This window comes from Kitasatospora sp. NPDC048540 (assembly GCF_040651175.1).
Classification (GTDB): Bacteria; Actinomycetota; Actinomycetes; order Streptomycetales; family Streptomycetaceae; genus Kitasatospora.
This window is the reverse complement of sequence record NZ_JBEZIR010000040.1, coordinates 1-57,671: the sequence shown is the minus strand read 5'-3', so window position 1 is coordinate 57,671 and position 57,671 is coordinate 1. Positions and strand designations below refer to the sequence as shown.

The 57,671-nt window shown below is 73.4% G+C and carries 39 protein-coding genes, 3 pseudogenes and 1 riboswitch (1 of these 43 running past the window's edge); of the genes and pseudogenes, 29 read left to right on the top strand and 13 right to left on the bottom strand.

Translation table 11 applies throughout. The features are described 5' to 3' along the window. A protein-coding gene (locus tag AB0D08_RS18005) for a DM13 domain-containing protein (RefSeq protein WP_033822101.1) crosses the window boundary here: on the bottom strand, positions 1-449 show its 5' portion. Its footprint begins 118 nt before the window's first position; the window shows 449 of its 567 coding nt (coding positions 1-449); it begins with the start codon at positions 447-449; its stop codon lies off the left edge, out of view. A gap of 202 nt (positions 450-651) precedes the next feature. Here AB0D08_RS18005 and AB0D08_RS18000 point away from each other — a divergent pair, with 202 nt between their 5' ends. From AB0D08_RS18000 to AB0D08_RS17975, 6 genes and pseudogenes are all read left to right on the top strand, one after another. Then, positions 652-1,407 (top strand): YbhB/YbcL family Raf kinase inhibitor-like protein, encoded by a 756-nt coding sequence (locus tag AB0D08_RS18000; RefSeq protein ID WP_359889827.1) that lies wholly within the window; start codon positions 652-654, stop codon positions 1,405-1,407. Next, positions 1,392-2,639 (top strand): ergothioneine biosynthesis glutamate--cysteine ligase EgtA, encoded by a 1,248-nt coding sequence (gene egtA / locus AB0D08_RS17995; protein WP_359889824.1) that lies wholly within the window; start codon positions 1,392-1,394, stop codon positions 2,637-2,639. Before AB0D08_RS18000 ends, egtA begins: the two co-directional genes overlap by 16 nt. Next, on the top strand, positions 2,636-3,982 hold the full coding sequence (egtB, locus tag AB0D08_RS17990; RefSeq protein ID WP_359889821.1) for an ergothioneine biosynthesis protein EgtB: 1,347 nt from the start codon (positions 2,636-2,638) through the stop codon (positions 3,980-3,982). The genes egtA and egtB overlap by 4 nt, the downstream gene beginning before the upstream one ends. Next, positions 3,982-4,725: pseudogene (egtC, locus tag AB0D08_RS17985) on the top strand (ergothioneine biosynthesis protein EgtC); the annotation flags it as partial. The gene egtB and the pseudogene egtC, both read left to right, overlap by 1 nt. Before the next feature lie 93 nt (positions 4,726-4,818). Next, positions 4,819-5,780, top strand: a pseudogene (gene egtD, locus AB0D08_RS17980) (L-histidine N(alpha)-methyltransferase). 263 nt (positions 5,781-6,043) lie between these two features. Beyond that, entirely contained in the window at positions 6,044-7,036 is a 993-nt protein-coding gene (locus tag AB0D08_RS17975) for an alpha/beta hydrolase (protein WP_359889818.1), read from the top strand. A 90-nt stretch (positions 7,037-7,126) separates the two neighbouring features. Here the strand turns inward: AB0D08_RS17975 and AB0D08_RS17970 are convergent, their stop codons facing one another. Beyond that, the gene (locus AB0D08_RS17970; RefSeq protein ID WP_359889815.1) at positions 7,127-7,750 is read right to left on the bottom strand and encodes a TetR/AcrR family transcriptional regulator; all 624 of its coding nucleotides are present in this window, start codon (positions 7,748-7,750) and stop codon (positions 7,127-7,129) included. Positions 7,751-7,862: 112 nt separating this feature from the next. Here AB0D08_RS17970 and AB0D08_RS17965 point away from each other — a divergent pair, with 112 nt between their 5' ends. Then, positions 7,863-9,413, top strand: a complete 1,551-nt coding sequence (locus AB0D08_RS17965; protein WP_359889812.1) for an MFS transporter — start codon at positions 7,863-7,865, stop codon at positions 9,411-9,413. 124 nt (positions 9,414-9,537) lie between these two features. Here AB0D08_RS17965 and AB0D08_RS17960 read toward each other — a convergent pair whose 3' ends face one another. Continuing rightward, positions 9,538-10,140, bottom strand: coding sequence for a TetR/AcrR family transcriptional regulator (locus tag AB0D08_RS17960; RefSeq protein WP_033822094.1), 603 nt, complete (start codon positions 10,138-10,140; stop codon positions 9,538-9,540). An 83-nt stretch (positions 10,141-10,223) separates the two neighbouring features. Between AB0D08_RS17960 and AB0D08_RS17955 the strand changes: the two genes are divergently transcribed. Next, on the top strand, positions 10,224-11,105 hold the full coding sequence (locus tag AB0D08_RS17955; RefSeq protein WP_359889809.1) for an NAD-dependent epimerase/dehydratase family protein: 882 nt from the start codon (positions 10,224-10,226) through the stop codon (positions 11,103-11,105). Positions 11,106-11,255: 150 nt separating this feature from the next. Here AB0D08_RS17955 and AB0D08_RS17950 read toward each other — a convergent pair whose 3' ends face one another. Further along, complete coding sequence (locus AB0D08_RS17950) at positions 11,256-11,822, bottom strand: class I SAM-dependent methyltransferase (RefSeq protein ID WP_359889806.1); 567 nt, start codon at positions 11,820-11,822, stop codon at positions 11,256-11,258. 429 nt (positions 11,823-12,251) lie between these two features. On the opposite strand from AB0D08_RS17950, the gene AB0D08_RS17945 reads away from it, so the two are divergent. Next, the gene (locus AB0D08_RS17945; protein WP_359889803.1) at positions 12,252-14,858 is read left to right on the top strand and encodes a SpoIIE family protein phosphatase; all 2,607 of its coding nucleotides are present in this window, start codon (positions 12,252-12,254) and stop codon (positions 14,856-14,858) included. Between the two features lie 55 nt (positions 14,859-14,913). Here the strand turns inward: AB0D08_RS17945 and AB0D08_RS17940 are convergent, their stop codons facing one another. Beyond that, entirely contained in the window at positions 14,914-15,786 is an 873-nt protein-coding gene (locus AB0D08_RS17940) for a glutathione S-transferase C-terminal domain-containing protein (RefSeq protein WP_359889800.1), read from the bottom strand. Positions 15,787-16,304: 518 nt separating this feature from the next. Here AB0D08_RS17940 and AB0D08_RS17935 point away from each other — a divergent pair. The 3 genes from AB0D08_RS17935 (at position 16,305) to AB0D08_RS17925 (ending at position 18,884) form a co-directional block, all read left to right on the top strand. Beyond that, complete coding sequence (locus AB0D08_RS17935; protein WP_359889797.1) at positions 16,305-17,165, top strand: SMP-30/gluconolactonase/LRE family protein; 861 nt, start codon at positions 16,305-16,307, stop codon at positions 17,163-17,165. 300 nt (positions 17,166-17,465) lie between these two features. After that, on the top strand, positions 17,466-18,101 hold the full coding sequence (locus tag AB0D08_RS17930; protein ID WP_359889794.1) for a hypothetical protein: 636 nt from the start codon (positions 17,466-17,468) through the stop codon (positions 18,099-18,101). A 228-nt stretch (positions 18,102-18,329) separates the two neighbouring features. Further along, positions 18,330-18,884, top strand: a complete 555-nt coding sequence (locus AB0D08_RS17925; RefSeq protein ID WP_359889791.1) for a hypothetical protein — start codon at positions 18,330-18,332, stop codon at positions 18,882-18,884. 144 nt (positions 18,885-19,028) lie between these two features. On the opposite strand, the gene AB0D08_RS17920 is transcribed toward AB0D08_RS17925, so the two are convergent. The 3 genes from AB0D08_RS17920 to AB0D08_RS17910 all read right to left on the bottom strand — a co-directional run bounded on the left by AB0D08_RS17920 (position 19,029) and on the right by AB0D08_RS17910 (position 22,711). Further along, entirely contained in the window at positions 19,029-19,913 is an 885-nt protein-coding gene (locus AB0D08_RS17920; protein ID WP_051813107.1) for a protein phosphatase 2C domain-containing protein, read from the bottom strand. Between the two features lie 8 nt (positions 19,914-19,921). Then, positions 19,922-21,394 (bottom strand): HlyD family efflux transporter periplasmic adaptor subunit, encoded by a 1,473-nt coding sequence (locus AB0D08_RS17915; RefSeq protein WP_359889788.1) that lies wholly within the window; start codon positions 21,392-21,394, stop codon positions 19,922-19,924. A gap of 87 nt (positions 21,395-21,481) precedes the next feature. Continuing rightward, positions 21,482-22,711, bottom strand: a complete 1,230-nt coding sequence (locus AB0D08_RS17910; protein ID WP_033822084.1) for an NAD-dependent epimerase/dehydratase family protein — start codon at positions 22,709-22,711, stop codon at positions 21,482-21,484. A gap of 670 nt (positions 22,712-23,381) precedes the next feature. Here AB0D08_RS17910 and AB0D08_RS17905 point away from each other — a divergent pair. Continuing rightward, positions 23,382-25,331 carry a glycosyltransferase gene (locus tag AB0D08_RS17905; RefSeq protein WP_359889785.1) on the top strand — a complete coding sequence of 650 codons (1,950 nt, stop codon included), beginning with the start codon at positions 23,382-23,384 and terminating at the stop codon, positions 25,329-25,331. Further along, positions 25,328-26,284, top strand: a complete 957-nt coding sequence (locus tag AB0D08_RS17900; protein WP_359889782.1) for a hypothetical protein — start codon at positions 25,328-25,330, stop codon at positions 26,282-26,284. The genes AB0D08_RS17905 and AB0D08_RS17900 overlap by 4 nt, the downstream gene beginning before the upstream one ends. Positions 26,285-26,336: 52 nt before the next feature. On the opposite strand, the gene AB0D08_RS17895 is transcribed toward AB0D08_RS17900, so the two are convergent. Continuing rightward, on the bottom strand, positions 26,337-26,858 hold the full coding sequence (locus AB0D08_RS17895; protein ID WP_033822081.1) for a hypothetical protein: 522 nt from the start codon (positions 26,856-26,858) through the stop codon (positions 26,337-26,339). A 350-nt stretch (positions 26,859-27,208) separates the two neighbouring features. Between AB0D08_RS17895 and AB0D08_RS17890 the strand changes: the two genes are divergently transcribed. Continuing rightward, on the top strand, positions 27,209-28,630 hold the full coding sequence (locus AB0D08_RS17890) for an MFS transporter (RefSeq protein WP_359889779.1): 1,422 nt from the start codon (positions 27,209-27,211) through the stop codon (positions 28,628-28,630). 79 nt (positions 28,631-28,709) lie between these two features. Here the strand turns inward: AB0D08_RS17890 and AB0D08_RS17885 are convergent, their stop codons facing one another. Next, entirely contained in the window at positions 28,710-30,113 is a 1,404-nt protein-coding gene (locus AB0D08_RS17885; protein WP_359889776.1) for a short-chain fatty acyl-CoA regulator family protein, read from the bottom strand. A 340-nt stretch (positions 30,114-30,453) separates the two neighbouring features. On the opposite strand from AB0D08_RS17885, the gene aceA reads away from it, so the two are divergent. The 14 genes from aceA to AB0D08_RS17815 all read left to right on the top strand — a co-directional run bounded on the left by aceA (position 30,454) and on the right by AB0D08_RS17815 (position 55,561). Beyond that, positions 30,454-31,746 (top strand): isocitrate lyase, encoded by a 1,293-nt coding sequence (aceA, locus tag AB0D08_RS17880; protein WP_359889773.1) that lies wholly within the window; start codon positions 30,454-30,456, stop codon positions 31,744-31,746. Between the two features lie 149 nt (positions 31,747-31,895). Next, complete coding sequence (aceB, locus tag AB0D08_RS17875; RefSeq protein ID WP_359889770.1) at positions 31,896-33,509, top strand: malate synthase A; 1,614 nt, start codon at positions 31,896-31,898, stop codon at positions 33,507-33,509. A gap of 78 nt (positions 33,510-33,587) precedes the next feature. Beyond that, positions 33,588-34,454 carry a 3-hydroxybutyryl-CoA dehydrogenase gene (locus AB0D08_RS17870; protein WP_359889767.1) on the top strand — a complete coding sequence of 289 codons (867 nt, stop codon included), beginning with the start codon at positions 33,588-33,590 and terminating at the stop codon, positions 34,452-34,454. A 167-nt stretch (positions 34,455-34,621) separates the two neighbouring features. Then, positions 34,622-34,742: riboswitch (cobalamin riboswitch) on the top strand. 98 nt (positions 34,743-34,840) lie between these two features. Then, positions 34,841-35,938: a peptidase gene (locus AB0D08_RS17865; RefSeq protein WP_359889764.1), complete on the top strand. Its 1,098-nt coding sequence runs from the start codon at positions 34,841-34,843 to the stop codon at positions 35,936-35,938. Between the two features lie 28 nt (positions 35,939-35,966). Then, positions 35,967-36,458: a flagellar hook-length control protein FliK gene (locus AB0D08_RS17860; protein ID WP_359889761.1), complete on the top strand. Its 492-nt coding sequence runs from the start codon at positions 35,967-35,969 to the stop codon at positions 36,456-36,458. Positions 36,459-37,008: 550 nt separating this feature from the next. Then, positions 37,009-37,731 carry a phospholipid scramblase-related protein gene (locus tag AB0D08_RS17855; protein WP_359889758.1) on the top strand — a complete coding sequence of 241 codons (723 nt, stop codon included), beginning with the start codon at positions 37,009-37,011 and terminating at the stop codon, positions 37,729-37,731. Positions 37,732-38,082: 351 nt separating this feature from the next. Beyond that, positions 38,083-38,637 (top strand): YceI family protein, encoded by a 555-nt coding sequence (locus AB0D08_RS17850; RefSeq protein WP_033822075.1) that lies wholly within the window; start codon positions 38,083-38,085, stop codon positions 38,635-38,637. A gap of 128 nt (positions 38,638-38,765) precedes the next feature. Further along, a complete protein-coding gene (locus tag AB0D08_RS17845; protein ID WP_033822074.1) occupies positions 38,766-39,512 on the top strand; it encodes a hypothetical protein in 747 nt (248 codons plus the stop codon). Next, the gene (locus AB0D08_RS17840; protein WP_359889755.1) at positions 39,509-39,877 is read left to right on the top strand and encodes a transcriptional regulator; all 369 of its coding nucleotides are present in this window, start codon (positions 39,509-39,511) and stop codon (positions 39,875-39,877) included. The genes AB0D08_RS17845 and AB0D08_RS17840 overlap by 4 nt, the downstream gene beginning before the upstream one ends. A gap of 958 nt (positions 39,878-40,835) precedes the next feature. Further along, positions 40,836-42,146, top strand: coding sequence for a hypothetical protein (locus AB0D08_RS17835; RefSeq protein WP_359889753.1), 1,311 nt, complete (start codon positions 40,836-40,838; stop codon positions 42,144-42,146). A 3-nt stretch (positions 42,147-42,149) separates the two neighbouring features. After that, positions 42,150-46,160 carry a hypothetical protein gene (locus tag AB0D08_RS17830; protein ID WP_359889750.1) on the top strand — a complete coding sequence of 1,337 codons (4,011 nt, stop codon included), beginning with the start codon at positions 42,150-42,152 and terminating at the stop codon, positions 46,158-46,160. After that, the gene (locus AB0D08_RS17825; RefSeq protein ID WP_359889748.1) at positions 46,153-49,773 is read left to right on the top strand and encodes an AAA domain-containing protein; all 3,621 of its coding nucleotides are present in this window, start codon (positions 46,153-46,155) and stop codon (positions 49,771-49,773) included. Before AB0D08_RS17830 ends, AB0D08_RS17825 begins: the two co-directional genes overlap by 8 nt. Further along, complete coding sequence (locus AB0D08_RS17820; protein ID WP_359889747.1) at positions 49,770-52,997, top strand: hypothetical protein; 3,228 nt, start codon at positions 49,770-49,772, stop codon at positions 52,995-52,997. Before AB0D08_RS17825 ends, AB0D08_RS17820 begins: the two co-directional genes overlap by 4 nt. Continuing rightward, complete coding sequence (locus tag AB0D08_RS17815) at positions 52,994-55,561, top strand: ATP-binding protein (protein ID WP_359889744.1); 2,568 nt, start codon at positions 52,994-52,996, stop codon at positions 55,559-55,561. The genes AB0D08_RS17820 and AB0D08_RS17815 overlap by 4 nt, the downstream gene beginning before the upstream one ends. 49 nt (positions 55,562-55,610) lie before the next feature. Here AB0D08_RS17815 and AB0D08_RS17810 read toward each other — a convergent pair whose 3' ends face one another. From AB0D08_RS17810 to AB0D08_RS17800, 3 genes and pseudogenes are all read right to left on the bottom strand, one after another. Then, positions 55,611-56,630 (bottom strand): LLM class flavin-dependent oxidoreductase, encoded by a 1,020-nt coding sequence (locus AB0D08_RS17810; protein WP_359889742.1) that lies wholly within the window; start codon positions 56,628-56,630, stop codon positions 55,611-55,613. Between the two features lie 246 nt (positions 56,631-56,876). Continuing rightward, on the bottom strand, positions 56,877-57,260 hold the full coding sequence (locus AB0D08_RS17805; protein ID WP_359889739.1) for a CBS domain-containing protein: 384 nt from the start codon (positions 57,258-57,260) through the stop codon (positions 56,877-56,879). Positions 57,261-57,440: 180 nt separating this feature from the next. Then, a pseudogene (locus tag AB0D08_RS17800) lies at positions 57,441-57,671 on the bottom strand (ATP-dependent helicase); the annotation flags it as partial.

Here is a 57,671-nt window from a genome sequence, read left to right as displayed (position 1 = left end):
TGGTTGCCCTTGAGGCGGTCGAGCTCGATCGGCCCGTCGCCGAGGCTGCTCAGGTGGGACTGCTCGGCCGGCAGGGTAGAGAGGTAGACCCGGACGTCGGGGCCCTCCGAGGTGTCGAGGTCCTCCAGGCGCAGCACTGCGGTGCCGTCGGGGAGGCGGACGATACGCGCTGTGCCCGTGGTGGTGTGCTCACCGGACCGGAAGCTGCCACGGGCGAGGTCGACGGGCTGCGCGGGGGCCGCCGCGGCAGTGGCGGTGGGTGCGGGGGCCGAGGCGGCGGGAGCAGCGGCCGGTGCGGCGGGAAGCGCCTCGTTCACGGTGGTGTCGGTGAAGGCCTTCCACGGTGCGAAGAGGTACAGGCCGAAGCCGGCACCGAGCAGGACCATGGCGGTCACCGCTGCCAGCGCGGGGCGAAGGACCCGGCCGGGCGGGCGAGGGGCGTCGGACATCGTTGGCTCCTGCGGTCGGTCGGCGTTGCACGTACGGTGCCAGATCTACCGCAGCGCGACGGCGCCCACCAGGATGGCCGGGCACCGGTCACAGACCCGTAAGACGTCGGACGTCCTCGCCGTGCTGCGGGCGGGGTGGGGTTAGCAGTCCGTAAGACGTCCGGACCCGGTTGCGCGCCGTTCCCGTGCCTAGGGTGTGGCCATGAACGCTCGCCACCTCGGGGCCGTCGCCGTCGTCGCGGCCCTGCTGACGTCGGCCGCGTGTGCCGCACCGTCGAAGTCGGCGCCGCAGGCGCGGCGGCCACCCGGCTCGGGTACGGCGTCCGGCCCGTCGGCCCCTCCGGCCGGGCCGGGCGGAGCGCCGCCCGTGCTGGCTCTCACGCGGGGGCAGGGCTTCGACGCGTCGGGCGCATTCGTCGCGCAGATGACCTGCGACGACCCGGGCGACTACTCCCCCGGCCTCGGAATCGCGGATCCCCCGCCCGGGACCGCCGAACTCGCCCTGTCCATGGTCGACTTGAACGATCAGCGGATCCACTGGCTGCAGCTCGGGATTCCGGTCCGGACCACCGCACTGACTGCGCACCACCTCGTCCCCGGCGCACGGGAGGCGCTCAACGACCTGGGCGAGGCCACCTACGACGGGCCCTGTCCCCCGCACGGGGAGACCCACCGGTACCAACTGACCCTGTACGCGCTCCCCGTGGCCGTTCCCGCGTCGTTCGGGAAGGACACGCCCCCGCTCGCGACCTTGCAGGAGCTCCGGGGGAGGGCGCTCGGATCCGCCCGGTTCGTCGCCTCGTACACGCGGCACTTACCGCACTCCCCCGCGCTCCCCCGTTCACCGTCCCCGCCACGCGATGGCCCGCCACGCGGTGGCCCATCGGGCCGGCTGCCCGCCCGCGCCCGCACCCACACCGCCCCCCGAACGAGAGGCCCACCATGGACACGCTCCTGACGGAGACCCAGGCCGAGGAGTACCTCCGCGGTATCTGCTTCAAGACCGGCCCGCCCGGCCGCGTCGGCATCGAACTGGAGTGGCTGGTGCACGACCGCGCCGACCGCACCCGTCCGGTCCCGACCGCCCGGCTCGACGCCGCTCTCGCGGCCGTGGAGTCCGCCGGCGGACTGCCGTACCGGTCCGGGCTGACCCTGGAGCCGGGCGGTCAGATCGAGCTCAGCACCGGGACCGCCACCGCCCTCGCCGACTGCGTACGGTCCACCGCCGCGGACCTGGAGGCGCTGCGGGACGCGTTCTCCCGCACCGGGCTGGAACTCACCGGCCGCGGGCTCGACCCGCACCGGGACCCGGCGCGGCTGCTGGACCACCCGCGCTACCGGGCGATGGAGCAGCACTTCGGCGCACGGGGCCCGTGGGGCCGGATGATGATGCGGGCCACCGCCTCCGTCCAGATCAACCTCGACAGCGGCGACGACACGGACGGCATCACCGGCTACCGCCGGCGGTGGACACTGGCGCACCGGATCGGCCCGGTCCTGGTCGCCGCGTTCGCCAACTCCCCGCTGTGGCACGGCAGTCCCACCGGCTGGCGGTCCACCCGGCAGCAGGTCTGGGCGAACGCGGACCCCGCCCGTACCCGGCCGCCCGGGCCGGGACCGGATCCGCGCGGTTCCTGGGCCCGCTACGCCCTGGACGCCCCGCTGTTGTGCCTGCGCCGTACCGCGCCCGCCACCTGGGCGGCGCCGACCGGCCTCACCTTCCGCTCCTGGCTGCGCGGTGGGGCGGCCGAGCGGCCACCCACCCTGGACGACCTGGACTACCACCTGACCACGCTGTTCCCGCCGGTCCGCGCGCGCGGCTGGCTGGAGCTGCGGATGGTCGACGCCCAGGCCGGCGACGGCTGGATCGTCCCGGCCGTCCTGGCGGCCACGCTGCTCGACGATCCGGCGGCGGCCGAGGCCGCCTGGCAGGCCACCGCGCCGCTCTGCCCGGGCGGCGCCGACCGGCCCGACGACGGGACGTGGCTGCGGGCCGCCCGGCTCGGCCCCGCCGACCCCGAGATCGGCAAGGCCGCCCGGCTCTGCTTCACCGCCGCCGTCGCCGCGCTCGCCGATTCCGGCGCCGACCCCGACGGCCGGCTGCGCGGCGCCCTCACCGCGTACGCCGACCGCTACACCGAGCAGGGCCGATGTCCCGCCGACGACCTCCTGGAAGGACCGGACCAGTGAACGCCCACCCCACCCCCGGCGACGCCACCACCGCCCTGGCCTCCTCCCGGCAGCGGACACTCGCCCTGACGGACTGCCTGGACGAGGACGAACTGCTGCGCCAGCACTCCCCGTTGATGTCACCGCTGGTCTGGGACCTGGCCCACGTCGGGAACCAGGAGGAGATCTGGCTGGTCCGCGAGGCAGGCCGACTCCCCGCGCTGCGCCCCGACCTCGACCGGCTCTACGACGCCTTCCGGCATCCGCGGGCCGCGCGTCCCGCGCTCCCGCTGCTGCCGCCGGACGCTGCCCGCCGGTACCTCCGCCAGGTCCGCGAGCGGGCCCTGGAGGTCCTGGACGCCGCGGTGTTCGATACGGAGGACGGCCGTTCGGCCGACGGGCAGGACCCGCTGCTCGCAAGGGGATTCGTGTTCGGGATGGTCGCCCAGCACGAGCAGCAGCACGCCGAGACCATGCTGGCCACCCACCAGCTGCGCTCCGGGCCCGCCGTCCTGGACGCCCCGCCGCCACCGCCCGCCGGCCCCGACGCGACCGCCCTGCCGCGCGAGGTGCTGGTGCCCGGCGGCCCGTTCACCATGGGCACCGACACCGATCCGTGGGCACTGGACAACGAACGGCCCGCCCACACCGTGGACCTGGCACCGTTCTGGCTGGACACCGTCCCGGTGAGCAACGCCGACTACCAGGAGTTCATCGAGGACGGCGGCTACGCCGACCCACGCCGGTGGAGCCCGCAGGGCTGGGCGCACCGACAGCGGGCCGGCCTGGAAGCACCGCTCTTCTGGCAGCGGGACGGGCGGGCCTGGCTGCGCCGCCGCTTCGGCCTCACCGAACCGGTGCCACCGTCGGAGCCGGTCCTGCACGTGTGCTGGTACGAGGCCGAGGCCTACGCCCACTGGGCCGGCCGGCGACTGCCGACCGAGGCCGAGTGGGAGAAGGCCGCCCGCCACGACCCGGCCACCGGCCGTTCCCGCCGCCACCCCTGGGGCGACGCCGACCCGGCCCCGGACCACGCCAACCTCGGCCAACGCCACCTGCAGCCCGCCCCGGTCGGCAGCTACCCGGCGGGCGCCGCGCCGTCCGGCGCACGGCAGCTGATCGGCGACGTCTGGGAGTGGACCAGCAGCGACTTCCTGCCCTACCCGGGCTTCACCGCCTTCCCCTACCCGGAGTACTCCGAGGTGTTCTTCGGCCCGGACTACAAGGTGCTGCGCGGCGGTTCGTTCGGCGTGGACCCGGTCGCCTGCCGGGGCACCTTCCGCAACTGGGACCACCCGATCCGCCGGCAGATCTTCAGCGGTTTCCGCACCGCCCGCGACGTCACCCCCGGCGAGGCACGCTGATGTGCCGCCATCTCGCCTACCTCGGACCGGAGACCGGCGCCGCCGCCCTGCTGCTCGGCCCGCCGCACGGCCTGTACGCACAGTCCTGGGCGCCCCGGCGGCAGCGGCACGGCACCGTGAACGCGGACGGGTTCGGCCTCGGCTGGTACCCGCCGGACCCGGACGAGCCACCGGCCCGCTACCGGCGCGCGGTCCCGATCTGGGCCGACCCCAACCTGCCCGACCTCGCCCGCACCGTCCGCACCCGGGCGCTCCTGGCCGCCGTCCGCTCGGCCACCGAGGGAACCGCCCACGACGAAGCGGCCGCCGCCCCCTTCCGCGACGGGCCGTGGCTGTTCAGCCACAACGGGGCCGTCCCCGACTGGACCAGGCTGCCGGCCGCACTGGGAGCGGAGTGCGGGCTCGGCCCCGCGGACCTGCTCGCGCTGGAGGCACGCAGTGACTCCGCCCTGCTGTGGGCGGTCCTCTGCCACCGGCTGCGCCGCGGCGAAGCGGCCGCCGCGGCACTGGCAGCCGTGGTACGGCAGACCGCGGCCGCCCGCCCCGACGCCCGGCTCAACCTCCTGCTCACCGACGGCCGCACGATCACCGCCACCCGCCACGGCGACACGCTCTGGTACCGGACGGCCCCCGACAGCGTGCTCGTCGCCTCCGAACCGGACGGCGAAGGGGCCTGGAGGGAGGTTCCCGACCACTCCCTGCTGGTCGCCGTCCCCGGCCGCGTCCGGGTGACCCCGCTGCGGCCCGCCGCACCACTCCCGTCCGGCACCACCGAGAACCGCACCAGCGAGAACCGCACCACCGAGGAGCGCAGCACGATGATGACGAACCGCTTCATGCTCGACCACCGGCTCCCCCAGGACCACCTCGCCACCACGCTGCGCGCCGACGTGCTGCACGGCCTGTCCGCCGCACCCAGGACGCTGCCGTCCAAGTGGTTCTACGACGCCCACGGCAGCGAACTCTTCGAGCAGATCACCCGCTGCCCGAGTACTACCCGACCCGCGCCGAGCAGGAGATCCTCGCCCGGCGCGCACCCGAGATCGCCGCACTCACCCGGGCCCGCACCCTGGTCGAGCTCGGCTCGGGCTCCTCCCGCAAGACCCGCCTGCTCCTGGACGCGCTCACCGCCGCCGGGACCCTGCAGCGCTACGCGCCACTGGACGTCAGCGACTCCGCGCTCGCCGAGGCCGGGGAGGCACTCTGCCGCGACTACCCCGACCTGCAAGTCGCCGCCACCGTCACCGACTTCGAGCACGACCTGGCCCTCGGCGACGAACCGGGTCCCCGCCTGCTGGCCTTCCTCGGCAGCACCATCGGCAACCTGGACCCCGCCCAACGCCGGTCCTTCTACACCACGCTGCGGCACGCACTCAGCGGCGACGACGCCCTGCTGCTCGGAGCCGACCTGGTCAAGGACCCCGGAACGCTGATCCGCGCCTACGACGACGGCCGAGGCGTGACCGCGGCCTTCAACAAGAACGTCCTGAACGTCCTCAACCGCGAACTGGGCGCCGACTTCGACCCCGCCGCGTTCGACCACGTGGCGGTGTGGAACGAGGCCGCGGAGCGGATCGAGATGCACCTGCGCTCGCGCACCGCCCAGACGGTCAAGATCCCGGCCGTGGACCTGGTCCTCGAACTCGCGGCCGAGGAGAGCGTGCGCACCGAGATCTCCGGCAAGTTCCGGCGCGAGGCACTCACCGCGGAGCTCGCCGCCGGCGGCTTCACCGTCAGCCACTGGTGGACCGACCGGTCCGCCCGCTTCGCGCTGCTGCTCGCCGTCCCCACCCGCTGACCGCAGGGTCGCCGCCGGGTCCTGCGGTCCGAACCCGGCGGCCCCGAGGCCCTCCGGGCCTGGCCGGGCGTCACCGACCCACGCCTCGGCGGCGGGTGAGGCCGGACAGCAGAGGAAGCCGCGGCGGGCCGTGCCCGTCCGGCCGGAGGCGTCGGTGCCGTTGTTGCCGTTGTTGCCGGAACGGCAACGTTTCTCGCGTCGAGCAGCCGGTCCGACGCATGATCGGCGGGTATCCGCGGCCCCTGCGAAGCAAGGAGAAGTCCATGCATCAGCGCACCCAGTCCGCCGGCCTCCGGCACCGCACCATCGACGCGCCCGCCGGGCGCCTGCACCTGGTCGAGCAGGGAACCGGCCCGCTGGTCCTGTTGGTCCACGGCTTCCCCGAGTCCTGGTACTCCTGGCGCCACCAGCTCCCGGCCCTCGCCGCGGCAGGATTCCGGGCGGTCGCGCTCGACGTGCGCGGCTACGGCCGCTCCTCCCGGCCGGCCGCGGTGGACGCCTACCGGATGCTCGATCTGGTGGAGGACAACCTCGCCCTGGTACGAGCCCTCGGCGAGGAGCAGGCGGTGATCGTCGGACACGACTGGGGCTCCAACATCGCGGCGGCCTCCGCCCTGCTCCACCCGGACGTCTTCCGGGCCATCGCCCTGCTGAGCGTCCCGTACGCGCCGCCGGGCGGCCCCCGCCCCAGCGACGTCTTTGGCCGGATCGGCGGCCCCGAGCAGGAGTTCTACGTCTCGTACTTCCAGGAGCCCGGCCGCGCCGAGGCGGAGATCGAGCCGGACGTCCGGGGCTGGCTCGCCGGCTTCTACGCGGCGCTGTCCGCCGACACCATGCCCGCCGGGGACCGGCCCGACCCGCACTTCGTGACCCGCGGCCACGGCCAGCTGCGCGACCGTTTCCCCGTCGGCGAGCTCCCCGCCTGGCTCACCGAGGACGACCTCGACGTCTACGCCGGGGAGTTCGAGCGCACCGGCCTGACCGGGGCCCTCAACCGCTACCGCTCCATGGACCGCGACTGGGAGGACCTCGCGCCGCACCGCGGGGCCCCGATCAAGCAGCCGTCCCTGTTCATCGGGGGCGCCCAGGACGCCTCCACGACCTGGATGGCCGACGCCATCGACGCCTTCCCCAGCGCCCTCCCCGCCCTGGCCTCCTCCCACATCCTGGACGGCTGCGGGCACTGGATCCAGCAGGAGCGCCCCGACGACGTCAACCGGCTGCTGACCGGCTGGCTCGCCGCCCTCCCGGACTGAACCCCCGGGGGGCCGGGCCGCTTCGACCGCCGGCGGCCGGAGGCAGCGGGTACGCAGCGGGGGCTGCCGACGCCCGGACGATCACAGTGGTCACAGGCCTCGCGCGACGGCCGACAGGACCGCGGAGAGCGCCACCCGGACCTCGGCGTCGGGCAGGCCCCGCAGCGGCCCCTCCACCAGCAGATCCGACAGACCGTGGACCGCGGACCAGGCCGCGTACTCGGCGCCCGGGCGGCGCCCGGCCGGGACGGCGCCGCACCGGACCAGGTCGTCGAGGTGGGAGGACAGGATCGCGAAGGGGTCGGCGCCCGGTCCGCCGCCGACCGCCTCCTTCCGTGGGGGCGCGACGGCGCCGCAGAACGCGGTTCGGAACCAGCCCGGTTCGGCGATGGCGAAGTCGACGTAGGCCTCGCCGATCGCCGACAGCCGCGCCCAGGCGGTCCGCACCTCGTCGGCCTGCCCCTGGTCGGCCAGGTCGACGGCGCCGGACCGGCTGATCATCAGCCGCCCCAACTGCTCCATGCAGCGCCCGGCGACCGCCGCCAGCAGGTCCTCGCGGTTGGCGAAGTGCCGGTAGGCGGCGTTGTGCGAGACACCCGCCTGTCGGCTGACGGCCCGCAGGACCACCGCGGCGGGCCCGCCGGTCCGCGCGAGGTCCACCCCGCCGGCGACCAGGGCCTCACGCAGATTGCCGTGGTGGTAAGCCCGGCTCATGGCCATTTCTCCCTCCCCCCGGTGTTGACAATGTCCACTTTGCAGTGGAATGCTGGCAAATGTCCATATGTTCCCGCTGTCAACATCGGCCCCCACCCGGTCGGAGGCAGTCATGCCCCACCGCCCCGCACCCCGTCGTTCCCTGGCCCTCGCATCCGTCTGCCTCGCGGCCTTCGCGATCAACCTGGACACGACGATCGTCAACGTCGCCCTCCCCGACCTGGGCCGCCAGCTGAACGCGACGACCCGCGACCTCCAGTGGATCGTCGACGGCTACAACCTCGCCTTCGCCGCCCTGGTCCTGACCGCCGGCTCGCTCGGCGACCGGTTCGGCCGACGACCCGCACTCCTCGCCGGACTCGCGGGCTTCGCGGTCACCAGCACGGTGGGGGCCGTCGCCGGGTCCTCGCAGGCGCTGATCGCCGTCCGCTTCGCGATGGGGGCGTGCGCGGCGGTCATCTTCCCGACGACCCTGTCCGTCATCACCAACTGCTACCCGCAGCGCGGCGAACGCGCGAAGGCGGTGGGGCTGTGGGGCGCGGTCACCGGCCTGGGCGTCGCCATCGGCCCGGTGGCCGGCGGGCTCCTGCTCGCCCACTTCGCCTGGCCCTCGGTCTTCCTCGCCCTCGTACCGGTGGCGCTGATCGCCCTGGCCGCCTCGTGGCTCTGGGTACCGGAGTCCCGGGACCCGTCGAACGCGCGCCTGGACCCGCCCGGACTGCTCACCGCGTCGGCCGCCGTCGGACTCCTCGTCTACACCATCATCGAGGCCCCGAACCGCGGTTGGAGCGCGCCCGCCACCCTCGCCGGCTTCACGGGCGCCGCCGCCCTGGCGGTCCTGTTCGTCGTGATCGAACGCGGGCGCCGCCACCCGATGGTCGACGTCGCCCTGTTCCGCACCCCGGCCTTCTCCGCCGCCAGCGCCGCCGTCACCGTCGCGTTCTTCGCCCTCTTCGGCTTCATCTTCCTGGTGACGCAGTACTTCCAGTTCATCCGCGGGTACGGCGCCCTCGCCACCGGGGTGCGCATCCTGCCGGTCGCCCTGACCATCGCGCTCGGCTCCCTCGGCGGCGTCGCACTCGCCGCACGAGCCGGAACCCGCGCGGTCGTGACCACGGGCCTCCTGCTCCTCACCGCCTCGTTCGGCTGGATCGCCCTGTCGCCCGCGTTCCAGCCGTACGGCCAGATCGTCGGCCAGATGGTCCTCATGGGGCTGGGGCTCGGCCTGACCACCGCACCCGCCACCGAATCGATCCTCAGCGTCCTGCCACCGGCCAAGGCCGGTGTCGGATCGGCCGTCAACGACGCCACCCGCGAGACCGGCGGCACCCTCGGCGTCGCCGTCATCGGCAGCATCTTCACCTCCCTCTACGCCGCCCACCTGGCGTCCACGGCCTTCTCCACGCTCCCGGCCGAGACCACCACGGGAGCCGAGGGATCCGTCGCGGCAGCCCTGCACACCGCGGACTCCTCCGGAGGGACGGCCCGACAGCTCCTGCGGGCAGCGGTACAGAGCTCCTTCATGGACGGGTTCCACCTCGCCTGCACCGTCGCGGCCGGCATCTGCCTGCTCGGCGCCGCGGTCGCCCTGGCCCTTCCCGGCGCCCGCCCGCGGCCCACCGGCCGCGAGGCACCGCAACCCGCGGCCACGCTCACGCGGTGACCGTGGTCATGCGGGCCGCGCCCGTTGACGGGTGATCACCGGCCGGCGGTCACAGTCCCGACCGGCACCGGCACCCCGGCCTCGGCCCACTCCGGCCCGGCGATCCGCTCCGGGCCGACCACGCTCAATGGGCGGGCAGGTCGTCCGACCAGGCCAGTGTCGCGCCGGCCGCGCGCAGTTCGCCCAGGGCCGCCAGGGTGTACCCGGCGAGTTCCTCGTAGGCGTCGCGGTCACCCTCGGACCACTCGGCGAACCCTCGCTTGAAGGCGAGGACGCCCAGCTCACCGGCCAGCGCCGCGGTCGGGTCGGGGACACCGCGGGCGACCAGAGCCGTCGTCATCGCCGCGGCGAGGCCGACGCTCTTGAGCGTGTCACGCTCCTGGAGTTCGGCACAGGCGGCGACGACGGCCTTCACACGCGGGGCGAGTTCACGGTTCATCGGCCCCATCGCACCCGAGGCACGTTCGAGACCAGCGGCGATCGCCTCGATCGGCCCGGCGCCGGCGGGCGCATCGGCGATCCCCTCGGCCAGCAGCCGGCTCAGCGTGTCCTGCCCGGCCACCAGCAGTTCGCGCTTGTCGGGGAAGTGCCGGAAGAACGTGCTCTTTGTGACCCCCGCGCGCTCGGCGATCTGCGTGACGGTCGTGACGTCGTACCCCTGCTCGGCGAACAGGTCGACAGCGGCCACGACGAGACGTTCGCGCGCCCCTGGTTCCCACCTTCCCATGGGCCAATCCTAGCCGATGGGACTTTTGTCCCATCACCTGTAGAGTGATGAGACAAGAGTCCCATCACTCGAGGGAGTTTCCCATGCGCGTTTTCGTCACCGGTGGCACCGGACTGATCGGGGCCGCCGTCGTCGCGGAGCTGCTCGGCAACGGCCACACCGTCCTCGCCCTGGCCCGTTCGGACGCCTCCGCGGCGGCCGCCGAGGCGGCCGGCGCCGAGCCCCTGCCCGGAGCCCTCGCCGACCTGGACGTCCTGCGGACCGGCGCCGCCCGCGCCGACGGGGTGATCCACCTGGCGTTCGGCCACGACTTCAGCAGCCGCGACGCCGTCGCGAAGTCCGTAGCCGAGGAGAGCGCCGCCCTCGCTGCCCTCGGCGAGGAACTGGTCGGCAGCGGCCGTCCCTTCGTCACCGTCGCGGGTACGCCCCTGGTACCCGGCCGCGCCTCCGTCGAGACCGACCCGCTATTGACCGACGGGCCGGTCGGCGGCCGCGGCCTCGCGGTCAACGCGGTCCTGGGCCTGGCCCCGCGCGGGGTCCGCAGCACGGCCGTCCGCTTGCCGCGCACGGTGCACAACCAGGGCAGCGGCGGGTTCGCCGGTCTGCTGACCGACATCGCGCGCCGCACCGGCATGTCCGGCTATGCCGGCGACGGCACGCAGCGCTGGCCGGCGGTGCACGCGCTCGACGCGGCCGTCCTGATCCGGCTCGCCCTGGAACAGGCCCGGGCCGGCACCTCCTGGCACGCCGTCGCCGACGAGGGGGACGAGGTGCGCGACATCGCGGCGGTCATCGGCCGGCGCCTGGGCCTGCCGGTCGCGTCGGTCCCGGCGGAGACCTACGGTCCCCTCGCCCAGATCTTCGCGAACGACCAGCCCGCGTCCAGCGCCCACACCCGGCAGGTGCTCGGCTGGGAGCCGAAGCACCCCGGCCTCCTGGCGGACCTGGAGAACCTCCGGCCCTGACGGGAAGCCGGGCCGGTCCCGCGCTGCGGCACCCGCGCAGGCGGCGCGGGACCGGCCCGGTGCCGGTGGCCTGCGGCGCTCCCGCCGGGTGCGTGGGCGCCGCCGTCCGCACGGCTGACCGCGCCGAACTGCGTTGGCAGGGGCCAGTGTTCAGCCGAGCGAGCTGTCGGCTTCCCGCGACTGGAACACGAGGGAGCTCCACCGGACGCCGTCGCGGCCGTGAAGATCGGGACGCTCGCTGCGGTGAACCGTCCGCAGACCACAGGCAGCACCCAGCTCGGCCGTCTCGGCGGCGGACACGTCGAACATGTGGCGGCCCTCGGGCACGGGCCCGTGGCGCAGATTGACGAAGAACCGGCCGCCCGGCACGAGCAGCGCGGCGATCCTGGCCATGGCGCGTCGGCGTTCCGCGGCGTCCAGATGCATCCACACCGCGGTGGCGAAGACAGCGTCGAACCGGCCCGGGTGGCGGCTCAGCGTCAGGTCCGGAAGAACGTCGTCGACCCAGTCGATCCCGCTCCCCGCATGGATGCGCTGCCCGTGCGCCCGCAGCTCCGCCGTCGGCTCGACGGCCACGACGGCATGTCCACGGGCCACCAACGCGGCGGCGTCGCGCCCGGTCCCCGCGCCCACATCGAGGATGCGCCCGGCCTCCGCAGGGACCAGCCGCAGGACATCGCCGTGGACCTCGCCGAAGGTGACCTCCTCGTACTGCACGGCCAGCGCGTCCGCCGCCTCGGCATAGCCAGCAGTCCCCCTGACCGGGCCCGTGCCACCCCCGACCGGTGCCAGTTGATCACTCATGACCGAAGGCTACTGAACCGGAAGCCCGACTCGACGGGCCCTCCTGTGCCCCGTCGTCGATCGCACGGACCCGCGCGCATCTCACCCGGCCGGCGCCGACCGGCCGGGCGGTCGCGGATGCCCAGCACCTGCTGGACGTCACGCTCCCCGGTTCCCTGCTCGACCTACTGCGCCACCGGAACGGCGCACCGACCCGCGGACGCCGTCCTGGCCGACGCCCGCGCCGGAGCGGGCCACCGCCGCCCGTCGCGCCCTCCCGCCGGGTCCCGCCGACCCTCGCCGGGTCCGGCCGCCGTCGGGTCCGCCTTGACAGTGGCGTCCGCCGGACGTAGAGCGGGAAGCATGAACCGGCACGAACCGGTGGGGCCAGCGGGACCGCAGGCCGGGAGCAGCACGGCCACCCGGCCGGACTCGGGCACCGCGCCGGGCGGCGCCCGTCCCGGCGGGCCGGCCGGGACCGCGGACGCCGACGGTGTGACGGCGGAGTGCGAGGACGCGCTGGTGGCGGCCGTCGTCAAGGCCATCAGGGAGACCGGCGGCCACGCCGGGAGCGTCTTCCTCCGCTCCCGGGACAACCGTTCGATCGTGCTGGCCGCCACCTGCGGGGCCTCGCCGTCCCTGCTCGGCGGCTGGCGGCTGATCCCGGTCAACAGCCCCATTCCGGTGGCCGCGGCCTACCGGTCCGGGCGGACGGTCCACCTGGCCGACGCGGACGAGACGGCGCGGCGCTATCCGCAGCTCGCGGTGGCCCTGCCGTACGCGTTCGGCTCGGCGTCGGTACCGGTCGGGGCCGGGCAGGAGCGCCTCGGGGCCATGGCGGTGGTCTGGTCGGCGCCACCCGGCCACGCGGGACTGTCCAGGGCCCAGCTGCGCCACCTGCGGGCCATCGCCAACCGGCTCGGCACCGCCCTCGCCACCCTCCGGGAGCGCGGCGCCGCCTTCGACTACGACGGCTCGACGGTGCCCATCGAGGTCCCGGCCCCGACCGCACCGGCCGTGCGCGTCGGACTGTTCGACTGGCGGCTCGACACCGGGACCGTGTCCGCCGACGACGAGCTGTGCGCGATCTTCGGCCTGGCACCCGGTGCCTTCGACGGGCGCGCCGACTCGCTCGCCGCCCGGCTGCACCCCGGCGACCGGGTCTCGCTCCGGGCCACGGCCCGCGCGGCCGTCGCGGACGGCCGGGTGCTCGCCCGGCGGCTGCGGATCCGCGCCGACGACGGGTACCGCACCGTCGAGCTGTGGGGCCGGGTGCCCGAGGCGCCCGGCGAGGAGGCGCGCAGCCACCTGGTCGGTTGCGTGCTCGACGCCGCGGCCGGTACCGCGGCCGTCACCGCGGTGGAGCGGCTGCGGGACGGACTCTTCTCGCTCGCCCCGGACGGGCGGGTGACCTACGCCAATCGCAGCCTGGAGGAGCTGCTCGGGGTCCGGCGCGGGGAGCTGCTCGGCCGCCGCCCGTGGGAGGTCCTGCCCTGGCTGTCCGATCCCATCTACGAGGACCGGCACCGGGCCGCGATGGTCTCGCAGCAGCCCACCACCTTCCTGGTCCGCCGCCAGCCCGACCGGTGGCTCGCCTTCTCCCTGCACCCGGACGAGAACGGCGTGACCGGCCGGGTGGTGCCGTCCGGGCCGCCGCAGTCACCGCCGGAGGTGGCAGACCCGCCGGTCGGCTCCGGCAGGACCTCGGTCTCCCCCGGGCCCGGGAGCCCCGCGCCCGACCCGCCGCCGACCGCGGCCGCGCCCGCACGCCTGGGCGCCATCTACCGGGTCCTGCAACTGGGCAGCGCCCTGACCGAGGCCGTCACCACGGGTCAGGTGTGCGAGGTCGTCGGCGACCAGCTGCTGCCGGCCTTCGGCGGACAGCACCTGGCCATCTACGTGATCGCCGAACACCGGCTGCACCTGCTGTTCAACACCGGCCACCACGACCGCTTCCTGCACTGGCTGGAGGGCAAACCCCTCGACACCCCGCTCCCCGGGACGGAGACACTGGCCCCCGGCGTACCCCTGTTCGTCGAGTCCCGGCAGGACCTCACCGGCGCCGCTCCGGCCCGCGCCATGGAGGGCGTCGGGGCCTGGGCCTACCTGCCGCTGATCGCCTCCAACCGTCCGGTCGGCACCTGCATCATCGGCTTCGACGAGATCCACCACTTCACCACCAAGGACCGCGGCATCCTCACCGCGTTGAGCGGTCTGATCGCCCAGGCCCTCGAACGCGCCCGGCTCTACGACACCAAGTCCGCCCTCGCCCACGGCCTGCAGACCGCGCTGCTGCCCCACCGCCTGCCGGTCCTGCCGGGTATCCGCACCACCGGCCGCTACCTGCCCGGCACCAGCGAGATGGACATCGGCGGCGACTGGTACGACGTGATCCCCACCGCGGACGGCGTGGCCCTGGTCATCGGGGACGTCGAGGGCCACAGCGTCGCCGCGGCCGGCACCATGGGCCAACTGCGCAGCGCCGTAAGGGCTTTCGCGACGGCCGGCCACTCCCCCGGCGACGTGCTGGCCGGGACCAACCGGCTGCTGGCCGACCTCGGCCCCGGGCTGCTCGCCAGCTGCTGCTACATCCGCATCGAACCGGGCACCGACCATGCGTACGCCGTCCGCGCCGGGCACTGCCCGCCGCTGCTGCGCCTTGCCGACGGCAGCACCGAGGCGCTGGAGCTGGCGGGCGGCCCGCTCCTGGGCGTCGACAGCGCCAGCACCTATCCGCAGACCCGGCTGGACCTTCCCCCGGGCTCGGTCCTCGCCCTCTACACCGACGGCCTGGTCGAGGAGCGCGGCACCGACATCGACCTGGGCATCGACCAGCTGCGGGCCGCCCTGGCCCACGCCCGCGCCGCGGACCTCGAGGAGCTCGCCGACCAGCTGCTGCGCAAGGCCCTGCGCTCCCCGCACCGTACGGACGACATCGCCCTGCTGCTCACCGCGTTCCGGCCCGGGTGACCCGCCGGCTCGGGTCAGCGGCACCGACGACTCCTGCGGGGAGCGCGGTGGCGCGTCAGCCGGAGTGCACCCGCCCCTGGGCGTGCTCCGCCCAGTCGACGATCCGGATGGCCGCTCCGGCGGCCTCCTCGCCCAGGCACCGGGCGTGGTGGCGGCGGGCGATGGCGTCCAGGTCGAGGTGGCGGCCGAAGGCGGGGTGTCCGGCCAGCCGGCGGGCGTGGGCCCAGAGCCGGGGATGGTCGGCGATGAGCTGGACGGCGGCGGCGTCCAGGTGCCAGCGGTGCACGGTGTCCAGCCGTACCAGGGTCACCCAGAGTTCCACGTCCGCGAGGGTCAACTCCTCGCCGAGCAGGTGGCTGCGGGTGCCGAGCCGCCGCTCGAGCTCGCCGAGGCCGTCGAGCAGGGTCCGCAGTGCCGTCGCGCGCTCGGCGGGGGTGGCGTCGGAGCGGCCCGCGCGCTGCGCCGGGGCGTTGATGCTGAGCTCGCACAGCTGCCGGACGGCATCGATAGCCGTCTCCAGGCCGTGCGGGTACAGGTCCGGGTGGACGTCGGGGCCCGGGCCGGGGAAGCGCCGGGCCAGGTCGGTGAGGATCTCGACGGGGTCGGTGCTGACGATCCGTCCGCTCCAGCTGTCGCTGAGCACCGGCGCCCCGGCCGGCCCGGGGTACTGGTGCGCGCTCGCGTCGTACAGCTGTCGCAGCGCCAGGTATCCGCCGTCACCGTCGTCCGGCAGTGCGGGCAGCACGGTCACCGGGAGGGTGTCCTCGAGGCCGAGCAGGCTGTGGGTGACGGCGATCTGCAGACAGTGCGGACAGGACGGTGTGAGGTGGAGCCGGTAGCGGTGCGGTACGGGGTAGTACCCGCTGCGGGCGTCGTGGCCGATCCTCCCGCGGAGGGCGGGCACGGCGGACGGGGACGTGGCGGACATGGGTCTCCCAGGGTCGGGGGTACGCGGACACGCGCGTACGACGCATCGGGTGAGGGGAGGCGCGGGCCTCGGGGCGTGCGAGGGCGGCCGCCCGGGGGGATCAGAAGAGAGTGGCCGCCGGGCCGTGGGGAGCAGGCGCTCGACCCATGCTGCTGCAGACCCGTTGCAGGTCGATGTGGCGACGGCTCGTCAGCGTCGGGAGCAGCCGGACAGCGTGGGCCGAGCCATCGGTGACCGGCTCCGCACGCCTCACGGCTCTCCCACCCAGGTTCGACGAGTCCTGTGTCGGAGTGTCATCCCGCGCCCGCGCCGCGTCAAGGGCCCCGACGGCGGCGGGCGGTCCGTCCCGCATGGTGGGACGGATAAGCTCACCCCGCGGGAGAGGCACGGCCGGCCGACCGACTGCGGCTCCGCATCCGGCCGGGTGTCACCTCCGCCACCTTGGCCGCCGGTGACATCCTGGTCCGGCCACTCACCCGACCCCGCCCCCGTTCGCCCCACCGCCTCCGAGGAGCCGCATGCGCGCCGAACCCGCCGACCTCCACCGCCTCGACCTCGGCGAGGGCCCCACCTGGGACGCCGCGACCGGCCGCCTCTACTGGATCGGCATCCCCGACCGCCGGCTGCGCTGGCTGGACCACCGCACCGGCGCCACCGCCGGCCTCGAACTCCCGGTGATGCCAGGTGCTTTGGCGCCCGCCCGGGACGGCCGGGTCCTGCTCGCCACCGAGCGCGGCTTCGAACTCCTCGACACCGCCGACGGCACGAGCCGCCTGCTCGCCCCGGTCGAGGCCGACCGCCCGGACCGGCGGATGAACGACGGCGCCTGCGACCCGTACGGGCGGATGGTCGCCGGCACCATGCGGACCACCGAACCACTGGCCGACGGCCGCCTCCACCGCCTCGAGCCCGACGGCACGGTCACCACCGTCCTCGGCGGCCTCGCCGTCCCCAACGGCCTCGCCTGGCCCGAACCCGACCGGCTCTGGTACATCGACAGCCCGACCCGCCGGATCGACCTCTACGAGTACCCCGAACACGGCCCGGTCGGCCCCCTCATCCGCTCCCTCGACGTCTCCCACCTCCCGGGGGTGCCCGACGGCATGACCCTGGACGCCGACGGCAACCTCTGGGTCGCGTTCTGGGACGGCGCCGCCGTCCACTGCCTCACCCCGACCGGCCGCCTGCTCGCCACCGTCGAGTTCCCGGTCCCCCGCCCCACCAGCTGCACCTTCGCCGGCCCCGACCTCACCACCCTCTACATCACCACCGCCCGCACCACCCGTACCACCCCCGACACCCCTGACGACCCGTCCGGCCGCCTCTTCCGCCTCGACCACACAACCCCCGGCCGCCCCGACCACCCCTGGAACGAATAGCCCGGGCTGGGCGCGGAACCGGCTCTCGTTCATCGGACGCCCGGCGCGGACCTGAACGCGGAACGCCGTCCCTGCGGTGCCGTTGGAGCGGCTGGTCCTGAGCTGAGTACCCTGGAGATCCGCGCCCGGCAAGCGGGTGCCGAGCGCGGAGCACCGGTGCCGCTGTGGCGAGGACGGCTGCTCCTGCCCGCTGCGGCAGCAGGCCGCCCGGTGACCCACGACCACCAGCCGGTCCCTGATCGACAGGTCCCCGGCGTATTCGGGAGGCGCTACGGGCGTGGATCCGGAACACTTCGCCGAGTGATAGTGCTGCATCCCGTCCTGGAGATCTACCCCGCCGACGACTTCGACCTCTGGCCCATCGCCGAGATCGAGCAGTTCGGCTTCCTGCCGCTCAGCGGTGAGCTCTCACCCGCAGAGGTCGGGACGGCGGTGATGCGCATCGCGGGTTGCAATGACATCGACCCCGACGGCGACCGCCCGCCTCGCCCGCCGGACGCACTCGGCTCGTTCCTCCACGGACTGCTGACCTTCGACGACCTCTTCGCGGCCGGCGGCCTGCGGGTCACCGACGAGTCCACAGGCGTCGTCTTCCTGCCCGGATGCTGCGACGGACTGGAGGACTGGCGCGACTGGCACACGTTCGTCGACGAGGGCGGCCTCCTCGGCTTCGGTCACGACCCCGTGTCACCGGTGACGGAGCGCTTCGGCCACGCCGTCCGGCTCACCGTCAATGCCGAGCAGAACGACAGTCCGGTGATCGAACTGTCCGTCACCGAACTCCGCCGCCTGCTCGCCGGCGCGGAGCGCGACCTGGCCGAGTTCCTCGCGCTGGCGGCCGACTGGGCCCGCCGGTACCTGCCCGACCACTACGGTCCCGTCACAGCCGCCCTCGCCCGCGTTCTCGACCTTCCCACGCCGGCCACTCCGTCGTAGCCGTAGAACGGCGGACCTGGTTTCGATGGCGATGAAGGCGGCCTCCGGCTGGCCATCGCGTGCGACGCCGTGACCAGGTCGCGGTGGACCTGCCTGGGCATTTCGGCGGGCCCTGGCGAGATTTTCGCGACCGAAGATCGTCATTGCCCCGTCACCGACCACACCGAAGGAGCATGTCAGCCGTGGCAGACGCCGGAGTCACCTATGACGAGATCGGATGATGAGGTCGTGATCTCCGAGGAACGCGCTGTCGAGCTCGTCGAGTCCTTCCTGGCCGTCGAGTTGCAGACGTGGCCGTGGAGCGGGCCCGCCCCTACACCGGGCGTCTACCACGTGGAGGAGCGCGTGGTCGGCTGGCTCGTCTTCTGGCGCTCGGCGGAACAGGCCCGCGCCCGCACCCGTGAGATGAGTGGCAGCTTCGTCGGCGGTCACGTTCTGGTGGACCGCCACGATGGGAGCATCCACTACGTGCCCGCCGCCGGTTGGGAGGACGAGGGCTGGGAGGAGCAGTACCTCCTGCGGATCAAGGGCATCGGGCAGCCTGATCAACTGGCCTGCGCCGTCTGCGATCTCGCCCGTTCCGCCGGCGCCGCAGCCGCGATGAAGCACCTCCGCAAGCAGGCCCCGCGGCTGAGCCTGCAGGACGCGAAGGCCTACGTCACGACAGTTCGCGATGGTGCCGAGCCACCGGAGGAGCTGGCGCGCCTCACCCGGCAGGAGCCGCAGTGGCCTCTTCCGCCCATCGAGACGCTGGCCGGTCCGCTCCGGCCGGGATCCGGCTGAGGGGCCGGACGTGGCAGGGCCCCTGCCACCTCCCCGTCCGGCTGGTCGACCAAATCGCACGGTTGTGCCATCGGGCGGCGGGTGGAACCTAGCTGCAGATCGGGAACACGGGGAGAGGGGCGGCCGATCACGGCCGAAAAGGATCTACCGGTGGCGAACTGTCACCGGTCGGAGCAGCTCGGCGGCGGCCCCGGTGGCCGCCGGATCCGTCCAGTGCGCGGCGGTCGCGTCGTCGTGCGGCTTGAGGCGGGGCCAGCGACGGCCACGCGGGTCGGAGTGCTCGGCCGCCCGTACGGCGGCCAGGAGCGTGGCGGGGCCGTCGAGGGAGAGGAGGGCGACGGTCTCGGGCCAGGTTGCGAGGTGGTAGGTGTCGACGTGGTCGGCGGCGCCGTCACTGAGCAGGGACACCGAGCGCAGGGCTGCGGCGGGGGTGGTGCCGGTGAGGGCGTGCGTGGCGGCGCGCGGGTCGCTGCCGGCCACCCAGTAGCCCCCGGCCGCGTTTCGGTGACCCAACTCCGCTGCGATGTATGCCTTTCGGGCAGCGGCGTGCCGGTCGGTGCCTAGGGCGCAGCGGTGGGCGGCGGAGCGCAGCGGGTGGAGCTCGGGGATGTGGTGCAGGCGGCGGTCGCTGACCGTCTCCGTCCCGGACCCGTCGGCGCGGGTGAGGAGGAGGGTGGAGTCGTGCAGGACGAGGTGGTCGACGTCCTCCCCGCGCTGGCGGACGATCGCGACGGTGGAGGAGGGGGTTCCGGGATGGCGCAGGTCGCAGGTGGAGCGGTGGCTGTGGGCGACGGCATCGATGGCGTCGGCCAGCAGGTCGGCGACCGGCCGATCCGCGGTGAGCAGGCCGGTGAGCAGCCGGCTACCCAACTGCCGTACGTACCAGTGGACTCCGTGACGGCAGCCGCCGCCGTCCTCGCTTGGCCCGCCGGCGCCGTCGAGCAGGACGAGGACGCCGGGGGCGGTGAGCAGGAGGTCCTGGTTGGGGATGTCGGGGCGGCCGGGCAGACTGGCCGAGGTGATGCTCATGGTCTCCTTCAGAGCAGTGCCACGTCCGCGGACATGCCGGGCATGAGGGTTTCCTGCTGGTCGTCCAGGCCGATCGTGACGTTGTAGTAGGTCGCGCCCGGCACCCGGGCGGGCTGCAACAGGATGTGGTCGACCCGTCCTGTGACGGTACGGCCGGTGGCGGGGACGGTGACGGTGGCGGCCCGGCCCTCGCGTACGTCGGCGATCCGGGATTCGGGCAGCTGGGCGGTCACGCTGAGCGGTCCGGAGTGGAGTGTGACCAGCGCGGTGTAGCCGGAGCCGGCGACCTGGTTGGTGCCCGGGGCGGGGGTGGGGACGAAGAGCTGGATGCCGGGCAGCTGGTCGACCAGGGTGCCGGACTGCGCGGCCGGGCCGGCGTAGGTGTGCACGCCTTGGGGGCCGACGGTGTCACCGGCGGCACCCGCGGTCCCGGCGACCGTACCGTCGGCCGGGGCGGTGATCGTGGTCTGTCTCAGGGCGAGCTGGTCGGCGGCGAGTTGGGCCTGGGCGGAGGCCAGCCGGGACCGGGCCTGGGCGATGGCGGCCGGGGTGAGCGGAGCGCCCTGGGAGGCCACCGTGGTCCGGGCCGCCTGGAGGACGGACTGGTTCTGTGTCAGGCGCGCCTGGAGCTGCTGCGCGTGGGCCTGCCCGGTGGACTGCAGGGTGCCGAGTTGGGCCCTGGCCTGGGCGAGTCTGGCCGTGTCCTTGTCGATCTGGCTCTGCAGGCTCTGGCAGGACTGCTGCTGGGCGGGCGCGGTTGTGGTGGTGGGTGAGGTGGCGGCGGGTGAGGCGGCGGCGGGTGAGGCGGCGGCGGGTGGAGCGGATGCCGTGACGTTCGGTTCACCGGAGGCGGCGACCGGGGAGGCGGCGGCCGCGGTGGCCGGGCAGGACCGGGTGAGGCGTGCGGTCTCGTCGTCCAGCGCGGCCTGGTCGGCGGAGATCACGCTGTTCTGTGCGGCGATGGCGTTCTCCGTGCTGACCTGGGCCAGCGCGAGGGCGCTGCGGGTGCTGTCGGCGGCGGCCTCGGCCTTGGCGATGTCCAGTTGGCCCCGGGCCTGCCGGTCGGCGGTGGTGGCCGGGTTGCCGTCCTCGGCGAGCAGCGCGGTTTCGGCGTCGACGGCGGCCTGGGCCGCGGCGAGGTTGGCGGCCGCCACGCTGCTCACCTGGGTGGCGAGCACCTGACCTGCCGTGACGTGGTCGCCGGGCTTCACGGTGAGGGTCTCGACGGTGCCGGTGTTCGGGAAGTTGAGGTAGTACGCGTGGGCCGGGGTGACCTGTCCGCTGAAGGTCACCGGCCGGGACGCGACCGCCTGGTAGGTCCGGATGCCGGCGAAGGTGGCGGCGACCGCGAGGACCAGGGCCAGGGCCACTCTCCACAGGCCCATCGGGGAGCGGGCGGGCCTGATCTCTCCGACGCCTGCCTCGCCGCCCGCGAGCGCGGCGTTCATCCCGCGCACGGGGCGCGAGGGACGGGCCATCATTCCCTGCCTCCTTCATGGGTTCGTCCCGGTCGTCGTGCTTCCGGGGGTGCTCCGCCGTCGGCGCGGCGGGTGCGGCGCGGGCCGGCGCTATGACGGGATGCGGGAGGGCGGGGCGTCCGGCAGGCCGGTGAGCAGGTCGTCGGCGGTCTCCATGCCGGGACGCCAGACCGAGCGGGCGATGATCCTGCGAGGGTCGATCCGGGAGCGGTAGCGGCCCGCGATGTTGGTGCACTCGTCCAGCAGTCCCTCGCTGAGGCTGGTCGGCTGCAGTCCGAGCGCGAGGAACTGGTCGTTGCTCACCCGGAGTTCGTTCTCGACCGCCTCCTTCCTCGGGTTGGGCAGGTTGGCCGTCTCCACCCCGGTCAGGTTGCTGACGAGCTTGGCCAGGTCGCGTACCCGGTGGACCTCGGTGACCTGGTTGAAGACCTTGGGCCGGTCGCCGGCGGCGGGCGGGTTGGCGAGGGCGATCTCGATACATCGCACGGTGTCCTGGAGGTGGATGAACGCGCGGGTCTGGCCGCCGGTGCCGTGCACGGTGAGCGGGTGGCCGATCGCGGCCTGGGCGAGGAAGCGGTTGAGCACGGTGCCGTAGTCGCCGTCGTAGTCGAAGCGGTTGACCAGCCGTTCGTCGCGGGCGGTCTGGGCGGTCTGGGTGCCCCAGACGATGCCCTGGTGCAGGTCGGTGATCCGCAGCCCGTCGTTGGCCGCGTAGAAGGAGAACATCAGCTGGTCGAGGGTCTTGGTCAGGTGGTACACGGAGCCGGGGTTCGCCGGATGGAGGATCCGGCGTTCCAGGTCGCCTTCCGGGGTGGGGACCTTGACGGTCAGGTAGCCCTCCGGGATGGGGGCGGATCCGGACCAGCCGTACCCGTAGACGCCCATGGTGCCGAGGTGCACCAAGGCCGCGTCGGTGCCGGTGGCGACCAGTGCGACCAGCAGGTTGTGGGTGGCGCGGACGTTGTTGTCGACGGTGTAGCGCTTGGCGGGGACCGAGCGCATGGAGTACGGCGCGGCGCGCTGTTCGGCGAAGTGCACGACGGCGTCGGGGCGCACTCCGGCGAGCAGCGCGGCCAGCCGCTCGTACTCGGTGGCGAGGTCCAGCCGGACGAAGCCGATCTCCCGGCCCGACACCTCGCGCCAGGCCCGCAGGCGCTCGCCGATGGGCCGGATGGGTGTGACCGACTCGGCCTCCAGCTCGAGGTCGATGGCCCGGCGGCTGAGGTTGTCGACGATGGTCACCTGGTGGCCGCGGTCGGAGAGGTGGAGGGCGGTCGGCCAGCCGCAGAATCCGTCGCCGCCCAGAATCAGGACATGCATGTGCCTACTCCCTTACGGAAATCGGAGAACAGGGCAGTGCCATGCGGAAATGTCTCACGTGAATGCGGAGCAAGAAGGTGCCCGAAGTACTTGCAGGCCGGTCCGGCGCGTGGGGCATCGGGGGCGCCGGAAAAGACCGAAAACCTACCGGAAGTGTGACGCGGCGCAGGTGAGTGCGGCCGTGAGGCGGCAGGCCATGGGGAGGTGGCCGCCGGATGCTGCACGACCTTGCCACAGCGGATGTGACATGTCCAGTACACGTCAGCCGCGGACCGGGCCCGCCCGGGCCCGCCAGGAGGCACATCACCCCAGGTCAGGGCAGTTATGTGAGGCGGGCTCAAAAACCTGAACCGCTGGCTCGACAGGGCCGGCCACCGGCAAGTCGCCCACCCCGGACCCCCTGTTGCGAATTCAACATCCCCGCCCGCCGCGCTTCGTCATGGATCCACAAAATCTCCTGCGCGACCCTGACGCCACGTGAAGAGATCGTGTATACCTGATCCGGTTCGCGCCGCGAAAGGACCGGGTCGTGGAATTGGGAATTCCGTGTACGTTCGTCGGCGAGGCCGCCGCCGGACCACAGGCGTGTTTCGTCGGGATCGTGGACGAACACCCAGCTCGTCCGGCCCGTCCGCCTCGGACCGGCCGTCACGGGACGGAGGGCTGAGCGATGCTGCACCCGGACGTCGTCGCACTGCTCACCGCCGACACCCTCCTGCTGCTCCTGGCGGTCCGCTGGCCGCTGGCCCGGCGCTTCGACGACTCCGACCGCGGATCCGGCCGGGTGGTGCGGCTGCCGCCGTTCCGCCGCCCGTCCCTGCCGCGCGCGCTGGCCTTCCTGTCGGTCGCCGCCGCCGTCAGCACGGCGATCGTCGCCGTCCGCCACCCCCGGCTCGACCAGGCGTACCACTCACTGGTCGCCGACGTCCTGTCCGCCGCGGACGGCGATCCCCACCTGGCCGCCGCGTACGCGCACAGCCTCCCGCCACTCGTACCGGCCGCCGTGGTCGGCTACCTGATCACCGTCGCGGTGGTCCTTCCGGCCACCCCCGGCCGCCGGCTGATGATCCTGGCGCACGCCCCGGTGTTCCTCGGGATGTCCGTCCTCGCCGAGTGCTGCGCCGCGCTGCTCGCGACGGCGACCGGGCTGCCGCTCGGCCCCGTCCCGCTGGTCGCCCTCGTCCTCCAGTCCACCCTCGGCTACCTGCTGGTCTACCGGCTCGCCTTCACCACCTTCCGGCTGCCGCGCCCGACCCCGCTACCGGCGCGGCGGCACCGCGACTGGCCGGACAGCGCGGTCCTGACGCTCTGCCTGCTCGCCGCGCTGGCACTGGTCGGCGCTGCGGCACTGGTTCTGCTGCGACAGGTCGCCGGCCATCCGCTGGCGGGGTTCCTCGTCCTGGCCGGCCTCCGCTTCTCCGTCTTCGACGTGATGCTGATCCTGCTCGCACTCGTCGGCCTGCTCGGCCCGCGCCGATCGCACCGGCCCGCCAACGACCGCCCCGCCGTCGAGGTGATCGTGCCCGCCTACAACGAGGCCTCGGTGATCGAACGGCTGCTGCGCTCGATCGACCGCGCCGCGGCGGCGTACGGCGGGCCGGTGCGGGTCGTCCTGTGCGACGACGGCTCCACCGACGGCACCCGGGCGCTGGCCGAGGCGGCCGTCGCGGCCTTCACCAGCGCCACCGGCGAGGTGATCCAGGGCCCCCACGCGGGCAAGGCCAGGGCACTGAACCTGGCGCTGGAACGCTGCACGGCGGAGTTCGTCTACCGCGTCGACGCCGACTGCGCACTCGACCCCGACGCCTTCGCCCGGTCGGTCCCGCGCTTCCTCGCCGACCCGCGGGTCGGCGTGGTCGGGGCGCTCACCCTGCCCAAGGAGCCGTACACCACCTGGATCGACCGGATGCGGGCGATGGAGCAGCTGTTCACGTACGGCTTCAGCCTGGCCGCACTGAGCACCGTGGACGCCGTGCCGTGCGTCCCCGGCACCTTCTGCGGCTTCCGCCGCGAGGCGGCCGTGGAGCTCGGCGGCTTCGTCGACGGCATGTTCGGCGAGGACGCCGAATTCACCTGCGCGCTCGCGAGGTCGGGCTGGCGGGTGGTGATGGACCCGCACACGGTCTCCTACGAGGACGTACCCGTGAAACTCGGCCAGCTGCGGGTCCAGCGATTCCGCTGGGGGCTGGGCAACCTGATGAACTTCGCCCGCTTCACCCCGTTCGGCCGGGGCGCGCCCGGCCCCCGGTTCTGGTTCCAGCTGCCGAGGGCCGCCGGCGGCAGGCTGCTCTCACCGATCCACTTCTTCGTCCTGGTGCTGACCGTGCTGCACTGCACCCTGCAGCCGCTGCCCCGGCACAACCTGGCCCGTTTCGCCGTCGTCTTCCTGCTCGCGCAGCTGCCGGCGCTGGTACCGCGGATCTGCCTCGTCCTCTACTACCGCCGGGCACGGCTGCTGCTCTGGGCGCCGCTGTGGCCGGCGTTCGCCTTCCTGAAACGGTTCTTCCAGCTGGAGTCGCTGCTGGCCTGCGGGGTCCGTCCGGTCCGGCCACCGGCCGGGCTGCGCGCACCCGCGCGCGCCGACGTGCTCCACGCCCAGCCCGCCGGGCCGGCCCGGTGAAGCGCCCGTACGCGTCGGCGGCAGCCCTGCTCGCCGCGGCCGCGGTGCTGCTGGCCGGGTACCTCGTGGTCGCCGACCGGACGAGCACGCCGGCCCGGCCGCGGCCGAAGCCCTCCCCCGCACCGGGCGCCACCGCGGCGGCCGGTTCCTGGATCATCAGCGGCCGGACCCTGGGAAGGCTGCTGGCCGCCGACCCCACCGGCCGGACCACCGCCCGGTCCTTCGACACACCGGACGCCTACGTGCTCACCGGGGACGGCAACTGGGCCGTCCCCGACGGCTGGCGCTCCACACCGACCGCCAGTTTCGACAGCTACACCGCCCTCGAGTCGGCCCTGACCGGCAACCGGCTGGACCCGCGGATCCGAGCGGTGCTCTACGACAACGAACACTGGCCGCAGACCCCGGCCGCGGAGCAGGCCGACCCGGTCCGCTACGACCGGATGGCCGCGGACCTGGTCCACCGTCACCACCTGCTGTTCATCGCCGCACCCGCCACCGACCTCGTCGAGGCACTGCGCCCGGGCACCGCCAGCGGCGCCTTCGACACCTTCCTGAAGCTCGGGCTGGCCGGCGAGATCGCACGCGACGCCGATGTGCTGGACCTCCAGGCCCAGGGCGCGGAGGACAACCCGACGCTGTTCGCCTCCTTCGTGGCGGCCGCCACCGCCCAGGCCCGCCGCGCCAATCCCCGGATCAAGGTGCTCGCCGGCCTGAGCACCAACCCTTCGGGCCGGGCCGTCGGCGCCGCACAGATCGACCGGGCCGCCCGGGCCGTACGCTCCACGGTCGACGGGTACTGGCTCAACGACCCGGCCGCCTCCGCCGCCTGCCCCGGCTGCACGGGCCCCTACCCGCGCACCGCCCTGGACACCCTGCGCGGACTCGGCGAGGAACCACGGGAACCGGCGCCGGCGCCGGCCCCCACCGGCAGCGGCACCGGCACCGGGTAAGGCCGGGACGCGTCGCATCCGCCGGGGCGCGGTCGTACCGGCGTGGGCCGGGTCAGTGTCCGAGGGCCGCCTTCGCCGCCACCAGGACCAGTCCGAGGACCAGGTTGGCCAGGCCCTCGACGGCGACCTCGGTGCGGGAGGCTCCGGCGTGGACGGCGCCCAGGCAGGCCCACGCGACCAGCTGCGCCACCGCCACGCTCAGCGCGAACCACGCGGCACCGCTCAGCCCCAGCCCCAGCACGGGGCTCACCGCCACGGCCACCGCGGGCAGCACCGCCGCCTCGACGATCGGCCACTCGTGCCGGCCCACCCGGCGGATCTCGGCCCAGCCGGGCCGCCGGCCGACCCGGCGCTCCCCGGCCAGGTTCGCGTAGGCGTGGGCGGCCCAGAACACCAGGCCGGTCACCAGGAGCAGCACCACGGTCTGCAGTCGGGGGAAGTCACCGACCGCGCTGGCCGTGGCGATCACGGACGCCGCGAGGAGCGACCCGTACAGGGCCCCGGCGTAGTCGCTCCGCGATGGTGCCCGGCCCGTCGGGTCTGGCCTGCGCGGCCAGGGGATGATGCGGTGCACCACCTCAATCTACGCACGCCCGGCGACGCAGGCCGGGTGCCGCGCGCGGCACGGCGAGGCGGCGATGGCGCCGCCGCGCCGCCGTCGCACCCGAGCGGCCGCGCCCCCGCGCGTCCTCCGTCCTCCGCCGCGCACCTGGTGGGAAAGTACGAGCACGGGCGGGGCCAGGCCGTTCACCCGGGGCAGGCGCCGCGTTCGGCTCTCCCGAAGCGGTGGACGTGCGAGTGCGAGGGAGACTTCCATGAGCGCCTACCCGGCAATCGCCAGCCACGCCGACCACGCCGACCCTTCCGGCGAGGCGATCGGCCGCTCGGCCGAACGGCTCGACCGGGCGGGCGCCGGGGGCAGCGATGAGTGACACCGCCCCGGGCACACCCAACGCCCTGCGGCGGGTCATCGCGCCGCTCGCCCTCGCCCAGTTCATCTGCAGCTTCGCCGGCTCGAACATGAACGTGATGATCAACGACATCAGCGAGGACCTCGACACCACCGTGCAGGGCGTGCAGGTCGCCATCACCGTCTTCCTGCTGGTGATGGCCGCGCTGATGATCCCGGGCGGCAAACTCACCGACCGCTACGGCCGCAAGCGGTGCCTGCTGGTCGGCCTGGTCGTGTACGGGGTCGGCGCCCTGCTGAGCGCCGCCGCGCCGGGCCTGGGCGTCCTCATCCTCGGCAACTCGATCCTCGAAGGCGTCGGCACGGCCCTGCTCATCCCACCCGTCTACATCCTCACCACCCTGCTCTTCACCGACCTGACCTCACGCGCCAAGGCCTTCGGGACGATCATGGCGCTCGGCGGAATCGGCGCGGCGGCCGGCCCGCTGATCGGCGGACTGATCACCTCGGCGATCAGCTGGCGGGCCGCCTTCGTGTTCCAGGCCCTGGTCATCGCCGTGATCATCCTGCTCAGCCGCCGGATCGAGGACCCGCTCCCACCGGACCCGACCCGCCCGTTCGACACCGTCGGCACCGTGCTCTCCGCCGTCGGACTGGTCCTCGTCGTCACCGGCATCCTGGCCGCCGACGACAACATCTGGCTGATGCTCGCCCTGCTCGTCCTCGGCGCGCTCTTCCTGGCGGGCTTCTTCTACTGGGTCCGCGCGAGGGAGCGGGCGGGCAAGGAAGCGCTGCTGTCCACCAGCCTGTTCCGCAGCCGCACCTCCGATCTCGGGCTGGTCACCCAGAACACCCAGTGGCTGCTCCTGATGGGCGTGTCCTTCACCGTGGCGTCCTACCTCCAGGTCGTCCGCGGATACGACGCCATCCAGACCGGCGTGATCTTCACCGCCGCCACCCTCGGCATCCTCGCCACCTCCCTGGCCGCCGAACGGCTCGCCCGGCGCTACGCCCAACGCACCCTCATCCTGGCCGGATTCGCCGGCACCATCGCCGGGATCCTCGTACTCATCCTGATCGTCGGCGGCTCCCCCAGTCCCCGGGCCTTCGCCCCCGGGCTGCTCCTGATCGGCCTCGGTCTCGGCCTGATGCTCACCCCCTCGGTCAACATCGTCCAGTCCAGCTTCCCCGAGGAGCAGCAGGGCGAGATCTCGGGCCTGTCCCGCAGCATCTCGAACCTCGGGTCCTCCCTCGGCACCGCCGTCGCCGGCACCATCCTGGTCGCCGGCCTCACCAGCCACGCCTACGCCGCCGCGATGATCACCCTGGCAGCCGTCGGCCTCGTCGGCCTGGCCGCCGCCGCCCTCCTGCCGCCCGCCCCCACCACCGCCACCCCAGACCGGTACGCCGGGCCCACCCGCACCCCGGGCCACTGACGGAGGGTGCGCACCAGGGCGCCCCCGCCCGACGTTCCGGGCGGATGCCGCGCGCCCGGCGGGAGTTGCCGGCTACGGCCTACGGTTGCGGATCGGTGCGCACGGCGTACGGGACGAAGGTGCTGGTGTGCTCGTCGACGGCCAGGGCCCGGCCGATGGCGGGGGCGGAGCGCTGGGGGCAGGCGGGGCGTTCGCAGACCTTGCAGCCGAGCCCGATCGGGGTGGCGGCGGCTTCGTCGCCGAGGTCCAGGCCGGCCGCGTACACCAGCCGGCCGGCGTGCCGGAGCTCGCAGCCCAGGCCGACGGCGAAGGTCTTGCCGGGCCGGCCCCAGCCGCCGGGTGAGCGGGTGACGGCGCGGGCGGTCCACAGGTAGCGGCGGCCGTCCGGCATGGCGGCGACCTGGACGTGGACCCGGCCCGGCGCGGCGAAGGCGTCGTAGACGTTCCACAGCGGGCAGGTGCCGCCGGTGCGGGAGAAGTGGAAGGCCGTGGCGGACTGCCGCTTCGAGACGTTCCCGGCGCGGTCGACCCGGACGAAGGAGAACGGCACCCCGCGCCGGCCGGGGCGCTGGAGGGTGGAGAGCCGGTGGCAGACGGTCTCGTAGCCGACGCCGAAGTGGTCGGCGAGGTGCTCGATGTCGTAGCGGGCGGCCTCCGCCGCGTCGTGGAAGACCCGGTACGGCAGGACGAGGGCGGCGGCGAAGTAGTTCGCGAGGCCGATCCGGGTGAGCGAGCGGGCGGTGGAGCCCTCGGGGCTGTCCTGGGCGGCGAGTTCGGACAGCAGGGAGTCGTGTTCCAGGTAGGCCAGCTGGGTGGCCATCCGGAAGGCCTGCTGGCCGGGTCGCAGCCGGTCGGACAGGTGCAGGGTCCGGGTCCGCCCGTCGTACCGGTGCAGGTCCTCGCTCCCGGTGGCGATCCGGACCCGGTGCCCGTCGGCCAGCCGTTCGGCCAGGGCCTCCCGCACCCCGCCGCGTCTCAGCTCGATCGTCTCGGCCAACTCCTCTGCCGCGGTGTCGAGTTCGTGGAGGTAGTTCTGGCGGCGGTAGAAGAACTCGCGGACCTGTTCGTGCGGGGTGCGGGCGTCGGCCTCGGCGCCGCGGTCCCCGGCGAGGACGGCCAGCTGCTCGGCGCTGTCCCGGCGGCCGCGGGCCAGGTCGGTGAGCAGCCGGGCGACGGCGGGCAGGCGGGCGGCGACCTCGCCGAGGTCGCCCGCGGTGATCCGGCCCGCCGCCAGCTCCTCGCCGAGGGAGTCGCGCAGTTCGGCGGTGAGCCGCGCACTGTCGGGCGGGGCGAAGTAGCCGGCCTCGACGCCGAACGCCTCGGTGAGCCGCAGCAGGACCGGCACGGTGAGCGGGCGGGCGTCGTGTTCCAGCTGGTTGAGGTAGCTGGGCGAGAGTTCGAGCAGCCGTGCCAGGGCGGCCTGGCTGAGGCCGCGGTCCTCGCGGAGGCGGCGCAGCCGGGCGCCCGCGAAGGCCTTCGCCATGGTGTCACTCCCCGGTCCGGTCGAGCCCGTCTGGTGCGGCAGCTTAACGGGGGAACGCCCCGCCGGGCCTTCGCAGTCTTCGCAGAATCTGCCGCAGCGATTCGCAGAAGTTGGCACCGGTCCATCGGTGACGGCCCGCACCGCCGGGTGGCACAGTCGGTGGTGCGGCCGGAAGGCGCCCTCGGAAACGGATAACTGCCAGGTCAGTGACGCTGGTTCGGTTTCCTGGGCGACCACGTCCCGCGGTCCCGTACCGCCGCCCGGCGCCGGCCGGCCGCCCGCGCACCCCCTCGGTGAGGTGCATCACACCCTTGGCAACAGCACTCTCGGGAGCAGACCCATGACGCAGTCGGTTCGGCAGCAGCAGGAGCAGCAGGCGGCGCGGCTGGCCGCCCGGTGGGCGTCCGACCCCCGCTGGGCGGGCATCGAGCGGACCTTCACCGCGGCGGACGTGGTGCGCCTGTCGGGCACCGTCCGCGAGGAGCACACCCTGGCCCGGCGCGGCGCCGAGCGGCTGTGGTCGCAACTGCACGAGCGGGACTACGTCCACGCGCTGGGTGCGCTGACCGGAGGTCAGGCCGTACAGATGGTGAAGGCCGGCCTGCAGGCGATCTACCTTTCCGGCTGGCAGGTCGCCGCGGACGCCAACCAGGCCGGGCAGACCTACCCGGACCAGAGCCTGTACCCGGCCGACTCCGTTCCGCAGGTGGTGCGCCGGATCAACAACGCGCTGCTGCGGGCCGACGGGATCGACGCCGCCGAGGGCAACGACGGGCCCGACTGGCTGGTGCCGATCGTCGCGGACGCGGAGGCCGGGTTCGGCGGCCCGCTGAACGCCTTCGAGCTGACCAAGGGCATGATCGCGGCCGGTGCGGCGGGCATCCACTACGAGGACCAGCTGGCCTCCGAGAAGAAGTGCGGCCACCTGGGCGGCAAGGTGCTGGTGCCCACCGCCCAGCACATCCGGACCCTGAACGCGGCCCGGCTGGCGGCGGACATCGCCGACGTGCCGACCGTCGTCGTGGCGCGCACCGACGCGCTCGCCGCCAACCTGCTGACCACCGACGTCGACGAGCGCGACGCCCGGTTCTGCACCGGCGAGCGGACCGCCGAGGGCTTCTACCGGGTCGAGCCGGGCATGGCGCCGGTGATCTCCCGCGGCCTGGCGTTCGCGCCGTACGCCGACCTGATCTGGGTCGAGACCGGTACCCCGGACCTCGCGCAGGCCCGGGAGTTCGCCGAGGCCGTCAAGGCCGAGTACCCGGACAAGATGCTGGCCTACAACTGCTCGCCGTCGTTCAACTGGAAGGCGGCCCTGGACGACGACCAGATCGCCAAGTTCCAGCGGGAGTTGGGCGCGATGGGGTACCGGTTCCAGTTCATCACGCTGGCGGGCTTCCACGCGCTCAACCACTCGATGTTCCAGCTCGCCAAGGGCTACGCGGAGAGCGGCATGACCGCCTACGTAGACCTCCAGGAGGCCGAGTTCGCGGCCGTCCCGGACGGCTACACCGCCGTCAAGCACCAGCGCGAGGTCGGCACCGGCTACTTCGACCAGGTGAGCACCGCGCTCAACCCGAACGCCGAGACGCTCGCCCTGACCGGCTCCACCGAGGCCGAGCAGTTCCACTGACCGAACCCGGCCGGCCGGCGCCCCCACCGCCGCCCGGCCGCCCCGGACCTTCGCCCGGGGTCCCGTTGAGGGACGGGGCCTGCAGGCCACCACCGCCCGGGGCCGCGCAGGGAGACGCGGCCCCGGGCCCCACCTTCCTGGAGAGCCGGATGACCCTGACCAGCCGTACCGAGATCCTCGGCGCCCCCGAGGACCGGTTCGAGGAGATCCTCACCCCCGAGGCACTGCGCTTCCTGACCCGGCTGCACGACGCCTTCGCCGGGCGGCGCGACGGCCTGCTCGCCGAACGCGTCCGCCGCGCCGCCGAACTGGCCGCGACCGGCACCCTGGACTTCCTCCCGGAGACCCGCGCCGTCCGGGAGGACCCCACCTGGCGGGTGGCCGGCGCCGGTCCCGGGCTGGCCGACCGCCGGGTGGAGATCACCGGCCCGCCGGAGCGCCGGATGACCGTCAACGCCCTCAACTCCGGTGCCAGGGTCTGGCTCGCCGACTTCGAGGACGCCACCTCCCCCACCTGGCACAACCTGGTCTCCGGCCAGCTCAACCTGCTCGACGCGGTCGAGCGCCGGATCGACGACACCACCCCTGAGGGCAGGCGCTACCGGATCGGCGACACCCCCGCCACCATCGTGGTCCGCCCGCGCGGCTGGCACCTGGACGAGGCCCACCTGCTGGTCGACGGCCGCCCGGCGATCGGCGCCCTGGTCGACTTCGGCCTGTACCTGTTCCACTGCGGGCAGCGGCAGATCGACCGCGGCCACGGCCCGTACTTCTACCTCCCCAAGCTGGAGAACCACCTCGAAGCCCGGCTGTGGAACGACGTCTTCACCTTCGCCCAGGCCGAACTCGGCCTCCCGCACGGCACCATCCGCGCCACCGTGCTGATCGAGACCATCACCGCCGCGTTCGAGATGGACGAGATCCTCTACGAGCTGCGCGAGCACGCCGCCGGGATGAACGCCGGCCGCTGGGACTACCTGTTCAGCCTGATCAAGAACTTCGCCGGCCGGGGCCCCCGCTTCGTGCTGCCCGACCGCTCCTCGCTGACGATGACGCAGCCGTTCCTGCGGGCCTACACCGACCTGCTGGTGCGCACCTGCCACCGGCGCGGCGCGCACGCCATCGGCGGGATGGCCGCCGCCATCCCCAGCCGCGACCCGGACGCCAACGAGGCCGCCCTCGCCAAGGTCCGCCTCGACAAGGAGCGTGAGGCCGGGGACGGATTCGACGGCTCCTGGGTCGCCCACCCCGGTCTCGTCGCCACCTGCCGCACCGCCTTCGACGCCGTCCTCGGCGACCGGCCGAACCAGCTCGACCAGACCCGCGAGGACGTCGAGGTGACCGCGGCCGACCTGCTCGCCGTGCACCGGCTCACCGTCGGCCTGCCGAGCGAGCAGGGCCTGCGCTCCAACGTCGCCGTCGCCCTGCGCTACCTGACCGCCTGGCTCGGCGGCTCCGGCGCGGTCGCCGTCTTCGGCCTGATGGAGGACGTCGCCACCGCCGAGATCTCCCGCTGCCAGATCTGGCAGTGGCAGCACCACTGCACCCGCCTGACCGGCGGCTCGCTGGTCACCCCGGACCTGGTGCGCCGTCTGGTCGACCGGGAGCGGTCCGCCCTGCTCGCCGAGGGCGCCGACCCGGCCCTGGTGGACGACGCGGTGCGGATCCTGGAGGAGACCGCGCTCGGCGCGGACCTGCCGGCCTTCCTCACCACCGAGGCGTACGCCCGCCACCTGGTGCGCACCGCCGCCCCGGCCCTCTGACGCCCACCGTCCCCGAGCCGCAGCGACCCGCCCCGCTGCGACCCGCACCGACCCGCCCCGACCCGAAGAGGCAACCGCATGAACGACCTTCGCCGTGTCGCCGTCGTCGGCGCCGGACAGATGGGCTCCGGCATCGCCGAGGTCTTCGCCCGCGCCGGCCTGGACACCATCGTCTGCGAGAAGGATCCGGCCGCCCTGCGCGCCGCCCGCGCCCGGATCGACCGCTCCCTGCACCACGCGGCCGACCGCGGCCGGATCAGCGATCAGCAGCGCACCGCGGCCTGGGGCCACCTGATCTTCGCCGACGACCTGGAGGCACTCGCCGACCGCCAACTCGTCGTCGAGGCCGTCGTCGAGGACGAGAGCGTCAAGACCGAGATCCTCACCGCCCTCGACAAGGTCCTGGCCGACGAGCAGGCCGTCCTCGCCACCAACACCTCCGCCATCCCGGTCACCCGGCTCGGCATCGCCACCGGCCGCCCCTCGCACGTGCTGGGCCTGCACTTCTTCAACCCGGCCCCGGTGATGCCGCTGGTCGAACTGGTCGCCTCGCTGCACACCGACCCGACCGTCCTGCACCGGGTGGGGGCGTTCGTCGAGGAGGTGCTCGGCAAGCACGTCATCCGCTCGCGCGACCGGGCCGGCTTCGTCGTCAACGCCCTGCTGGTCCCGTACCTGCTGGCCGCGATCCGGATGGCCGAGGCCGGCCACGCCACCGCCGCCGACATCGACGCCGGCATGGTCCACGGCTGCGCCCACCCCATGGGCCCGCTCCAACTCGCCGACCTGATCGGCCTGGACACCGTGCAGGCCATCGCCGAGTCGATGTACGAGGAGTACAAGGAGCCGCTGTACGCCCCGCCGCCGCTGCTCGCCCGAATGGTCGAGGCCGGGCTGCTCGGCCGCAAGAGCGGAAGGGGGTTCCACCGCCACCGGCCGGTGTGACCGTACGTGACCCGCCGGTGCCCGGCCTCTGTCGCGGAGGGCCGGGCACCGGCGGAGCACGGCGGTTCCGCCGGGTCCGGCTCGGTCGTCGGCGACCGATCCGGACCCGGCGAGATGTGACGCACGCGCCATTGACCGGGCCTTTCGCCCGTCGCCATGATGGGCCGTCATGTTGTGACTCCGCCGCTGGGGGAAGTCCGGTCCGAATCCGGCGCTGACCCGCAACGGTAGGCCGCCGACGGCTGTCGGCGGCGAGCCCGAGTACCCGGCGGCGGAGGTGTGTTCCCTCCTCCCGTCGTGGTCTGCGGGCCGGAGCTCCGAGGGCTGCCCGGACTCGTTCCGGCCCCCTGCGGCCGCCCCTGCGCCCAGGCCCGGAAAGGCCTTCCATGCCAGCGCTCCGCCGTTCCCTCGGCCTGCTCGCGGTACCCGCCCTCGCCGTCGCCACCGTCCTTCCGGCGGCCGCCGCCGCCCAGGCCTCCCCCGCCGCCGCCCCCGCATCCGCATCGGCCTCCGCGTCCACGACCGCCACCGTCCGCCCGGACGCCGCCGCGGCCGGCTGGCTCGCCCGCCAACTGGTCGACGGCGACCACTTCGAGGCCGTGTTCGACGGCGTCCACTATCCCGACCAGGGCCTGACCGTCGACGCCGTGCTGGCCTTCGCGGCCTCCCACAGCTCCGACCAGGCCGCGGCCCGCGCCACCGCTTGGCTCGCCAAGCCCGAGATCATCACCGGCTACCTCGGCGACGGCACCACCGAGGCCTACGCCGGCGCCACCGCCAAGCTGCTGCTGGCCGCCGAGGTCCGCGGCGAGAACCCGGCCGCCTTCGGTGGCGTCGACCTCCCCGCCCGGCTCCGCTCGCTCCAGACCCCGAGCGGCCGCTTCTCCGACCGCTCCCAGTGGGGCGACTACAGCAACGCCTTCGGCCAGTCCCTCGCCCTGATAGCGCTCCAGCGCACCCACGCGGGCGCCCCGGCCGCCGCCGTCGACTTCCTCGCCGCCGCCCAGTGCGCGGACGGCGGCTTCCCGATCTCCTTCGGCCAGCCCACCTGCACCGCCGACCCGGACGCCACCGCACTCGCCGTCCAGGCCCTCACCGCCACCGGCCGCCCCGCCAAGGCCGCCGCAGGTCTCGGCTGGCTGACGGCCCACCAGAACGCCGACGGCGGGTTCGCCGCCGCGGGCGCCACCGCCTCCAACGCCAACAGCACCGGCCTGGCGACCGAGACCCTGCTCTCCTCCGGCCGCCTCGGCGCCGGCCTCAAGGGCTGGAGCAGCCTGGTCAAGCTCCAGCAGGGCTGCGCCGCCGACCCGGCCGTCCGCGGCGCGGTCGCCTACGACGCCACCGGCTTCAACACCGGCAACGGCGTCCGCGCCACCGCGCAGGCCGTCCTCGGCCTCGCCGGTACCCCGCTGGCGGCCCTCTCCGCCCACGGCGCCCGCCCCGCCGCGCCGGTCCTCGCCTGCCCGGCGACCACCCGCTGAACGCCCTGACCCCGCAAGGAGCTTCCGCATGAGCGACACCCTCACCCCGGCCCGCCCCGCCCGCCGCACCGCCCGCCGCACCCTCGGCTCGACCGCCGCCGCGGCGGCGCTGACCGCCGGTCTGCTCGGCGTCTCCGCCGCCCAGGCCCCGCAGGCGCAGGCCGCGGCCTGCACCGGCACCACCGGCGTCACCGTGGTGGTCGACTTCACCGCCGTGGGCGGCGGCATCCAGACCGGCTGCGCCCCGGGCGACCCGGCCACCGGCCTGGCCGCACTCACCGGCGCCGGGTTCTCCTGGGCCTTCCACCCGCGCTTCCCCGGCTTCGTCTGCAAGATCAACTCACTGCCGGCCACCTGCACCAACCCCACCGGCAGCGCCTACTGGTCGTACTGGCACGCGCAGCACGGCGGCGCCTGGTCGTACAGCAGCCTCGGCGCGGGCAGCTACAACCCCGCCCCCGGCGACGTCGAAGGCTGGGCCTTCGGCGCGGGCACCCAGCCGGGCATCACCGCCCCCTGACACCCCGCACGACCGCCGGTGCCCCGTTCCCCGCGCAATGCTCGGGGCATCGGCGGGAGGGCGCGGTCACCCGACCGCACCGGGAGCGAACTCCAGCTGCCCACCGGGCTCCCGGGCCGAGCGGATCTTCCGGCCGTACGGGACGGCCGGGTCCGGATCCTCGACGGACCGGCCTGCTTCAACCGCCCCGGCCCCGGGTCGTCCGCGGCGCCGGGGTCCTGGCCCACGTCCTGCACGCCGTCCGGGCGGGTGAACCGGTCACCGGGCAGGAAGCCCGGCGGGTGCCGGCGGACCGGCGCAGACGCGACCTTCTGACGGGCCGGTCGGTCGAGCGGACGCGCCCGCCCGACCCGCCGTCAGCGGGGCGCTGCGGGGCCGGACCGGGACCGCGGGTGTGACTTCGGCCACATCCATTCCGCCCGCATTTGGCCGACTGACCATCAGAACACCGAAACCCCCAGGTCAGAGGCGCAATGAACGGCCTCGGGCGACCCTGGGCGCGAACAAACGATCTGGCTACGCACAGGGAATTGAGCCTAACCTGCCCGCCATGTCCCAGAACACGAACACCCCCGGTCTCCCCGGGCAGCCGGCCGCTCCGGCCGGCGACTCCGCCAAGGTGCAGCGCCAGGTGCAGCAGCAGGCGGGCGTCGGACCGGTCTCCGGTGGCGGCGGCACCCTCTTCTCCGAGCCGGTCCTGGTGGTGAACCAGAAGGCCAAGCTGATCGAGCTGACCAACGAGTACTCGGTCTTCGACCAGCAGGGCGCCACACTGGGCTCGGTGGTCCAGGTCGGCCAGAGCGGTCTGCGCAAGCTGATCCGGCTGCTCTTCTCCATCGACCAGTACCTGACCCACAAGCTGGAGATCCGGGACGCGCACGGCACCCCGGTGCTGCTGCTGACCCGCCCGGCGAAGTTCATCAAGTCGCGGGTGATCGTGCAGCGTCCGGACGGCCAGGAGGTCGGCCAGATCGTCCAGCAGAACGCCATCGGGAAGATCAACTTCGCCATGGAGGTCGGCGGGCAGAAGGTCGGCGCCGTCAAGGCGGAGAACTGGCGCGCCTGGAACTTCTCCATCGTCGACGCGACGGACACCGAGATCGCCCGGATCACCAAGACCTGGGAGGGCCTGGCGAAGACCGTGTTCACCACGGCCGACAACTACGTGCTCCAGATCCACCGGCCACTGACCGACCCGCTGCTCAGCCTGGTCGTGGCGACCGCGCTGACCGTGGACACGGCCCTGAAGCAGGACGCCCGCGGCCTCGGCTGACCGAAGCCCCCACGCTCCTCCCCGCCCCGCCCCCGAGCGCGCCGCCCCGAGCGTCGGCCCCGGGGGCGGGGCTCCTCACGTCGAGGACCCGGCCGGCCGCGTTCACCATTCGACGATGCGGCTCGCCACAGGCGCGGTCGAGGTGCGCGCGGTCGAGGTGCGCGCGGTCAAGGTCCACGGGGAATGCCCCACGTCCTCGGGTCACCGGTCGCCCCGGGGTCGCTGGTCAGGGTGCACTTGGGCCCGTCCCCGTGTGCCCGACCGGCCCGGGGGCCGGACGCGCCCTACGTTGGGTCCGACACGATCCGGGCGGGACGGCCGCCGGGATCCCGGCCCTACGGAGGAACGCCCGTGACCGTCAGCATCCCCGAGCTCACCGGGGACTACGTCCTCGACCCCACCCACACCCGGATCGGGTTCGTCGCCCGCCACGCCATGGTGACCAAGGTCCGCGGCGCCTTCCACACCTTCGAAGGCACCGCCCACCTCGACGGCAGCGACCCGTCCCGTTCCACCGGCGAGATGGTGATCAAGGCCGAGAGCATCGACACCGGCGTCGAACAGCGCGACCAGCACCTGCGCACCAACGACTTCCTGGACGCTCCCAACTTCCCCGACATCATCTTCCGCACCACCTCGGTCGAGCCCCGCTCCGACGCCGAATACCGCGTCGCGGGTGACCTGACCATCAAGGACACCACCCGCCCGGTCACCATCGACTTCGAGTACACCGGCAACGCCGTCGACCCCTACGGCAACCTGCGGGTGGGCCTGGAGGGAACGGTCACCATCTCCCGCAAGGAGTTCGGCGTGACCTGGAACGCGGCCCTGGAGGGCGGCGGCGTCCTGGTCGGCGACAAGGTCGTCCTCGAGTTCGACATCTCCGCGATCAAGCAGAAGAACTGACAGGCCGCCGACTGCGACCGTGACCGACCGGGCGGGGTACGGCCCGTCCGGCGGGCCACGCCACCCGACGGGTGCCCGACCCTCAAGGGTCTATTGCCATAACTGGTTTGTGATGCAAATCTGATGGCATGACAGATGCATCGCTGCCCGCCTCGGGCACTCCCCGCGAACTCCTCGCCGGCCTCGGCGAGCTGACCCGCCGGGTCCGCGCCGCGCAGCGCGGCGCCTGGTTCCCCCTCCTCCTGCTGGGCGTACTCACGCTGGGCGGGATCCTGGTCACCCGCCTCACCTTCACGCTCGAGCCGGTGCCCTGCCCGCCGACCGACCCCACGGCGGGCACCGGCTGCACCCTGGCCAGACAGGGTTCGCCGGTCTACTGGCCCGTCGGCCTCGCCCTCGCCTACGCCGCGACGGCGTTCTTCTACATCCGCCGCTCCCGCGCCCGCGGCGTCGGCACCCCGGTCCGGCCGTACATCCTCACCGGGGTGGCGCTGGTCGGCCTGGTGACCGCCACGGCGGTCTGGAGCCTGCGCAACGGCATGCCGCAGCCCGGCGAACCGCTCGACCTCTGGGGCTTGCACCTCGATCCCGCCTCCGGGATGACGAGGTTCCTCGCACGGCTCGCCGGGAACGCCACGGCCGTCGGACTGCCGCTGCTGGTCCTGGCCCGGGTGGAACGCAGCCCCGGCCTGCTGCTGCTCGCCGCCGCGTACCTGGCCATCGAGCTGGTACCGCTGACCACCGGCTGGTCGGGGATCCCGTTCACCTCGCCCTGGTCCGGCGTGCCCCGGTACGGCGTACCGGGTGTCCTGCTCCTGCTCGGCGCACTCGGCTTCGGCCTGGCCGAGCGGTCCCACCGGCGCAACTCCGTATGACCGCCCAACCCTCCCGGCCAATCGAGCCGGACCAGCTCGACCCGCACCCTGCCACCGGTCTCGACGACGTGGTCCACCAGCGCGTCCGCCTCGGCATCCTCACCATCGCCCACCAGGCGCGCCGGGTCGAGTTCGGCTTCCTGCGCACGGCCCTCGGCCTGACCGCCGGAAACCTCAGCCAGCACCTCACCGTGCTGGAGAAGGCCGGCCTGGTCGGGATCGAGAAGGGCTACGAGGGCAGACGCGCCCGCACCTGGCTCTCCCTCACCCCCGCCGGTCACCAGGCCCTCCAGGACGAGGTCACCCAGCTCAAACGGCTCATCCACCAGATCGAACAGGGCGGCGGCCCGGCCCGGGAGTCCTGATCCGCGCCCGGCACCCCAGCCGCCGAGGGCCGACGAACGCAGCCGCTTCCGGGAGTTGTGGGACCTGCAGAACGAACACACCGGCGTCCCGGCGCAGCGCCGCCCGGCCGCCGGGGAGCACCCGGACAGCGACGAGAGCCAGGCGGGAACGCTGTGACCGACTTCGAACCACCGGCCGGCCCGGCCCTGCACGCGTGTGTCGGGAGGACGCCGTGAACCCGCCCGACCACGCCCGCCACTCTTCGGACACCGCGCGCCGCGCGCCCGGGGCGGACCCGCGGATGCTGATCGTCGGCGTCCACCTCGTCCCAGGCCGACAACGGCACGGTGCTGCTCGGGCGACGTCGCAGCACCGGCTTCGCCGAAGGCCTCTGGCATCTGCCGGCCGTTCACCGGGCAAGGCACGTGCCGGGATTGAAGCTGTCGGCCTTCCGGCCTCCAGTCTGTCCGGCTCCGATTCGAGAAGGTGGTCGGCACCATCGGAGCGGGCGATGCGCTCACGGCTGCCCTGCTCATCGGCCTCGCCGGACGCCCGGACCAGCCGTCTCCGGGAACGGTACGGGAACTGCTGGAGGACGCGGCCCGGCCTCCTCGACGGCCTGCTTTCCTCTACCGGTCGCCGACGAAGCCGACGTGCCGCGGCCCCGCAGCCAGCCGGGGCGCACAGGCGCACGGGCGGGAAGGACCGTGCTTCCAGGGGCTGATGGCCCTGCCCACAAGACGTGGCGAGCGTCACATCCCCCCGTGCTAGCCTTTTGCCGCCACCGCAGAGTGTGTGGGGAGCAGCAATTGCGCTGCGGCTCGAAGGGTGTGGAGCATGGGCGGATTACGTGTACCCGAGCGACGTCTCCACGATGCCGTGGTCGTCGTCCCGGGCATCATGGGCAGCGCGCTCAGGGACGTCGAGAGCGGTAACCAACTGTGGGGAGTCGGGCGGCTCTTCGAGTACACGGCCCGTATGCACACAGGCCGTCTCCGCGCGCTCGGTCTGACCGCCGGGGAACTCGCCGGGCGTACCGGGAGAATCGAGCCGACCGGCCTGCTGAACGTCGCCGAGTGCCTGCCGGGATTCGGCCGCGCGCAGCCCTACAACGAGCTCGTCAGCGAGTTGCGCCACGCGGCCGTGCACCGCAGCGCGGTCCTCCCGTTCCCCTACGACTGGCGGCTCCCGGTCGAGCACAACGGAGGGCTGCTGGCCGGCGCAGCCCGCCGCCACCTCGACGCCTGGCGTCAGCACCCCGCCCACCGTCACTATCTGGACGGGCACCCGGAAGCCGGACCGGCCCGGCTGGTTTTCGTCGCCCACTCCATGGGCGGGCTCCTCGTTCGTGAGCTCATACGCCACGACGGCCTCCGTACCGACATCCGGGCCGTGATGACCGTCGGCACCCCCTTCTCCGGATCGGTGAAGGCGGCCGTCATGCTCAACTCGGGCAAGGGAGCGCCGCTCCCGCTGCCCCGGACCGTCCTGCGGGACGCAGCACGGAGCATGCCGGGCGTGTACGACCTGCTCCCCTCCTACCGGGCGCTCGACCTCGGCCTCGATTCACGGGTGCCGACCGCCGAGGACCTGGTGGCGCTGGGCGGCCGGCGCGACCTGGTCGAGGACGCCCTTCGGAGACGGGAGGGCAGGCAGAGCATCACCCTGCCCGACCACTCGATGGTGGTCGGGCTCGGCGAACGCACCCTGCAGAGCTATCACATGGCGGGGGACGCTGCCGTGGGCATGGAGGAGATCCTCGAACGGGATCCCCGCGACCACCGTGTGCTGTTCCACCCCGACGGCCGGCCCCGCAGGGAGAACCGCAAGGGCGACGGCACGGTGTACCAGTTCGCGGCGCATCTGCCGGGCTCCGGTGAGCGGCCGGTCCACGTCCATCAGGAGCACGGGGCCCTGGCCCGCAGCCGTACCGTCCTCGATCTCGCGTGCGGCATGCTGCGCGGCCTGCGCCACGCCGACGAACTCGGTGCCATGCTCGGCGACGGGACGTTCGATCTCGACGCCCCGGAGTGGGCCGAGCCCGGCGCCCCCTTCACCATCGAGGTGTCGGGCTGGGCCGGGGACTCCGATCTGAGCTGCAGCGCCAAGGAGGTCAGCGGGCTCGGCGAGGTCCTGTACCCGGAGCTCAAGCCGGTACCCGGAGCGGACGGACGGTTGGTGGCGACCTGTGTGGCCGGCCGACCGGGGTTGTACGAGTTCGAGGTCACCGGCGGCAAGGAGCCGGTGACACGGCTTGTCCTCGTCCTGGCAGCGGAGCGGCAAGTCTGACGCATGGCCTCTGATTTCGACGACATGGAGGCCGAGGTCGCGGACTCGTTCGCGGTGCACGCGCTCGCGGTGGGACCGGTGACCGGCTTTCCGGACGCGGACACGGTCGGCGAGGCCGCACTGACCTCGGCCGTACTCCGGCGGATGGGCGGGGAGGCCGTTGCTCTCCCCCTGGCCGGTGACGCGGTGCGGTCGCTCACCGAGGCCGACGAGGCGCTGGCGCACTGGGCCGGCGAGCAAGGCGGCGACGACTTCTCCCGCCCTTCCGCACTGTTGTGGTTCGGCCACGGCCGGGCGGTGATGATGGGGCCGGTACTGGTCGTACCGGGCTCGAAGGACCGCGGCAACGCCCGGGTGACCCCCGAGATGCTCGCCCACTACGTCCACGCCGAACAGCTCAGGCGTGAGTGGGACGAAAGCCTGTGGACGCTGGTCGTGCTGGAGGCGTGCAACTCGTGGAACTTCGCCCACGACATGGCAGGCCGGTTCAACGGAACCGGGAAGGCTCGGACCCGCTCCCTCCTGCTGATCGCCACGGGCAAGCCGGCGGCGCAGAGCTATCTGGGCACCTTCCGCAGTCTGTTGGAGCGGTTCCTGGAGACGAAGACCTCCGTCGACGAGTTCAGCCTCCGGGAACTCCAGGGCCACTTCAAGAGTCACCGCTGCTACGCCGAGCTCGTGGGCGAGGAGACGGGCGCCGAACTCCGGCTCCGCGTCCATGACCGGGTGCCGCTCACCGGGGCGACCACGGTGGCCGAACTACGCCGGCAGCAGAGCCGCTACGACGAAGCACCCGAGGCATGGCCGCGCCGGCCCGTACCGGACAAGGTGGGGTTCCTCGAAGTGGTCACCGACTTCACCGGTCGAGCAGCGCATCTGCGGACCATCGCGGGCTGGTACGCCGACGACACCGGGGCGGCAGTGCTCGTCGTCACCGGCGCGCCCGGCGCGGGCAAGTCCGCACTCCTGGGAGAGACCCTGCGGCGGTGGTCCGGTCCGGACGGACCGGAACCGGCCCCACCGGTGGTCGCGGTGCTGCCGCTGACCGGGAACACGCCCTCCGACGTCGTCCGGCAGCTGCGCGAGCAGCTCGACCTGTCCCCCGGTACGCCCGGCGAGGACGACCAGGACGGCCTCGACCGGGAGGGTGCGGCACTGGACGCCGTACGCCGACATCTGGCCTGGCTCACCCGGCACCCCGACGCCGGGCACATATCGGCCGGCAACGGCCCGGCGGAGACATCCGGCGACGACGCCCCGGCCGCGGGGACGCCGCTGCGGGCCCTGATCGTCGCCGATGCGCTCGACGAGGCCAGGGATCCCTTCCACATCGCCGCCCTGTTGCGCGAGCTTACGACGGTTCCCGGGGTGCGGTTGCTCATCGGTACCCGGCCGACCCGGTTCGCCGCCCCTGCGGGCGAGCAGCGGTCGGCTGACGCCGGTGGGTACCCCGCCCTGCCGGAGCTGCTCGGCTCGGCCTCCGGACACGCCCAGATCCTGACCCTCGAATCGGATCCGTCGGCGGCCCGCCATTACGTGGAGGGCAGGGTACGCGGCATCCTGCGCGAGCACCCCACGGGTGACCCCGCCTCGCAGGAGACGGTCACCGGCACCGTGGCGGACGCCGTGGAAGCCCATGTGCGGGACGGGTCCTGGCAATTCCTCCAGGCAGCTCTGGTGGTCCAGGAGATCGCGCAGCGGCCGGCCGTGCTCTCCCCCGGCCCCGCAGACCGGGCCGCCCTCGCCGAGCTGCTGGACCGCGACCAGAGCGGGCTCTTCGGGGCCGCCGTGCAGCGGATCACGGCAGGGCTCCCCGCGGCCGAGCCTCTGCTGCGGGCCCTGGCCTTCGCACACGGACGCGGGCTGCCGCTGGCGGAGGGCATCTGGGCGCACGCCGCCGCGGGGATCGCGGAGGCCGAAGGCCCCATCGAGGACGAGCAACTGGAGCTGTTCCTTAGCCGTGCCGCCGCCTACGTCCTGGTGGACGGCGAGGACCGGCGCAGCGTGTACCGGCTGGCCCACCGCAGCTATGCCGAGCAGCTGCTCCGGGACGGCTCGCCGGACCACAGGTACGCCATGCTCACCGCGTTGCTGGAACTCGCGGCGGTGCAGGCGGGCGCCGGACAGCCGCTCAGTCCTCATCTGACCCACCGGCTCGCGGAGTACGCGGCGGACTGCGGCACGGACGGCTGGACGGCACTGGCCGCGCGGCCTGCCGTCGTCGACCGGCTGCCGCCGGCCTCACTGAGCTCTCTGGCGCTGACGCCGGGGCGGGGTACGGCCACCGCTCCCACCGACCTGCCCATCGAGGTGCTGGGCACGGTCGCGTCGGCGCACCTGATCAAGGAGTCGGAGCCGGGCGACCGGCCGGGGCTGCGCCAGCTCGGCGGGGTCCGGGCGGCCGGCCTGCCGCATGCCGCCGGTCCCGGCGCGGACTGGGAGGTCGTCTGGGGACGGTTGCGCCAGGCGCCCCTGCACCTGCAGCTCGGTGGCTCCGCCGCCGCGATCACCGCACTCGTCGCGCACGCCGATGCCCCCTGGCTGGTGACCGGCTCTCTGGACGGGTCGGTGATGGTGTGGGAACCCTGGCGCGATCACCACCCCACCATGCTGTTGAGCGGGGGCGGAAGCGCGGTGACCGCGCTCGCCGCACTCGGTTCGGTAGGCCGGGAGGACGGTGAGGGGAGTGCCGGACCCGGCCTGCTGGCCGTGGCCCACGACGACCGGACGGTTCGCCTCTGGGACACCGACACCGACACGGATGCCGGCGTCGGCCGGACCGAGTCGCGGCACGCGGCCTGCACGGAGATGGTGCGCGTCATGGCGGCACTGCCCGACGGGTCCCGGCGGTTCGTCCTCGGTGGCGAGGCCGGCCATCTCGCTCTTCTCGGCCCGGACGGAACACTGTCGCCGGCCTCCGACGCGGTGTCCCACCGCGACGTGGTGGGGCTGGTGCCCGTGTGCGGTCCGGAGGGCGCACCGCTGGTCGTGGCGGCGTATCAGTCCGGGGAACTGGCGCTGTGGGAGGTCGGCGGAGCGGTGCCCGTACTCGTCCACCGGTCGAGCGCGCACACGGAGCTGGCCGGGCTCGTGGGCGTCCCGGGGCCGTCGGGCCCCGACCGGCTGATCACCGTCTCGGAGGACGGCCGTCTCGCACGCTGGCGTGTGCACAACGGAAACGGCCACCCGGTGATCCTCGCCGACACGCAGGAACGGCCTTCCGAGGTGCGCACCGGTGCCGGTCCCGTCCTGGCCGCGCTGCCGACGCCCGGCCGGGGCGGAGTCCCAGTGGTCGGTGACCGTCGGGGCATCGTACGGATCGCCGGTCAGGTCGCCCCGCCCGGCGGCCCGGAGTTCCTCCAGACCTCGACCGGGAACCGGCCCATCCGGGCGATCGGCGTCCTGCGCGGGCCCCAGGCCGGCCGGATCCTGGTGACGGTGGCGGAACGCGATTCCCGGGTCCATTTCTGGGACCCGGCGGCCGCGGCCCGTACGGGCGCGGCCCCGGTGGAACCCGAGTCCTGGGTCTGCGCCGTACGGAGGCACGTCCTGGCGGACGGCACGGAGACGCTGGCGGTGACCGAGCAGTGCGCCGGGCGCCGGACCGTGCAGGTCCTGCGAGCGTCGGACGGTGCCCGGCTGGAGGTTCCGGCCTCCGCCGAGGGGCCCTCCGGCCACGAGCCGGCAGGGCCGGACATACCGAAGGGGGCCGACGACCAGCACGCGGGCTCCCTCGTCGACTGCGCGGAGATCGACCCGCCGGTCTCCCTGCCCCGGCCGGCCCGGGCGCGGGTGACCGCCGGTCGGGAGGGCAGCGTCGTGGTGTGGCGGGAGGGTCCGGAGTCCGGCTGGCATCCGGTGCGTCGCATCCCGCTGGGGTCACCGTGCATCCAGCTCGCACCACTGACGTCGGGACGGCTCGGCATAGCCACCGATGACGGCGTGATGGTGCTCAGGCTCGATTCCGTCGCGTGGGGCGTCGACGGTGGAGGAACCGAGGAGACACATGGATGACGAACTGCCACCCCGGCGCATCAAGGACCTGCTGGACGATCTGTTCACCGGGAAGGAGGCCCGGCACGGCCGCTACAAGCAGGTGGGCGACTACCAGGAGCTGATCAGGGGACGGCTGATCCATCTCGTCCTGCGTAACCGCGACCACTTCACCGACGTACGCGAAGTGGCGCTGTTCCTCGACGTCGACCGGGTGGGCGGAGACCTCTGGGACCACGAGGTGCGCAATCTGTTACGCCTGAAGATGCTCGGCCATCCGGCACTGCCGGAGATCGTGGAGGGCAGATTCGACCGCAGCTTCCGGGCCGCCTTCATCATGACCCGGCTCGAAGGCAAGCCGCTCGCCGAGCAGTGGCGGTCCGTGGTGGACGAATGGGCCGTGCAGCATCCCGTGGTCGCATTCGAGCAGTTCAGCCTCCTCGTGGACGCGTTGAGCCAGCTGCACGGCACACGGATCGTGCACCGGAACCTGACCCTGGGCGCCGTCCGGGTCAATCCGGAACGGGACAACCCGGCCCGGACGACCCTGTCCCTGGCGCGGTTCGAGCTCAGTGCGCTGCTCAACAACCTGCTCCAGTCGGTCCACGGCCCCAGCGGCAAGGCGACTTACGACGAAGCCGTGAAGGCGTTGTTCCTCACCCCGCCGGCCGGTGTCGGCAAGGCCCATCACCTGGCCTATCTGGCCCCGGAGAACCACCCCGCCGTCTTCTGCGACGAGCGGATGCGCCACCTGGACCACGGCAGCACCGACGTCTTCGGCCTCGGCGTGCTGGCGTGGGAGCTGTTCGTCGGCTCCCTGACGGACCGGCTGCCCGGCGAATGCGCCGCTGTCGAGGGCGCGGAGGGTGACGAACTGCTCCCGGCTCTTCACCGCCTGCACGCCGCGATGCGCCGCGAACTCGGCCTCTCCCCCAGACTGCCCCGCCCGCTGCGCAAGGCACTGCTCGGCATGCTCGACCCCTCACCCACCCAGCGCAGCACGTCCTTCGAGGCGTCCGCGGCCCTGCAACGGGACTGGTCGAGCATCTGCCTGGCCCTGGAACCGGTGCCGAACGGTGCCAAGGCCCGCCTGCTCGCCTTCATGCCCGACCAGTCGGTCGGCACCATCCACACCACCCGGGGCTGGACGGACCACAGCCCGGACACCCCCCAAGGCTGCCAGGAACTGCAGGCCTTCCTGGAGGAGGAACTGCGCGAGGCCGAGCTCGTCCACTGGCACGGCGGAGCGGTCGGCTTCGTCGACGGTGATCCCCGCTCGCTCGGTGACGCCCACTGGGTGCTGATCGGTCAGCAGGCCGCGTGGTTCTGCGCGTTCCTCTTCGACCTGGATGCAATGGGGCGTCGTACGGTAACGCACACCGACACCCTGGTCATCAAGTATCTCGTGGACAAACGCTTCGCGTCGGAGATCCTGTCGGTCAAACCGAAACGACGTGTCGGCAAGGTGGATCTGGTGCCGTTCCGGCTGGGACAGCCGCTGGACGACGAGCAGGAGGGCCGCCCGTCCTGGAAGGAGCTGACCGACGCCGTCCGGAGCACCAAGCAGAGCACGCAGAGCGCCGAGGTCCAGGAGATGCTGCGGGCCGTCTCCTTCATGCTGGACTACCAGGGCGTGGTGCTCCGCTCCCACCAGTACCCGTACACCCTCACCGAAGCGGAGGACGGCCGTCTCGTCCTCACCCAGGACATGGGCAGGGAACGCAGGTGGCTGCACGAGGACGAGCTGCTCACCGCCTACTGTGCCGATCCCCGGTACCGGCCGCCGCTGGGGGACTTCGCCAGGGGGCTGCTGGCCGAGAGCAACCAGGCGATGGTCTCGGTGGTGTACGACCGGCCCACCCCGTACTTCGGCGGGGACTCGTTCGACGTCCGGGTGAAGGAGCGGCTGGACGCGCGGTCGATCGTCGTCGAGGTCGCGCCGGGCAAGGAACCTCCCACCCAGGGCTGGCTCAGGCCGCAGGAGGATCGCGGCACGGAGGTCCAGTTGCGGCGGGAGGCCCGGGGACTGGGGTCGCTGCGCCAGAAGGCGGGGCTGGCGCGCATCCTGCACACGCCCGAGTCCATCGAGCTGCACGCCCAGCGGGACACGACGCTGCAGATTCCGGCGCGGCCCGGCGAGAAACCGCTGCGGGGAAAGGCCGGCCGGATCATCCGGGACATGCTGCGGCTGCACCCGTTCTACGCCCTCCAGGGACCGCCCGGTACGGGAAAGAGCACGGTGGTGTCCCATGCGCTGCGTGATTTCCTCAGGACCGAGCACGGGGCACGGGTGCTGGTGAGCGCGCAGTCGAACGACGCGCTGGACCAACTGGCCGGCAAGTGCCTGGAGTTGCTCAAGCCGGCGATCGACAAGCAGTCGGTGCTGATGCTCAGGGAACTGTCCCGCCACAAGGACGCCTACGATCTTCCGGACGAGCTGCGCCCCTTCACCGCCGAAGCGATCGCCGAGGATCTGGTCAAGCGGATCCGCGGGCGGGTCGCGGACGGCCACATCGGGGCCCACAACCCGTCGGAGCGGGCCCTGATGCTGCGGTGGGCCGAGGTGGCCCAGGCGAACATGGTGGAGTTGACCGAGCGGATCCGGGCGAGTGCCGATATCGTGCTGGCCACCTGCTCGATCGCGGGCACGCTGACCGACGAAGTCCGCGATCCGTCCGACGTGTTCGACTGGGTGATCATCGAGGAGGCGGCCAAGGCCTGGCCGACAGAGATCATCATGCCGCTGGTCCTCGGCGTGCGGTGGACCCTCGTGGGTGACCATCTGCAACTGGGGCCGCACCGGGCCGAGGACATCAAGACCTTCCTCAACGGCCTGGGACAGCACCCGGACGAGCGCATCAAGCTGCACTACGCGGCACGTGACAGCTATCTGAGGTTCGTCCAGATGTTCGGCCGGTTCTTCGACGGCCGGGACGCGACCCAGCGCGCCGTGCCCGCCTGCCCGGTGGACACCCTCGACACCCAGTTCCGGATGCATCCGGACATCGCCCAGCCCTTCGCGCGGGCCTTCTACCCGGATGGCAACGGCGGCACCTTCCTCGACCCCGATCCGGAGATCAGGGAATTCCATTCGGCCACCGAGCCCGGCTACCTGGCGGGATCACCCCTGGTCTGGCTGGACACCTCCGAGCACACGGAATGCGGGGACCTGGGGTACTGGTGGAACCCCGGAGAGGTCGACCTCGTCGAGGATCTGGTCCGGAAGCTGGGGCTCACCACGCACGACCCGCGGAAGCTGGCCGTGCTGACGCCTTACCGCAAGCAACGCGGGAAACTGGAACGCGACTTCCTCAAGGGGCGCGTGCACACCGTTCATTCCTTCCAGGGCGGCCAGGCGAAGACGGTGATCGTCTCACTGGTGCGCAGTTCGGAACGGGGCACGGAATCACGGCAGAACGTAGGGCACACCGCTCAGGACGACGTGATCAACGTGATGCTGTCCCGGGCCCAGCAACTTCTCGTGGTGGTCGGGAACCTGCCGCACTTCGAGCGCCATGGCGGTGCCGCCTGGCAGTCGGTGATCAAGACCTTCCGCGAGGTCGGAAGGATCGTCGACGCCGCGACGGGGGAGATCCTCGTCGACGCCACCGCAGGAACGGGAGAGAGCCGATGACCGAGACCGTCCTCGTCGCGATCCCCTGCCGCGTGATCACCCTGCGCATGGAACTCGGTGCGGAGGAGGGGGCCTCCACGCTCGAGGACCTGGTGCTCCGGGCCGTGGCGGCGGGCCGCAACACGGTACGGGACCTGGGCGAGCTGTTCTCCCTGCCGAACCGTCTGATGCTGGACGTGGTGCACGGCCTGTGGAGCAGGGGGTTCCTGGCCGTCGACTTCAGCACGAACACGTTGGAGAACACCCGGGCGGCCCAGCCGGGGCTCGGCGAACAGCAGGCCGACCGGCCCGTCGCGGCCAAGGTACAGATGCGCAAGTTCCTGTTCGACCCGGTGACGGCCGCCGTCCTGCTGCACCGCAAGGGCATGGACCGGATCCCCAACGGGGCCATCGCCATGCCGCTCGCGCGCGGCATCTCCGAGACCGACATCCCGCAGACCGAACTGCTGCGCGCGGTCCGTGAAGCGGTGCGCACCGACCGCAGGGAGCACGGGGTGCGCCAGCGTGTGCTGGATGTGTCCTTCGCCAACCCGATGCTGAACCCTTCCGAGGCCGTCCACTGGAACACGGTCGAGGTCGTGGTGAACCGGGACCCGGTGACCGACGTGGTCACCGCCACCCCTGTCCAGATGCCGCAGGGCTGGGGCAGACGGGCCCTTCAGCTCTTCCAGGCCAGGGTGAGCGAGCTGGTTCGCAACCGGCCGGACAGCAGGTTCGTCCAGCGGCTGCTGTCCCGCGAGGTGCTGACGGTGGTTCCGCCCGACAGCCTGCGCTCGCTGCTGGTGGACCTGGACCGGCTGGCCGAGGGCCTGGACAGGGTCCCACCGCATGTCCTGCCGGAACGGCACGAGGAACTGCGCGGCAAGGCGGCCAAGGTACTGGATCAACTTGCCGAGGTACGCCGGGCACGGTGTTCGGTGGAGCCGGTGGCTCCCGGGGCCGGCGTGGAATGGGTGCTGAAGGAGCTGATCGAGCAGGCCACCCACCAACTCGTCCTGGCCCTCCCGCGGATCACGTACGACGCCCTGCACGAGGTGCTGCCCTCGCTGGAACTCGCTGCGAAGCGGGGTGTCACGATCGTGTTCCTCTGGGGCGACACGCCCTCCGCCACGTTGGAGGGCAAGGTCGCCACCGCACTGTTCGACCTCCAGTCCCGCTTCTCCGAGAACGTCCTGCTCGAACAGCGCAGCAGCAGCTGCGCGGCGTCCGTCGTCGTCTGCGACGACCTGTGCGCGTACGTGGGGTCCAGCAGCCCGCTCTCGGCCAACACCGGGGCCGGGGTGCTGGTGAAGCCGGTCGAGGGCATGGAGGACCCGCCGAGTTGTGTGGCGGATCTGCTGAGCTGGGCGAGGCGGACCTATCCGTACTGGGAGGTGGGGCAGAACATCGCCCTGCTGCCGGCCGATTTCGGCAGGCGCCGGCCCGCCGACCCCTCGGTGGACGCCGGCCCGGCACTGCGCGGCATCCCGCTGCCGGAGCTGGACGAGGCCTGGGACCAGGACGAGGTCGCCGGCACCACCCGGTGGGCAGCGGACTGGGGCCGGGTACTCCACCGGCTGATGGAGGCGGTGGAGGAGGTGTACCAGGGACGGCCGGTGGTGCGGGCGGTCTGGGACGGGATGTACGCCGATCTGGTCCAGCATGCCGTCGACGGAGCCACCGGGCGGCTGGCGGTCACCGACGACTCCGCGGAGGCCGAGACCTGTACGGACGCGTTCGGTCAGAGGTTGTCGCGCCTGCGCGACAAGGGCGTCGTGATCCATCTCCAGCATCCGCCGCTCAGGGACGGGCGCCGGACCCCGCGCAGTTACGCGGAGATCCACCGTCGCCTCGGCGCGGAGGGAACACTGCGGAGCACCCGGGCCCGGGCCCGGGCGGTGCTGTCCGACCATGAGATGGTCGTCGGCAGCTACCGGCCGCTGGGCAACCGGCCGGTCAATCCTGCTCGGGGGCCCGCCCCCACCGAGCTCGGCCTGCACATCATGAACACCGCCTTCACCGCGGAGTTCGCCGGAACCCTGGGCATTCGCGACTGGTTCGGGGGCCCGGGTGACGGCGGTGAGGCCGCGGTCCGCCCCGGCTATCTGCCCCCGCTGCCCTCGCTGTCGTCCACGCCCGTCGAGGCCGACGACTGGGCGGTGCTGGAGAACCGCCTGGCGTCCGGCGTGGCACCCGAACGGCTGCGCGCCGACTCCGCAGGACTGCTGCACGGTGCCACGGGCTCCGCCGAGCAACGACAGCGCTGGGGACGCTGGCTCCTGCACGACGCATGGCGGCGCCATGCGTTCGTGGAGGCCTACCTGCTGGCCCCACGGCTCGGTGGAGCGGAGACCCTGCCGCTGCCTCTGGCCGCCGTGGCGGTGCCGGTCGAGCATGGTCCGCTCGGCGAGCAGCTGTACTACAGCGCGGTGGAGTTGGCCGACTCGCCGGCCGAGCACCGCACGGTGGCCCTGGTCGGCGCGGTGGCCGAGATGCTCCTGCACGGCGGCGACACCGGTCTGCTGGTCTACGAGGCGCTGGCCGATTCCGGCGGCGGGGCCACCGAGGGTCTGCCGCCCGGCTGGCTGGAGCTGGCCCGGCAGGCTGCGGCCTGCTTCGCCGCCACCAGGGCCCCGGTGCCGCTCCAGGACATCAATGCCTGGGCCGAGCAGCGGAACCGGTCGGCGGACGTCCGGAACGGCTGGGGCCGCCTCGTCGCCGATGTGAACGACTTCAAACGGGCCGACCAGCACTTCAAGTTCCTCGACGGAAAGCGGATGCACCGGGCGATGTTCGTGCCGCCCGACGGGCTGCTCGCCCGGGTCCTGGCCATGGCGGACGGCGACGCCTCCGACGGCTTCCGGCTGGAAGGTGCCGCCGGACTGCCGGACACGGAGCTCGACGCACGTCTCCACCTGGACCAGCTCGCCATGGACCAGGGCCTGAAAAAGGTCGAGTGGAGCAATCACCTTGCCTACGCGCGGCGGGTCGCGGACATGCTCGCCGAGGCCCGGCGTCTCGCGGAGCTGTCCGCGGCCGAGGCCGAGAGGAACACGTCGGGGTCGGTGGCCGCGCTGCTCCCGGCGCTCGCCCCGGAGCACCGCGCGTTCGCACGGCTCCTGGACCGTATGTGGCACACCCTCCGGGAGGAGGCCGACGGGCTGGAAGAGCCGGCCCGCCATCCGGCGACGGCTCTGCTCGGTGCTCTCGCCTCACTGCCGGTGATCGGAAGGGAAGACAGTTGACCGGGATTCCACGGGCGCTGCTGGACAACTGGCCCGGCCGGATCCGGTTCCCCGGCGTCCTGATCGCGCTGGCGGAGCACGGCCGGTCCGGTGGCGGGAGCCGGGGCGATGGTGCCGTGCCCCACGGCGAGCCGGCCGAGCTGGACGGCGATCTGCTCGCCGGGGCGGTACTCGGCCACGTGGGCGGTGTGTCATCGCGTGCGGCCTTCGACGCCCTGCTGGAGCAGGGGGAACATGATGCGGCGGAGCAGGTGCTCGCCGGCGAGCCGCAGCCGGACGGGCACCAGGCCGAGCTGCTGACCCGCAAGCTGGAGGAGGCGCGCGCGGCCGAGGCGGTTTCGGTGCGCCAGCGGGTGGACGAGCTGGAGCGCCGTGCGAAGACCGCGGGCATCGCCTTCGAACGGCCGGACGTGACCTCGTTGATCGAGCGCTCGCGGTCGCGGAGGGCGGCGGCGGGAGCGGTGCTGACCGCGCTCGAACGGGAGGTCGAGGACCGGATCAGGTCCTTCGCCGAGCAGTTGGACCGTATCGTCACCGAACAGGAGCGGGCGGTCGCCGGCAGCCCGGTTCCGGCGGATCAGCACGCAGGTGAGGACGCCTCCGCGGCCCGGGTCCGGGCGCTCCTGCGGTCGGGTGAACTCGTGGCCGCGCAGGCGCTGCTGAACCGGGAGCCGCTGGGAGCCCCCGTTCCCGAGGCCCTCGCCCCGCTCCCGGAGTGGGACGAGGCGTGGACCCCGGAGAATTTGATGGAGTACCACCTGAACCCGACGGCGCGCAGGCCGCCGGAGGTCGCCGCGTGGAAGGCGGCCGACGAGTCCGCCGAACGGCTGCTCCTCGCTTTCGACCGGCTGAACCGGGAGTCCTCGCCCGACGCGGCAGTGGCCCTGGCCAACGCTCTCGGCCGCTTCCTGGGGGGACCCGGGGAGGGTGCCGTGGCGAACCGGATCGAGGGCGGCTACTTCACTTTCTTCGACGGGCTGTTCAGCGAGGAGCCCCTGTCCGGACTGCATCCCACGGGCCGCATCGACCTCTATGTCGCCGACCCGGAAACCTTCACACCCCCGCAGGAGCTGGCAGCGCACGGCCGCCCGCATGTGGCGGTCGGCCGGAACCTGCTGACCTCGGGGTACAGCGACCGTGCGGCCACCGCCGTGCTCAGCCTGTGCGATCTGCTCCGGCTCGCGGTCCTGAAGACCGACCGAGGGGCCCGTACCCTGGGCCTCCTCGCCCGGCAGTGGTCGGTGGACGCCCTGGTCGGAGACAGTCCCGCGGCGCTGGGACGGATTCTCGGCACCTCACCCGAAGGGGCCTGGCGGACCCTGCGGTGGATCACCCACCTGTCCCTGGGCGGCGGCACCCCCACCGTGCAAGCGATGGAGCACTGCACCGGGATGGACCCCGGGCTGCTGCGGACCATGCTCCGCTACGCCGAGACCGCCGTCGACCGCTCCGCCCACACCGAGCTGTGGGCCGCGGAGAGCGGCGGCTGGCGCAAGGACCCCGCGCTCCTGCACGCTCTGCGGTCCGAACTGCTGGCCCTGTGCGGTGGTCCGGCGGCCCGGGCCGCATGGTGGGCGGCCCTGTCGATCTGCGACGAGGAGGACGGGCTGCTCACGGCCGCGGACCTCGGTGACTGGGCCGAGATCTGTTCGGGCTGGGCGGGCGCCGGGCCCGAGGTGCTCAGGGGAACGGCCGCGCTGCTGGAACGGGGTCTGCTGGCAGCATCGGGCGAGGACCTGCGCGTCCCGCTGTGCGGAGCCGTGCGTGCCCTGCGTCCGTCGGCGGAGACGGAACTGGGCGCCCTGCTGGAGGAGATGGAGCGTACCGGCTCCGTCGCCGGCACGGACGAGGCCGGCACGGCAGCCGCGCCTTCCGTCCCCGTGGCCGACCGTGCCTGGACGGTCTGGCACCGCAACCGCTTCGCGCCGGTACCGGCCTGTGCCGGGCGCCTGGAGGCGGAGCAGCGGGGCGCGGGCCTCGGGGAACTGGCCGCTCTCGCGGAGCTCGCGGCCGAGCAACTCCGCGCCTCCTCCGCCGAGGAACTGATCGAGCGGGCGGCACCGGCGGTCGCGGACCTGGGGGCGGTCCTGCCGGAGCTGACGGCCCAGTGCCGCCTGCAGTACCCGGGCCTCCACGTCGACCTGCGCTGTCCGCCGTCGTTGCTGGTGGACGTCCCGGCCCCGGTGATGCGTGCTGTCCTCTACGAGGTGCTGGACAACGCCGCGGAAGCCCTGGATGGCCGTGACACCGGTCTGGTGCAGGTCTCCGTGTCCCAGGAGGGACCCGAGGCGATCGTCGAGGTGGAGGACAACGGTCCGGGGCTGCCCGCCGAGGCGCGGGGGCGGCGGGTGTTCCAGGCCGGGTGGACCACCCGGGGCGCCGATCGCGGGTGGGGCCTGCACCGCGTACGCAAGCTCCTCCAGGCGTTGCCAGCATCGGCGGTGGAGGCGGAGGTGGAGGTATTCAGTTCCTTCCATCCGGCACTGACGGGTGCCGCGCTGCGGCTCGTCCTTCCGGTCACGCCGGCAGCGGCGGACGGGCCGGAGCACGGAGCCACGCCGTGAACAGGCCGTCCAGGGAGCCGGGCGCGTGGCACCCCGTGGCGGCACCGGTTCAGAGCGCCGGCTTCCAGCCGAGGGCGGGGCCGAGGCCGGTGGCGATGTCGGTGAGGATCTGCACGTAGTCCTCGTGGTCGAAGGTGAACGGCAGCGCGAAGACCGCCTCGTCGACCTCCCGGAACGCCGCGTGGGCGTACAGCTGCTCGGCGATCTCGGCGGAGGTCCCGATCAGGTCCCGCGCGAACAGCACCCGCGAGGAGCCCTGCGGGGCGGCGGTACGCGGGGTCCGGTTCCGCACGTACTCCTGGTACTTGGCGCGCTGCGCCGCCGACGCGCTGTCGGTGGGGATGACGACCAGGCCCTGGGAGACCCGGGCGCGCGGGCCCTCGGGGTGGTGGGCGCGGAAGGCGGCGATCTGCGAGCGCTGGATCTCGGCGAAGTCCTCCGACTCCTCCGCCCGCACCACGTTGCTGGTCATCAGGCTCAGTCCCTGCTCACCCGCCCAGCGGGCCGAGCGCAGGCTTCCGCCGCCGTACCACAGGCGCTCCGCCAGGCCGGGCGCGACCGGCTGGACCCGGTCGGAGTACACCTCGATGCCCTCGGAGCCGCTGAAGTCGGTGGCCCGCTCACCGCGGACGAAGTCCAGCAGCCGCCGCGCCCGCCCGTAGCCGAAGTCCTCGGCCTCCGCGGTGTCGGGGTAGAGCGCGGGGGCGACCCGGTCGTAGTGCCCGGGGCGGCCGACGCTGATGCCGGGGTTGAGCCTGCCACCGGACAGCAGGTCGACGGTGGCCAGGTCCTCGGCCAGCCGCAGCGGGTTCTCCCAGCCCAGCGGGATGACCGCGGTGCCCAGCTGGATGCGGCTGGTCCGCTGGGTGGCCGCGGCCAGCACGGCGACGGGCGAGGATATCCCGTACTGCAGGTGGCGGTGGCGTACCCAGGCGCTGTCGAATCCCAGCTGCTCGCCGAGTTCGATGATCCGGAGCGTCGACTCGTGTCCGTGGCCGGGGTCGGCCGGGTCGAACAGCCCGATGGTCAGGAATCCCAGCCTCCGAAGGGGCTGCGAGGGCGACGGCACCGGATTCTCCTCCGTCCTCCGCGACCGGCCCGGCAGGAGCGGCGCGGTTCGACTTCCACGGCCCGGATTCCGCTCACCGGACGCCCGCCCCACACTCACACACCGGCCGACAGTGCTCAAGACCGCCTCGGGAACCGCAATCCGGGGCAACACGCACGTGATCTCCCCGCCACGGAAGGGGCGGGTCGGGACGGCAGCATCCGGCCCCGGCCCCGTTGCCGGGAGCCTTGAACGGCCGGACGGCTCCTAGAGGCTGAGCAGGCCGATGGCGCGGCCGTCGTGGTCCACCACCGGCCACGTGTCCAGGCCGCGGGCGCGCATGGCCGCGGCCGCCGTGGTGGCGGGCATGTCGGCGGTGGCGAACGGGGCACGGTCGAGGACGATGTCGCGTACCGGGGTGCGTTCGGTGTACCAGGACCGGGCCTGGAACGGTGCCAGGTGCAGCCGGGTCAGCAATCCCGCGCAGCGGCCGTCGTCGTCGCGGACCAGGAGGTGGTCGGCGCCGGAGCTCTGCAGGATGTCCGTCGCCGTGTCGACCATGACATCGTCGCTGACCTGCAGCTCCGGGCAGGTCATGAGGTCGCCGACGGTCGCGTCGGTGGTCGCGGGGTGTTCGAGGGTGCTGGTCATGGGCGGACTCCTCCGTGTCTCGCCCGCCGGGGGCCGGCGGGAGTGGGGGCACTGGCGGTGGGGCGGCCGACGGCTTCCGCCGGCGGGTTCCGGGTCCGGCCGCCGTGGGAGGCCCGTGCCGGCGGGCCCACGACGGGTACGGACCCCGGTCCGCAGGGCGAACCGGGGTCCGAGATGGTGCTACGCGGCGAGGGCGACGCGCCTGGGCGCCCGGCGGCGGCCCGAGGAGCCCTGGCTGTCGCGGCCCGCGGCCCCGCGGGTGTCACCGGCGGCCTGGGTGGGACGGCTGCGGCGGCCCCGGCCGGTCGACGGGCTGCGGCGGGGGCGCTCGACGACCGGGTTGGCGATCACGGTGGGGATGCCGGTGGGCACGCGGGCGCCGGTGATGCGGGCCAGCTCCTCGTCCCCGGC

What these genes read in the sequence shown, in the direction of transcription:
- AB0D08_RS17955 (WP_359889809.1), top strand. Translation starts at nt 10,224, where the DNA reads ATGCGCGTTTTCGTCACCGGTGGCACCGGACTGATCGGGGCCGCCGTC.
- AB0D08_RS17935 (WP_359889797.1), top strand. Translation starts at nt 16,305, where the DNA reads ATGCGCGCCGAACCCGCCGACCTCCACCGCCTCGACCTCGGCGAGGGC.
- AB0D08_RS17855 (WP_359889758.1), top strand. Translation starts at nt 37,009, where the DNA reads ATGTCCCAGAACACGAACACCCCCGGTCTCCCCGGGCAGCCGGCCGCT.
- AB0D08_RS17940 (WP_359889800.1), bottom strand. Translation starts at nt 15,786, where the DNA reads ATGTCCGCCACGTCCCCGTCCGCCGTGCCCGCCCTCCGCGGGAGGATC.
- AB0D08_RS17965 (WP_359889812.1), top strand. Translation starts at nt 7,863, where the DNA reads ATGCCCCACCGCCCCGCACCCCGTCGTTCCCTGGCCCTCGCATCCGTC.
- AB0D08_RS17820 (WP_359889747.1), top strand. Translation starts at nt 49,770, where the DNA reads ATGACCGAGACCGTCCTCGTCGCGATCCCCTGCCGCGTGATCACCCTG.
- AB0D08_RS18000 (WP_359889827.1), top strand. Translation starts at nt 652, where the DNA reads ATGAACGCTCGCCACCTCGGGGCCGTCGCCGTCGTCGCGGCCCTGCTG.
- AB0D08_RS17905 (WP_359889785.1), top strand. Translation starts at nt 23,382, where the DNA reads ATGCTGCACCCGGACGTCGTCGCACTGCTCACCGCCGACACCCTCCTG.
- egtA (WP_359889824.1), top strand. Translation starts at nt 1,392, where the DNA reads ATGGACACGCTCCTGACGGAGACCCAGGCCGAGGAGTACCTCCGCGGT.
- AB0D08_RS17890 (WP_359889779.1), top strand. Translation starts at nt 27,209, where the DNA reads ATGAGTGACACCGCCCCGGGCACACCCAACGCCCTGCGGCGGGTCATC.
- AB0D08_RS17920 (WP_051813107.1), bottom strand. Translation starts at nt 19,913, where the DNA reads ATGAGCATCACCTCGGCCAGTCTGCCCGGCCGCCCCGACATCCCCAAC.
- AB0D08_RS17830 (WP_359889750.1), top strand. Translation starts at nt 42,150, where the DNA reads ATGGCCTCTGATTTCGACGACATGGAGGCCGAGGTCGCGGACTCGTTC.
- AB0D08_RS17975 (WP_359889818.1), top strand. Translation starts at nt 6,044, where the DNA reads ATGCATCAGCGCACCCAGTCCGCCGGCCTCCGGCACCGCACCATCGAC.
- AB0D08_RS17870 (WP_359889767.1), top strand. Translation starts at nt 33,588, where the DNA reads ATGAACGACCTTCGCCGTGTCGCCGTCGTCGGCGCCGGACAGATGGGC.
- AB0D08_RS17805 (WP_359889739.1), bottom strand. Translation starts at nt 57,260, where the DNA reads ATGACCAGCACCCTCGAACACCCCGCGACCACCGACGCGACCGTCGGC.
- AB0D08_RS17910 (WP_033822084.1), bottom strand. Translation starts at nt 22,711, where the DNA reads ATGCATGTCCTGATTCTGGGCGGCGACGGATTCTGCGGCTGGCCGACC.
- aceB (WP_359889770.1), top strand. Translation starts at nt 31,896, where the DNA reads ATGACCCTGACCAGCCGTACCGAGATCCTCGGCGCCCCCGAGGACCGG.
- AB0D08_RS17860 (WP_359889761.1), top strand. Translation starts at nt 35,967, where the DNA reads ATGAGCGACACCCTCACCCCGGCCCGCCCCGCCCGCCGCACCGCCCGC.
- AB0D08_RS17915 (WP_359889788.1), bottom strand. Translation starts at nt 21,394, where the DNA reads ATGATGGCCCGTCCCTCGCGCCCCGTGCGCGGGATGAACGCCGCGCTC.
- AB0D08_RS17840 (WP_359889755.1), top strand. Translation starts at nt 39,509, where the DNA reads ATGACCGCCCAACCCTCCCGGCCAATCGAGCCGGACCAGCTCGACCCG.
- AB0D08_RS17835 (WP_359889753.1), top strand. Translation starts at nt 40,836, where the DNA reads ATGCACACAGGCCGTCTCCGCGCGCTCGGTCTGACCGCCGGGGAACTC.
- AB0D08_RS17825 (WP_359889748.1), top strand. Translation starts at nt 46,153, where the DNA reads ATGGATGACGAACTGCCACCCCGGCGCATCAAGGACCTGCTGGACGAT.
- AB0D08_RS17960 (WP_033822094.1), bottom strand. Translation starts at nt 10,140, where the DNA reads ATGGGAAGGTGGGAACCAGGGGCGCGCGAACGTCTCGTCGTGGCCGCT.
- AB0D08_RS17845 (WP_033822074.1), top strand. Translation starts at nt 38,766, where the DNA reads ATGACAGATGCATCGCTGCCCGCCTCGGGCACTCCCCGCGAACTCCTC.
- AB0D08_RS17885 (WP_359889776.1), bottom strand. Translation starts at nt 30,113, where the DNA reads ATGGCGAAGGCCTTCGCGGGCGCCCGGCTGCGCCGCCTCCGCGAGGAC.
- AB0D08_RS17865 (WP_359889764.1), top strand. Translation starts at nt 34,841, where the DNA reads ATGCCAGCGCTCCGCCGTTCCCTCGGCCTGCTCGCGGTACCCGCCCTC.
- aceA (WP_359889773.1), top strand. Translation starts at nt 30,454, where the DNA reads ATGACGCAGTCGGTTCGGCAGCAGCAGGAGCAGCAGGCGGCGCGGCTG.
- AB0D08_RS17945 (WP_359889803.1), top strand. Translation starts at nt 12,252, where the DNA reads ATGAACCGGCACGAACCGGTGGGGCCAGCGGGACCGCAGGCCGGGAGC.
- AB0D08_RS17970 (WP_359889815.1), bottom strand. Translation starts at nt 7,750, where the DNA reads ATGAGCCGGGCTTACCACCACGGCAATCTGCGTGAGGCCCTGGTCGCC.